General features: G+C 63.9%; 46 protein-coding genes, 3 tRNA genes and 1 other RNA gene. 33 read left to right on the forward strand and 17 right to left on the reverse strand.

Going from position 1 to position 57671, the window contains the following annotated elements:
- Nucleotides 1–4: 4 nt before the first annotated feature.
- The 11 genes from QQF40_RS15320 (at nt 5) to QQF40_RS15370 (ending at nt 8494) form a co-directional block, all read left to right on the forward strand.
- Nucleotides 5–80, forward strand: a tRNA-Glu gene (locus QQF40_RS15320).
- 35 nt (nt 81–115) lie between these two features.
- A tRNA-Gly gene (locus QQF40_RS15325) sits at nt 116–190 on the forward strand.
- 369 nt (nt 191–559) lie between these two features.
- Nucleotides 560–1528: an ABC transporter ATP-binding protein gene (locus QQF40_RS15330; protein ID WP_285461843.1), complete on the forward strand. Its 969-nt coding sequence runs from the start codon at nt 560–562 to the stop codon at nt 1526–1528.
- A complete protein-coding gene (locus tag QQF40_RS15335; protein WP_043333883.1) occupies nt 1525–2298 on the forward strand; it encodes an ABC transporter permease in 774 nt (257 codons plus the stop codon). The genes QQF40_RS15330 and QQF40_RS15335 overlap by 4 nt, the downstream gene beginning before the upstream one ends.
- Before the next feature lie 133 nt (nt 2299–2431).
- Complete coding sequence (gene queF / locus QQF40_RS15340) at nt 2432–3310, forward strand: NADPH-dependent 7-cyano-7-deazaguanine reductase QueF (protein ID WP_175088401.1); 879 nt, start codon at nt 2432–2434, stop codon at nt 3308–3310.
- A 131-nt stretch (nt 3311–3441) separates the two neighbouring features.
- Nucleotides 3442–4002: an NAD(P)H nitroreductase gene (locus QQF40_RS15345; RefSeq protein ID WP_285461844.1), complete on the forward strand. Its 561-nt coding sequence runs from the start codon at nt 3442–3444 to the stop codon at nt 4000–4002.
- A gap of 8 nt (nt 4003–4010) precedes the next feature.
- Complete coding sequence (locus QQF40_RS15350) at nt 4011–4586, forward strand: YiiD C-terminal domain-containing protein (RefSeq protein WP_175088403.1); 576 nt, start codon at nt 4011–4013, stop codon at nt 4584–4586.
- A gap of 201 nt (nt 4587–4787) precedes the next feature.
- Nucleotides 4788–4875 (forward strand) — tRNA-Ser (locus QQF40_RS15355).
- A gap of 275 nt (nt 4876–5150) precedes the next feature.
- Nucleotides 5151–5432: a peptidylprolyl isomerase gene (locus QQF40_RS15360; protein ID WP_175088404.1), complete on the forward strand. Its 282-nt coding sequence runs from the start codon at nt 5151–5153 to the stop codon at nt 5430–5432.
- 94 nt (nt 5433–5526) lie between these two features.
- Nucleotides 5527–7116, forward strand: coding sequence for an ABC-F family ATPase (locus QQF40_RS15365; RefSeq protein WP_175088405.1), 1590 nt, complete (start codon nt 5527–5529; stop codon nt 7114–7116).
- Between the two features lie 181 nt (nt 7117–7297).
- On the forward strand, nt 7298–8494 hold the full coding sequence (locus QQF40_RS15370) for a BaiN/RdsA family NAD(P)/FAD-dependent oxidoreductase (RefSeq protein ID WP_175088406.1): 1197 nt from the start codon (nt 7298–7300) through the stop codon (nt 8492–8494).
- 28 nt (nt 8495–8522) lie between these two features.
- Here the strand turns inward: QQF40_RS15370 and QQF40_RS15375 are convergent, their stop codons facing one another.
- Nucleotides 8523–9431 carry a LysR family transcriptional regulator gene (locus tag QQF40_RS15375; RefSeq protein WP_175088407.1) on the reverse strand — a complete coding sequence of 303 codons (909 nt, stop codon included), beginning with the start codon at nt 9429–9431 and terminating at the stop codon, nt 8523–8525.
- Between the two features lie 246 nt (nt 9432–9677).
- On the opposite strand from QQF40_RS15375, the gene QQF40_RS15380 reads away from it, so the two are divergent.
- Nucleotides 9678–10874, forward strand: coding sequence for an MFS transporter (locus QQF40_RS15380; protein ID WP_285461845.1), 1197 nt, complete (start codon nt 9678–9680; stop codon nt 10872–10874).
- A gap of 94 nt (nt 10875–10968) precedes the next feature.
- Here the strand turns inward: QQF40_RS15380 and QQF40_RS15385 are convergent, their stop codons facing one another.
- The 4 genes from QQF40_RS15385 to QQF40_RS15400 all read right to left on the reverse strand — a co-directional run bounded on the left by QQF40_RS15385 (nt 10969) and on the right by QQF40_RS15400 (nt 13756).
- A complete protein-coding gene (locus QQF40_RS15385) occupies nt 10969–11319 on the reverse strand; it encodes a YqjK-like family protein (protein WP_175088409.1) in 351 nt (116 codons plus the stop codon).
- Nucleotides 11320–11353: 34 nt separating this feature from the next.
- Entirely contained in the window at nt 11354–11776 is a 423-nt protein-coding gene (locus QQF40_RS15390) for a phage holin family protein (RefSeq protein WP_043333873.1), read from the reverse strand.
- Nucleotides 11776–12114 carry an ElaB/YgaM/YqjD family protein gene (locus QQF40_RS15395; protein ID WP_082388358.1) on the reverse strand — a complete coding sequence of 113 codons (339 nt, stop codon included), beginning with the start codon at nt 12112–12114 and terminating at the stop codon, nt 11776–11778. Before QQF40_RS15395 ends, QQF40_RS15390 begins: the two co-directional genes overlap by 1 nt.
- Before the next feature lie 427 nt (nt 12115–12541).
- Complete coding sequence (locus QQF40_RS15400; protein ID WP_285461846.1) at nt 12542–13756, reverse strand: phospholipase A; 1215 nt, start codon at nt 13754–13756, stop codon at nt 12542–12544.
- Nucleotides 13757–14204: 448 nt separating this feature from the next.
- On the opposite strand from QQF40_RS15400, the gene mscK reads away from it, so the two are divergent.
- Nucleotides 14205–17750 carry a mechanosensitive channel MscK gene (gene mscK, locus QQF40_RS15405; protein WP_285461847.1) on the forward strand — a complete coding sequence of 1182 codons (3546 nt, stop codon included), beginning with the start codon at nt 14205–14207 and terminating at the stop codon, nt 17748–17750.
- A 145-nt stretch (nt 17751–17895) separates the two neighbouring features.
- On the opposite strand, the gene QQF40_RS15410 is transcribed toward mscK, so the two are convergent.
- The 3 genes from QQF40_RS15410 to QQF40_RS15420 all read right to left on the reverse strand — a co-directional run bounded on the left by QQF40_RS15410 (nt 17896) and on the right by QQF40_RS15420 (nt 21727).
- Nucleotides 17896–19107, reverse strand: coding sequence for an ABC transporter substrate-binding protein (locus QQF40_RS15410; RefSeq protein ID WP_285461848.1), 1212 nt, complete (start codon nt 19105–19107; stop codon nt 17896–17898).
- Nucleotides 19108–19199: 92 nt separating this feature from the next.
- Nucleotides 19200–20897, reverse strand: coding sequence for a sensor histidine kinase (locus QQF40_RS15415; RefSeq protein ID WP_285461849.1), 1698 nt, complete (start codon nt 20895–20897; stop codon nt 19200–19202).
- On the reverse strand, nt 20894–21727 hold the full coding sequence (locus QQF40_RS15420; RefSeq protein WP_285461850.1) for a response regulator transcription factor: 834 nt from the start codon (nt 21725–21727) through the stop codon (nt 20894–20896). Before QQF40_RS15420 ends, QQF40_RS15415 begins: the two co-directional genes overlap by 4 nt.
- A 179-nt stretch (nt 21728–21906) precedes the next feature.
- Here QQF40_RS15420 and QQF40_RS15425 point away from each other — a divergent pair, with 179 nt between their 5' ends.
- From QQF40_RS15425 to QQF40_RS15485, 13 genes are all read left to right on the forward strand, one after another.
- On the forward strand, nt 21907–23085 hold the full coding sequence (locus QQF40_RS15425) for an AbrB family transcriptional regulator (RefSeq protein WP_285461851.1): 1179 nt from the start codon (nt 21907–21909) through the stop codon (nt 23083–23085).
- Nucleotides 23086–23214: 129 nt separating this feature from the next.
- Nucleotides 23215–23311, forward strand: an RNA gene (ffs, locus tag QQF40_RS15430) — signal recognition particle sRNA small type.
- Between the two features lie 416 nt (nt 23312–23727).
- Complete coding sequence (gene dnaX / locus QQF40_RS15435; RefSeq protein ID WP_285461852.1) at nt 23728–25953, forward strand: DNA polymerase III subunit gamma/tau; 2226 nt, start codon at nt 23728–23730, stop codon at nt 25951–25953.
- A gap of 163 nt (nt 25954–26116) precedes the next feature.
- Nucleotides 26117–26449: a YbaB/EbfC family nucleoid-associated protein gene (locus tag QQF40_RS15440; RefSeq protein WP_175088413.1), complete on the forward strand. Its 333-nt coding sequence runs from the start codon at nt 26117–26119 to the stop codon at nt 26447–26449.
- Nucleotides 26449–27075 carry a recombination mediator RecR gene (gene recR / locus QQF40_RS15445; protein WP_285461853.1) on the forward strand — a complete coding sequence of 209 codons (627 nt, stop codon included), beginning with the start codon at nt 26449–26451 and terminating at the stop codon, nt 27073–27075. Before QQF40_RS15440 ends, recR begins: the two co-directional genes overlap by 1 nt.
- A 219-nt stretch (nt 27076–27294) precedes the next feature.
- Nucleotides 27295–28476 carry a ribonuclease D gene (gene rnd / locus QQF40_RS15450; RefSeq protein ID WP_285461854.1) on the forward strand — a complete coding sequence of 394 codons (1182 nt, stop codon included), beginning with the start codon at nt 27295–27297 and terminating at the stop codon, nt 28474–28476.
- 115 nt (nt 28477–28591) lie between these two features.
- Nucleotides 28592–28948: a YcgL domain-containing protein gene (locus QQF40_RS15455; RefSeq protein ID WP_306424362.1), complete on the forward strand. Its 357-nt coding sequence runs from the start codon at nt 28592–28594 to the stop codon at nt 28946–28948.
- 69 nt (nt 28949–29017) lie between these two features.
- Complete coding sequence (locus QQF40_RS15460; protein ID WP_054555633.1) at nt 29018–29497, forward strand: YcgN family cysteine cluster protein; 480 nt, start codon at nt 29018–29020, stop codon at nt 29495–29497.
- Nucleotides 29498–29814: 317 nt separating this feature from the next.
- Nucleotides 29815–30441 (forward strand): TetR/AcrR family transcriptional regulator, encoded by a 627-nt coding sequence (locus QQF40_RS15465; protein ID WP_175088415.1) that lies wholly within the window; start codon nt 29815–29817, stop codon nt 30439–30441.
- An 83-nt stretch (nt 30442–30524) separates the two neighbouring features.
- A complete protein-coding gene (locus tag QQF40_RS15470; protein ID WP_285461855.1) occupies nt 30525–31793 on the forward strand; it encodes an efflux RND transporter periplasmic adaptor subunit in 1269 nt (422 codons plus the stop codon).
- A gap of 3 nt (nt 31794–31796) precedes the next feature.
- Nucleotides 31797–34880, forward strand: coding sequence for an efflux RND transporter permease subunit (locus QQF40_RS15475; RefSeq protein ID WP_285461856.1), 3084 nt, complete (start codon nt 31797–31799; stop codon nt 34878–34880).
- 242 nt (nt 34881–35122) lie between these two features.
- Nucleotides 35123–37750, forward strand: a complete 2628-nt coding sequence (locus QQF40_RS15480) for a DUF1266 domain-containing protein (protein ID WP_285461857.1) — start codon at nt 35123–35125, stop codon at nt 37748–37750.
- Between the two features lie 310 nt (nt 37751–38060).
- Nucleotides 38061–38660 (forward strand): NlpC/P60 family protein, encoded by a 600-nt coding sequence (locus QQF40_RS15485; RefSeq protein ID WP_175088418.1) that lies wholly within the window; start codon nt 38061–38063, stop codon nt 38658–38660.
- 133 nt (nt 38661–38793) lie between these two features.
- Here the strand turns inward: QQF40_RS15485 and QQF40_RS15490 are convergent, their stop codons facing one another.
- Nucleotides 38794–39759, reverse strand: a complete 966-nt coding sequence (locus QQF40_RS15490) for a LysR family transcriptional regulator (RefSeq protein ID WP_175088419.1) — start codon at nt 39757–39759, stop codon at nt 38794–38796.
- 187 nt (nt 39760–39946) lie between these two features.
- Between QQF40_RS15490 and QQF40_RS15495 the strand changes: the two genes are divergently transcribed.
- A complete protein-coding gene (locus QQF40_RS15495; protein ID WP_285461858.1) occupies nt 39947–41272 on the forward strand; it encodes an MFS transporter in 1326 nt (441 codons plus the stop codon).
- Between the two features lie 85 nt (nt 41273–41357).
- On the opposite strand, the gene msrA is transcribed toward QQF40_RS15495, so the two are convergent.
- Nucleotides 41358–42035 (reverse strand): peptide-methionine (S)-S-oxide reductase MsrA, encoded by a 678-nt coding sequence (gene msrA, locus QQF40_RS15500; protein ID WP_285461859.1) that lies wholly within the window; start codon nt 42033–42035, stop codon nt 41358–41360.
- A gap of 297 nt (nt 42036–42332) precedes the next feature.
- Between msrA and QQF40_RS15505 the strand changes: the two genes are divergently transcribed.
- The 5 genes from QQF40_RS15505 (at nt 42333) to QQF40_RS15525 (ending at nt 49132) form a co-directional block, all read left to right on the forward strand.
- A complete protein-coding gene (locus tag QQF40_RS15505; RefSeq protein WP_175088422.1) occupies nt 42333–44555 on the forward strand; it encodes a dihydrolipoyl dehydrogenase family protein in 2223 nt (740 codons plus the stop codon).
- 66 nt (nt 44556–44621) lie between these two features.
- Nucleotides 44622–45905 (forward strand): ABC transporter substrate-binding protein, encoded by a 1284-nt coding sequence (locus tag QQF40_RS15510; protein ID WP_285461860.1) that lies wholly within the window; start codon nt 44622–44624, stop codon nt 45903–45905.
- Complete coding sequence (locus tag QQF40_RS15515; protein WP_285461861.1) at nt 45881–47644, forward strand: ABC transporter permease; 1764 nt, start codon at nt 45881–45883, stop codon at nt 47642–47644. Before QQF40_RS15510 ends, QQF40_RS15515 begins: the two co-directional genes overlap by 25 nt.
- Before the next feature lie 59 nt (nt 47645–47703).
- The gene (locus tag QQF40_RS15520; RefSeq protein WP_175088425.1) at nt 47704–48351 is read left to right on the forward strand and encodes a CDP-alcohol phosphatidyltransferase family protein; all 648 of its coding nucleotides are present in this window, start codon (nt 47704–47706) and stop codon (nt 48349–48351) included.
- Nucleotides 48352–48433: 82 nt separating this feature from the next.
- Nucleotides 48434–49132 carry a DUF3047 domain-containing protein gene (locus QQF40_RS15525; RefSeq protein ID WP_285461862.1) on the forward strand — a complete coding sequence of 233 codons (699 nt, stop codon included), beginning with the start codon at nt 48434–48436 and terminating at the stop codon, nt 49130–49132.
- 202 nt (nt 49133–49334) lie between these two features.
- On the opposite strand, the gene QQF40_RS15530 is transcribed toward QQF40_RS15525, so the two are convergent.
- Nucleotides 49335–49817 (reverse strand): FKBP-type peptidyl-prolyl cis-trans isomerase, encoded by a 483-nt coding sequence (locus tag QQF40_RS15530; protein ID WP_043333860.1) that lies wholly within the window; start codon nt 49815–49817, stop codon nt 49335–49337.
- A 492-nt stretch (nt 49818–50309) separates the two neighbouring features.
- Here QQF40_RS15530 and QQF40_RS15535 point away from each other — a divergent pair, with 492 nt between their 5' ends.
- Complete coding sequence (locus QQF40_RS15535) at nt 50310–50594, forward strand: hypothetical protein (RefSeq protein WP_166018928.1); 285 nt, start codon at nt 50310–50312, stop codon at nt 50592–50594.
- A gap of 186 nt (nt 50595–50780) precedes the next feature.
- Here QQF40_RS15535 and QQF40_RS15540 read toward each other — a convergent pair whose 3' ends face one another.
- The 6 genes from QQF40_RS15540 to QQF40_RS15565 all read right to left on the reverse strand — a co-directional run bounded on the left by QQF40_RS15540 (nt 50781) and on the right by QQF40_RS15565 (nt 57530).
- Nucleotides 50781–51881 (reverse strand): lipid A deacylase LpxR family protein, encoded by a 1101-nt coding sequence (locus QQF40_RS15540; protein WP_217485784.1) that lies wholly within the window; start codon nt 51879–51881, stop codon nt 50781–50783.
- Nucleotides 51882–52234: 353 nt separating this feature from the next.
- Nucleotides 52235–52738, reverse strand: a complete 504-nt coding sequence (locus QQF40_RS15545; protein WP_175088427.1) for an outer membrane lipoprotein — start codon at nt 52736–52738, stop codon at nt 52235–52237.
- A gap of 520 nt (nt 52739–53258) precedes the next feature.
- Nucleotides 53259–54569: an isocitrate lyase gene (gene aceA, locus QQF40_RS15550; RefSeq protein ID WP_253061421.1), complete on the reverse strand. Its 1311-nt coding sequence runs from the start codon at nt 54567–54569 to the stop codon at nt 53259–53261.
- 198 nt (nt 54570–54767) lie between these two features.
- Complete coding sequence (locus QQF40_RS15555) at nt 54768–55520, reverse strand: hypothetical protein (protein ID WP_285461863.1); 753 nt, start codon at nt 55518–55520, stop codon at nt 54768–54770.
- A 337-nt stretch (nt 55521–55857) separates the two neighbouring features.
- Nucleotides 55858–56289 (reverse strand): GNAT family N-acetyltransferase, encoded by a 432-nt coding sequence (locus tag QQF40_RS15560; RefSeq protein WP_253061417.1) that lies wholly within the window; start codon nt 56287–56289, stop codon nt 55858–55860.
- Complete coding sequence (locus tag QQF40_RS15565) at nt 56286–57530, reverse strand: cupin domain-containing protein (RefSeq protein WP_285461864.1); 1245 nt, start codon at nt 57528–57530, stop codon at nt 56286–56288. The genes QQF40_RS15560 and QQF40_RS15565 overlap by 4 nt, the downstream gene beginning before the upstream one ends.
- Nucleotides 57531–57671: the final 141 nt, after the last annotated feature.

Here is a 57671-nt window from a genome sequence, read left to right on the forward strand (position 1 = left end):
GTACGTCCCATTCGTCTAGTGGTCCAGGACACCGCCCTTTCACGGCGGTAACAGGGGTTCGAACCCCCTATGGGACGCCATTCTGTTTTACGCCGCAGTTTTTGTGTTTCGACAGGCGGGAATAGCTCAGTGGTAGAGCACAACCTTGCCAAGGTTGGGGTCGCGAGTTCGAATCTCGTTTCCCGCTCCAGTCGAATGTGACGTTGCAAGCAAAAGCATGACATAGCAGTACGCCATCGCCTGACAGACACGATCATCGTGTTACGTCACTGGCGATTTTTTTGTGCCTGGAATTCCTCTCCACCCTGTTCTGCGCCGCTCGCTGGTGCTGTCCCCCGCGTGATTTTCTCTCTCTGCTTGTTTCCCGTGGCGCACTGATGCCTTTCTGCCGTGTGTCTGATGTGGCAGCGCCGAATGCGTTACCATGCGCATCCAATATCTTGCGTCTGATTTTCATGTTCGCGGACTGCGCAACAATGCCATCACTGGTGCGCAATTGTTCTCAGATGCGTCTTTTCTGCTGTGCTGACTGACAGCGTCAATCGATTACAGGTGTCCGATGTCACGACCTGCCTTGTCTATCCGTGGCCTGACCAAGGTCTACGGCAACGGTTTTGAGGCGCTCAAGGGGATTGATCTTGATGTCCCCGAGGGCGATTTCTTCGCGCTGCTGGGCCCCAATGGGGCCGGCAAGTCCACGACCCTCGGCGTGGTGAGTTCGCTGGTGCAGAAGACCGCAGGCAAGGTCGAGATCTCAGGGATCGATATCGACAAGGACTTCTCGAAGGCCAAGTATCACCTCGGTGTCGTACCGCAGGAGTTCAACTTCAATCAGTTCGAGAAAGTGCAGGACATCGTGATGACCCAGGCGGGTTATTACGGCATGCCGATGAAGGAAGCGCGCCCGCGTGCCGAGCGCCTGCTCAGGGACCTCGGGCTGTGGGACAAGCGCGACACTCCGTCACGCATGCTGTCCGGTGGCATGAAGCGCCGCCTGATGATTGCCCGTGCGCTGATCCACAAGCCGCGTCTGTTGATTCTCGATGAGCCGACGGCCGGTGTGGATATCGAATTGCGCCGCTCGATGTGGGAATTCATGCGCCGCATCAATCGTGAGGAGGGCACCACCATCATCCTCACCACGCATTACCTGGAAGAGGCCGAGAGCCTGTGCCGCAACATCGCCATCATCAACCATGGCGAGATCGTGCATAACACCAGCATGCGTGAGCTGCTCAAGGAGCTGGATGCAGAAACCTTCCTGCTCGACATCCGTGAGCCGCTGACCAAGGCACCGGTGATTGCCGGGTTCGAAGTTTCCTTGAGTGATCCTCAGCAGCTGGCGCTCGCCGTGCGCAAGGGCCAGTCGATCAATACCGCCTTCGCGGCGCTGGATCGCGCCGGTGTCACCGTGGTGTCGATGCGCAATCGTGCCAACCGTCTCGAGGAGCTGTTCGTCGACCTGGTCGAGCGTTCCAACGCCGAAAGCGGTATCGCCTCCAATGTTGCCAAGGAGATCACGCAGTGAACCCCCGTCAGCTATGGGTGGCTCTGGTCACCATCGTCGTCAAGGAAGTCCGTCGTTTCACGCGCATCTGGCCGCAGACACTGTTGCCGCCTTCCATCACCATGACGCTCTATTTCGTCATCTTCGGCAATCTCATCGGCTCGCGCATCGGCACCATGGACGGCATCAGCTACATGGATTACATCGTGCCGGGGCTGATCATGATGTCGGTGATCACCAACTCGTATTCCAACGTGGCCTCGTCATTCTTCTCCAACAAGTTCCAGCGCAGCATCGAGGAGCTGATGGTCTCGCCACTGCCATCGTGGATCATCCTGCTCGGCTACATCATCGGTGGCGCCGTGCGCGGGCTGGGGGTCGGCATCATCGTGACCGCCGTGGCCTTCCTGTTCACGGACCTCGATATCCATCATCCCTTCCTGACCATCATGGTCGTGGTGCTGACGGCGCTGCTGTTTTCCATCGGTGGCTTCATCAATGCGCTGTTCGCCCGCAAGTTCGATGACATCTCGATCATTCCGACCTTCGTGCTCACGCCGCTGACCTACCTGGGGGGCGTCTTCTATTCCATCCACATGCTGCCGGAATTCTGGCAGACGGTGTCGCTGGCCAACCCGATCCTCTACATGGTCAACACCTTCCGCTACGGCATTCTGGGCGTCTCGGATATCAGCGTCGGCCCGGCGATGGCGGCTATCGTGGCCTTCATCATCGGCCTGTTCGCCTTCGCGCTGTGGCTGCTGGAGCGTGGCAAGGGCATCCGCAGCTGAAGATGTCGCCCAGACGATGATGGTAAGATGCGCGCTATTGCGCCAGTGCATGCAACGCCGGCTTCTGCCGGCGTTCTGCTGTCTGCGCCCCTGATACCGATGCGTTATTGGCCTATTTCACTGGAGTGCTGTCATGGCTCACCCCACTGCCGTCAACGTGCCCGATGAGGCGCGCCCCGAGACCCTCAAGGATGCCCCGCTCGGGCGAGAATCCGCCTATCCCGAGCACTACGATGCCAGCCTGCTGTTCCCCATCACGCGGGCAGCCAACCGTGGCCCCATCGGCATCGATGACGCGGCGTTGCCGTTCGTCGGTGAGGATGAGTGGCACGCCTTTGAAGTCTCCTGGCTGGATGAGGCCGGCAAGCCGTGGGTGCGCGTGGCCCGTTTTCGCCTGCCGGCAGCCTCGCCGAACCTGATCGAATCGAAGTCCTGGAAGCTCTATCTCAACAGTCTCAATCAGAGTCGTTTCCCCGATCAGGCAGCGGTGCAGGCAACGCTGGAGCGTGACCTCGCCGCCGCGGCCGGTGCGCCGGTCGAGGTGCGCCTGATGGAGCTGGACGATGCCGAGCTGGACGTCGGGTGCCTGCCGGGAGAGTGCCTCGATGACTTGCCGATCAGCGTCGAGCACTACACGCCGTCGCCGGAGCTGCTCAGCGCCGATGCCGCCGACATCGTCAGCGAAGACCTGCACAGCCATCTGCTCAAGTCCAACTGCCCGGTCACTGGTCAGCCCGACTGGGGCAGCGTCTGGATTCGTTATCGCGGCCCGCGTATTGATCGCGAGCGCCTGCTGGCCTATCTGATCAGCTATCGCCAGCACCAGGATTTCCATGAGCACTGCGTAGAGCACCTGTTCGTCGACCTGATGGCGCGCGTGAAGCCCGAGTCTCTGCTGGTGATGGCGCGCTACGTGCGGCGTGGCGGCCTGGATATCAGCCCGTGGCGCGCCACGGCGGATCTCGAGGTCGAGGCCCGCGCCAGTCTGCCGCTGCGCCTCTCCCGGCAGTAGTCGTCTATGTCTCCTCGCCGGTCAGATAGCGCCTTGCCAATCAGATAGATAGCAGCGAGTGATGAGACGACGTACCGGCGACATGCTAGTCTGAGAATCATTCTTATCTTAAGTCTGTGACAGGAGAGACGATGGACGCGCTGACGTTACTGCATGAACGCAATTCCATGGGCAAGTTGATGGCGCCGGCCCCGAGCGCTGAGCAGATGGAGGCCATCTACCAGGCCGCCCTGCGCGCGCCGGACCACGCCGAGCTGACGCCCTGGCGCTTCATCGAATTCACGGGGGCCGGGCTTGAGCGTCTCGGCGAGCTGTTCGCCGAGGCGGAGCGCAACAAGTCGCCGGCCGGTGACGAGGCCGCCCAGGCCGCTGCCAGCAAGAAGCCGCTGCGTGCGCCGATGGTGATCGCGGTGATCGCCAGGGTCACGCCGGACCACCCCAAGGTGCCGCGTGTCGAGCAGGTGGTCAGTGCCGGCTGTGCCGCCCACGCCATGCTGTATGCCGCTCAGGCCCAAGGGCTCGGTGGCATGTGGCGCACCGGTGGCTACGCCTTTGACCCCATCGTGCACGCAGGGCTGGGCATGGGCGAGCAGGATGAGCTGGTCGGCTTCCTCTATCTTGGCACCCCGGGCGGACGCCTCAAGCCATTGCCGAACCGCAACAGTGCCGACTTCGTCGAACGCTGGCAGTGAGGCGCTGAATGAACGAGCCGTCGCGCTTGAGTGGTGAGGCCTGGCCACCGTTGCCTTTGCCGCGTGACGGGCAGGGGCGGTCGGGCAGTCTCGTGGCACCGGTCAGCGACGACCTGTCACGGTTTCGTGGCTGGCTGACGCAGGCGATCCCGCTGGCTGCTCATCTGGGGCTTGTCGAGATGCAGTGGTCAGAGCCCGAGCGTGCGACGGGTCAGCTGAGCTGGCATCTGCATCTGCCGCCCAATCTCAATGACAAGGGCACTGCCTTCGGCGGCGCCATGAGTCTCGAGGCGACCCTGTGTGGCTGGAGCTGGCTGACGCTCTGGCTACGTGCCCGCGGTATCCAGCGCGATATCGTGGTGTCGCAGGCCAGCCAGCAGTTTCTGGCTCCGGTCAGTGGCGACTATCACATCATCTGCGCGCCGGATGACATGGCGGCGCTGCACGAGGTAGGCGAGCGCCTGGCGGCAGGACGGCGAGCACGACTGTCGCTGACCCAGCAGCTGTGGTGTCAGCTCGAAGGGCAGTCCGCTCCGCGACTGTGTTTCGAGGCCCGTGGCGATTACGTGGTGCTGGGGCCGTGATGACGAGCACGGCCTCGGGCCAATGGATGGGTCGAGAGCACAGATTGAAAGCGCAGGGCGGAGGCAGAGCGAGTGCACTGACGCTATCTATCTGAAAGTTTTTGGAAAAAAGGCTTGCGCCACTCGAAGGTTATCGATAATATACGCCGCGTTCTCAAGGGAAACACGACGCAGTCGGGTGACCAATGAGAGCACTGATCTGGAGGGGTGTCCGAGTGGTCGAAGGAGCACGCCTGGAAAGTGTGTAAGTCGAAAGGCTTCGAGGGTTCGAATCCCTCCCCCTCCACCAGATTCAGAAAAGCCCGCATCTCACGATGCGGGCTTTTCGCGTTTCTGAGCGAGCTATCGAGCTTGCACTACAGCGTCTGTCATCCTGAGCTGTTATCATGCCCGCCTTCAGACTCACCCCATCGCCTGTCGAACCTTTCCCGAACGCCTGATCGACACTCATGACGCTGTCATGCCGTCAGTGGCGTGCTCGGGTGACGTCGGGTCCGCCTCCGGAATGCCCGGGGCACGAGATGGCGTGAGGCAAGACCGATTCCGCCTGCAAGAGGACATGAGATGGCTCGTATTGCCATGGCACGCCACATTCTGGTGAAGACCGAGGCCGAGGCGCAGCGTCTCAAGCAGTCACTGGAGCGCGGCCAGCCGTTCGAGAAACTGGCCAGGAAGCACTCCACCTGTCCCTCCGGCAAGCAGGGCGGTGACCTGGGCGAAGTGCGTCCCGGCCAGATGGTCGGCGGCATTGATCGCGCCATCTTCAAGGGGCCGCTCAATACCCTGCAGGGGCCGCTGAAGAGCAAGTTCGGCTATCACCTGCTGGAAGTCTTCTTCCGCGGCTGATATCTGCCAGGCCTTTGCGGCTCCCCGTATCTCCCGGCGCCAGCGTGACACTTCGTCACCGCCCACCTTTTTCATTTCAAACGGATATTCCCTCGTGATCTCTACCGCCAATCTCACCATGCAGTTCGGTGCCAAGCCGCTGTTTGAAGACGTCTCCGCCAAGTTCGGGCGTGGCAATCGCTACGGTCTGATCGGCGCCAACGGCTGCGGCAAGTCGACCATGATGAAGATTCTCGGTGGCGATCTGGAGCCGTCCGGTGGTCACGTCATGCTCGAGCCCAATACCCGTCTGGGCAAGCTGCGCCAGGACCAGTTCGCCTATGAGGAATACACGGTGCTCGACACCGTCATCATGGGTCACGAGCGTCTGGCCGTGGTCAAGGCCGAGCGTGACCGCATCTACTCGCTGCCGGAGATGAGCGAGGAAGACGGCATGAAGGTCGCCGACCTCGAGGTCGAATTCGCCGAGCTGGATGGCTACACCGCCGAAGCGCGTGCCGGTGAGCTGCTGATGGGCCTCGATATCCCCATCGAACAGCACCTGGGGCCGATGAGTGAAGTCGCGCCGGGCTGGAAGCTGCGCGTGCTGCTGGCGCAGGCGCTGTTCTCCGATCCTGACGTCCTGCTGCTCGATGAGCCGACCAACCACCTGGACATCAACACCATCCGCTGGCTGGAAGGCGTGCTGACCGCGCGTTCCAGCACCATGATCATCATCTCGCACGACCGTCACTTCCTGAACAGCGTCTGCACCCACATGGCGGACCTGGATTACGGAGAGTTGCGTCTGTTCCCGGGCAACTACGACGAGTACATGACCGCCGCTACCCAGGCGCGTGAACAGCTGCAGGCCGACAACGCCAAGAAGAAGGCACAGATCGCCGAGCTGCAGTCCTTCGTCAGTCGCTTCTCCGCCAATGCCTCCAAGGCCAAGCAGGCGACCTCGCGTGCCAAGCAGATCGACAAGATCCAGCTCAACGAGATCAAGCCGTCCTCACGCGTCAGCCCGTTCATCCGCTTCGAGCAGACCAGGAAGGTCCACAACAACGCGGTGATGATCGACAAGCTCTCCAAGGGCTTCGACGGCAACACCCTGTTCGAGAACTTCAGCTTCACGGTCGCCGCCGGTGAGCGTGTCGCCATCATCGGCCCGAACGGCATCGGCAAGACTACGCTGCTGCGCACCCTGGTCGGCGAGATGCACCCGGACGCCGGTGAAGTGAAGTGGACCGACGCCGCGGACGTCGGCTACTACGCGCAGGACCACGCCCATGACTTCGCCAACGACATGAGCCTCTACGACTGGATGGCGCAGTGGACCGGCGGCGGCGAGCAGGTCGTGCGTGGCACCCTGGGTCGCATGCTGTTCTCCAATGACGACATCCAGAAGTCGGTCAAGGTCATCTCCGGTGGCGAGCAGGGCCGCATGCTGTTCGGCAAGCTGATCCTCAAGCAGCCCAATGTGCTGGTGATGGATGAGCCGACCAACCACCTGGACATGGAATCCATCGAGGCACTCAACCTCGCGCTGGAAAACTACCCGGGCACCCTGATCTTCGTCAGCCACGACCGCGAATTCGTCGGTTCGCTGGCCACCCGCATCATCGAGCTGAAGGCCGATGGCGTGGTCGACTTCTCCGGCACCTACGACGACTACCTGCGCAGTCAGGGCGTCATCGTCTGAGGCGCGCCGTGACTGGCTAGTCTGTCCGGTCTGACAAGACACCCTCATCGTCTCTGACGGTGGGGGTGTCTTGTTTTCCATGTCCGGCCGCTGGCTGCGACAGGCTTCTGGTAGAATGCCGGCCCGCGTGTGTCTGCACGGCCGATTCCCTTTCCTTTCTTCGCTTCACGGAGTGTCCCGCATGGCCACATACGACGTCATCATCATCGGCGCAGGCGCGGCAGGCCTGATGTGTGCCGCCACGGCAGGCTATCAGGGCAAGCGCGTGCTGGTGCTGGACCACGCCAACAAGGCCGGCAAGAAGATCCTGATGTCCGGCGGTGGGCGCTGCAACTTCACCAATCTGGATGCCGGCCCCGCCAACTTCTTCTCGCGCAATCCGCACTTCTGCATCTCGGCGCTCAAGCGCTACACGCCGCACCATTTCCTGGAACTGGTGGAGCGTCATGGGCTGGAGCACGTCGAGAAGAAGCCGGGACAGCTGTTCTGCGCCGATTCCGCCAAGGATCTGCTGGCGATCCTGCTGACGGAGTGTGAATGGGCCGGGGCGGAGATTCGCCTGAGTACGCGCATCACCTCGCTGGAGCGCGCGGGCGAGGGCATGCGGGTCGAGACCAGCAATGGCACGCACACGGCGGGACGCGTGGTGGTGGCCACCGGCGGCATGTCGATCCCGACGCTGGGCGCGACCGGCTTCGGCTACGACATCGCGCGCCAGTTCGGGCTCGAGGTCACCGAGACCTACGCGGCGCTGGTGCCGTTCACGCTGACCTCGCAGTGGAAGGAGCGTCTGTCGCCGCTGTCAGGGCTTGCCTGTGACGTCAGTGTCACCGCCGGCAAGGGCCATTATCGCGAACCGATGCTGATCACCCATCGCGGGCTTTCCGGACCGGCGATGCTGCAGGCTTCCAGCTGGTGGACACCCGGTCAGCCGCTGGACATCGACCTGCTGCCGGGCGTGGATGCCTACGCCGAGCTGCTCGCCCTGCGTGAGCAGCATCCCAGACGCCAGATCGGCCCCTGGCTTGGCGAGCGCCTGCCCAAGCGCCTCGCCCAGTCGCTGGTCGAGTGGCAGGACGCTGATGCCGGCCGCATCAGCGAGCGCAGTCTCGCCGAGCTCTCCAACGCGCGTCTTGAACAGCTGGCCAAGGCGCTCAATCACTGGCAGCTCAAGCCGGCGGGCACCGAAGGCTGGCGCACCGCCGAGGTGACGATGGGCGGCGTGGTCACCGATGCCATCTCACAGAAGGACTTCAGCGTGCGCGATCTGCCGCAGCTGGCCTTCATCGGCGAGGTGCTGGATGTCACCGGCGAACTGGGCGGCTACAACTTCCAGTGGGCGTGGTCCTCGGCGGTGGCCTGCGGCCTGAACTGCTGACCGGCACCTTCTCGCCACTGGCTGCGCCTCACGCCATCTGCTGGCGGATGGTGGGCAGGCGCTGCTCGACCAGCGCGACGAAGGCCTCGATCACCGGACGGGCCGGTGTGGTGGGGTAGTGCAGTTCCAGCGGTACCGCGCCGAGTGCCGGGCGCAGGGGAATGAACTGGCAGCCATCACGTTGCAGGCGGCGAATGCAGCCGGGCGCGATGGCGACTCCCAGTCCCGCCGCGACCTCACTGAGCAGTGTCTGCATCAAGGCCGGTTGTCGCTGGATGCGTGGTGAGAAGCCGGCATCGCCGCAGGCACTGATGATCTGATCGAACAGCCCCGTCGCCTGCCCGCGCTGAAACAGCACGAAATCCTCCTGCGCAAGCTCGCTGAGAGCCAGTCGCTTGCGGTGCGCCAGACGATGCCCCTCGGGTACCACCGCCATCAGCCTATCCTCGTAGACTGCCACGGCGGTCAGGCTGTCACGCTGCTCGCTGGGGAGCGGGCGCGACAGCCCGATGTCGATCTCGTCACGCGCGAAGGCATCCAGCTGCTGCTGGGCACTCATCTCATGCAATGACAGGCTGACCTCGGGATGGTCGCTGACGAAGTCGCGCATCAGTCCGGGCACGAAGCTTGCGCAGGCCGAGCTCATGTAGCCGATGCGCAGTGTGCCGGTCTGGCCGCTGGCAGCCATCGCCACGCGCTTGCGTGCCTGTGCCTCAAGCGCCAGCATGCGCTGCGCTTCTTCAAGCAGGGCCTCCCCCGGTGCCGTCACCTTCACTTCCCGCGTATTGCGCCACAGCAGGCTGACGCCCAGCTCGGCTTCGAGGTCGGCGATCTGGCGGCTGATGGCGGGTTGCACGGTATGCAGCTCACGGGCGGCGGCCGAGAAACTTCTGTGCGTCGCCACCGCGACGAAGGTTTTCAGTGTGCGGAGTTCCATGCCGGCCCTCGTGGCTGATTGATGTCCAGTCAGTATAAGTCATATCAAGTATTGTCATTTCTATTATAAGCCTGCACTCGCTAGTCTGAAGGCCTGCCAAGCCTCCCTTCGTCAGTCTCTGCCGTCTCGCCTTGTCTCCTGTTTCTGGCTGATTGCCGCTGGCCTTGCCTCGCGAGCACACAAGCCAGCGAGAAGGCGGGGCGCGTAGCGGCTGTCAGGAGGGTTCTGAATTCGAGTGGAGCCAATATGACGACATCAACGAGTGGAGTGGCCGCGCAGGATACGCGCGGGCCCTCACAACCGCTTTCTGCCGGCGGCCGTTTCACGCTGCTGGCCATTGCCTGTCTGACCATCATGGTGGGCACCGTGGTCGCGCCGGGGCTTCTGAGCATCGCTTCGGCGCTTGAGGTGGAGAGCCATGCCAGCTGGCTGATCACCCTGCCGTCGCTGGGTGCCGTGCTGTTTGCCCCCATCGCGGGGCGCATGATCGATCGTATCGGTGCCTATCGCGCGCTGACAGGCGGGCTGTTTCTGTATGGTCTGCTGGGGGCAGGCGGTGCCCTGCTGGAAGGCATGGTGTCGGTATTTGCCGATCGCATCCTCTTGGGGGGCGTGACCGCGCTGGTGATGGCGGGGGGCACCACGCTGATCTCCGAGTGGTACCACGGCCATGCGCGTCTGGCGATGATCGCCCAGCAGGGCATGTCCATCGAGCTTGGCGGGGTGATCTTCCTGTTCGTCAGTGGTGTGCTGGCGGGGTTTGCCTGGCAGCTGCCTTTCCTGCTCTATCTGCTGGCGTGGCTGCTGCTGGCCATGCTGTGGATGATGGTGCCGAGGCAGTCACCTGCAGCCCCTGATGAAACGGCTGGCCAGTCGGGTCAGCAGGCGCTGTCAGCTTCGCTCACCAGTGTCTATCTGGCGGCGGCCATGGCCATGACCCTGTTCTTCACCGCCATCGTCATGCTGCCCAAGCGCCTGAGCCTGCTGGGGCTGAACGAGGCCTCCACCGGCATCTTCCTGGCGGCGATCTCGCTGGTCGCGGTGGTGGCAGCGATGCTGATGCCAAAGGTCTCACGTGCCTTGCGCGAGATGCCGACGCTGGTACTTGCCTTCCTGCTCTATGCCGGCAGCCTGTTCGTCTTCCAGCAGGCCGAGAACATGACCCTGATGAGTGTCGGGGCCGTCTTGTCCGGCATGGGCTTCGGCTTCTCGATCCCGTTGCTCAACCACATGACGGTGGAGCGCAGCCACGCCTCGGTGCGCGGTCGCAATCTCTCCTACCTGACGATGGCGATCTTCCTGGGACAGTTCCTGACGTCCTTCCTGGAATTCCTGCCCGGTGACGGTAGCAATGTCTTCGGCGCCGCCGCCGTGCTGGGGCTGATCTTCGCGGTGCTCTATCTGGGCGTGTATCTGCTCAAGCGTGACAGCCGCAGCGCCTGATCGCGGCAGGGGTCACGGAGCTGCACGTCGCAGAGACGAAAAAAGCCCCGCCACCTGAATCTCAGGTGGCGGGGCTTTCGCTGTAATGCCGTGATCATTTGTCGAACAGTACTCTCAGACGGCGAATCATCACCCAGCCCATCAACCCGCGCTTGAGCAGGCTCAGGCCCTTCTTTGGCCGGAACCCGCCCCGCGCCGCGATCAGGCCGCCCACCAGCACCAACGGACCGCGGTATTGCTGGACCTTGGCCCAGCCGCGGTCGATGGGGGCGGTGGCCTCCTTGAGTTCGCGCATCGCATGGCTGACATCGAGGCGCTGCTGACTGATGCGTGCTTCGAGTTCCGCACGCCGGGCGTCACGCGGATGTGCTGACCGGCGTCCGCTTCCCTGTACGGGGGGCAGCGCCGGCTCGCGTCGCGCGAGGGACTGTCTGGAAGAACTCATCTCGTCTCCTTGGCAGGCACTGGCAGGCGGGGCATCAAAGGTTTTCGCGTTGGCGCTGGCGTTCCAGCGCGTCGGCACGCACATCCTTGAGGCTGTCGCTGTCACGGCTCAGGTTGCTGAGCGTGGAACGCAGCAGGCTGCGCTGGGAAGCGATCACCTTGACGCGCCAGGCGATCAATCCCCCCAAGGCCAGCAGGATACCGCCGCTCAGGGCGATGGCCAGCAGGCGATGGGTATCCCAGAAGGCCACGACCACCAGCAGGATCGCCAGGCCGATGCCGAAGCAGATCAGCATCAGGGCGATACCCGACAGCAGCAGCATCACGAACAGCCGTTCGCGTTCTTCCTCGAGCTCCAGCACGGCGAGACGCAAGCGCGTCTCGCCACTCTCGACCAGGCTCGCAGTCAGACGTCGGATGGCGCCAAGTACGCGTTCAACCGGCCCTTGCTCCTGCATCAGCGACGGCCAAGCAGCATGCCGACGACGACACCGGCGGCCGCGCCGATACCGACACTGGTCCACGGATTGTCGTGCACGTAGCGGTCAGCGCAGTCAACGGATTCGCGTGCGCCGGCGGCGAGACGATCGCCCTGGGCGCTGAGGCGGGCGCGGGTGGCTTCCAGGCGAGTCTGGGCGCGGGCGCGGGCTTCCTTCATGCTCTCGCGGGAATCTTCGGCCGAGGCGTGCAGCAGTTCCTCGACGGTCTGGGACAGATGGCGCAGATCTTCCTTCAGCTGGTCGGTGTTGGCACCGGTCGCGGAAGTGGTGTGATCGCCGATCTTTTGCATAGCCATGGTGTAACTCCTTCCCGTATGTCGAATCAGATTTCGCGAATGGTGAGCGCGGTGTTGTCTGCGCTTGACTCTCGAACTCTCTCTTCCCTGGGGCGCCGCAGGCGGCAGGGCATGACCTGAATCCACTTGCACGAGACTTCCTGCAAGTATCGTCAGCACGTCGTCATGACGTGTCTTGCGTGGTCATGCACAAGTCGTGGGGGTCGAATGCGACAAACACAAGGGCAAGACACGCACAGAGCACGATATCGCCATGTCGCGTGCGGGAGGCATGATCTGGATCATGGATGTGCCACCTGGCGCTCATGGGCAGTCCACATGGGCGGTGCATACGGTGGGCAGATGGCAAGACGGGCAGCCTGGGCTGCCCGTTGCGGGAGGGGTATGCGAGTTCCTTGATCAGGTCTCCTGCATCAGAACTCTTGCATCAGGTCTCTGGCGAGCCGGCGAAGAAGGTATTGATCGAGAAGCCCAGGCCAAAGCGATTCACGCTGTGGTCGTAGTCGATCAGGCTCTCACCGTAGCCGTGGTAGTACTGCACGTAGCCACGCACCTTGCCGAACAGCGGGAAGGAGTAGTCGAGCTGGTTGCCGTAGTTGCCCTTGGAGGGGTTGCCACGCACCATCCAGGTGACTTCGTGCTGATCGGAGGTATAGCCGACCGTGATGTCGCCATAGCCGATGTAGTTGTAGAGGTCCGGATTGTCGTCCTCGCCGGACTCCTCCGGTACGCGCCAGTGCGGCGTGACCGCGATGGCCCAGTCACCGTTCTGGAACATCATGTCGGCGTAGACACGGTTCCAGCTGCGCGACAGCGGGTCGGAACGTCCGTTGGACTGATGCGCGAAACCGATGCGGTTGCGGGTATTGGTCCAGCCGAACAACTCATAACGATTGTCGAACTGCAGGAAGGCTTCCGGTTCGTAATTGGTCTCGCGGAACGGCGCCGAGGCATCGGAGTTGTAGGCCTGCCACCAGCTGCGCTGGGTATAGGCGAAGAACAGGTCGCCATTGTCACCGAAGATGTCATCCATCAGCTCGACCTTGAGGCTGAGCTGGTATTTCACCTCGGTCTTGTCCACCTCGCCTTCCCGGGTGACTTCGGCAAAGCCGTTGGCATCCGGGTTGGTGTTGTAGGCCCAGGGCAGCAGGTAGTTGCGCTTGTAGGCGGTGATGGCAAGCGGATTCTTCTCGGCATCGTCCTCGAGAACGACACGCTCCTTGGCACGCTGCTGGGCCAGGCTTTCATCGAGGGGCGCGCCAGGGCTATGGCCTTGCGCCCCCTCGGTTTCAGCCGCCTCCGCCGAGTCGCGAGCGTAGTCCGCATCCTCCCGGTTGGAGAGAAATACCTGCTCGGTACGCGGGTCACTCTTGACGTCCTCCGCCGTGCCTGGCGCAGAAGCTGCCAGTTCGCGCCAGTCAGCCTGACTCATGGCACCCGCACGGGCCTGGGCGGCAGTCATGCCCAGTGCTTCGGGAGCGAAACGCTCGCCGTTGGCCAGTACCACGCGTCCTTCGGCATCCATGGTGTAGGGCACGTCGGCCGCTGCTGGTGCGGCAGCACCCAGCAGTACTGTGGCCAGCACTCCCGAGAGGCGTGCAGGAACGGACCGGAATCCGATGGAGGCAAGGCGGAGGGGCATGGAAGTATCCTGTCGGTTACACCGCGGCGGGGGAGCAGGGCATTATGGAGCAATGCTCATGACATGTCTGCCATTCTACTGGCGGCGCAGTGTCCGGTTCCAGCACGAAGATTCCGACAGGTGCGTCGTCTCGATGCGACGATGCATGTCGCTCACGCTGGCCTGCAAGCAGTGCTTTTTCGTCCTGTTACTCTTTGCTTCATGCTTCACTTCGCTGTCTAGTTCATTCTCTCGTTCATTCTCTCGTTCATTCTCCCCCTTATCCTTTGCTGGGCGACGCCGGCGGACGTTTGCCGACAAGGATTGCGTGGGATGCAACGCCAGTCGACAATGCGGCCCTTGCCCGCGTCTGCGGCCTGACACGATGTCATTCTGCATGGCTGACGGCGGCCTGGCGGGGCAGCAGAGCCGATGAAAAAGCGCGGTGGTGATCATTGAGGAGACAGCTGTGACAGGTGACAAGCCCTTGAGACTGATGATGTTGGCAGGCGCCTTGCTGCTGATGGTGCTGCTGGCCTGGGTGCCGGCCACGGCCAGTGCGGATGCCCCGAAGCGTGCTGATGTCCAGACTCAGCTTGAAGACCTGCAGAGCGTCGAGAAACCGGATGCCGACACTCGTCAGCGTATCGCGGACCTCAAGGATACCCTGACGGTGCTTGACGACCTCGCCGAGGCCACCAGCAGCCTGAATTCCCTCAAGAGTGAGGTCAAGGAGGCGCCGGCGGAGTTGGCGAAGGCGCAGGCCGAGCTGGCGCGTCTGCCTCAGGACTACACCCCGCCCAGCATCGCGTCACTGGAAGATGAGTCGGTCGAGGCGCTGGACAAGCGCATGACCTCGATCCTCGACTCGCTGCAGAAACTGCAGGACAAGCTGGCCGATACCAACCGGCGCCTGATCAATGCCCAGAGCCTGCCGGAGCGTTCGCGCTCGACCCTGGCCGATGCGCAGCAGCAAGTGCAGCGCCTGCAGACCCAGCTGGGTGGCAACACCGATGCCGACCTGTCCGGTACCGGGCGTGACCTGATCGAGGCCCGCCTGGCATTGGCCGAGACGCGTGGCGAGCTGAGTCATTCAGAGCTCAATTCAAGCTCTCTGCTGCGTGAGCTGGCCCAGGTGCGCAAGACCCTCTACAGCCGCCAGATCGCCAATCTGGAGCAGGGCCTGGAACAGATCCAGACGCTGGTCAACGACAAGCGCCGCAACCAGTCCGAGCAGACCATCGCCGATGCCACCAGTGGCGCGAATGCCGCGCTGGCCGACAATCCCATCTTCCAGCAGGTGCTCAACCGCAATCGCGAGCTCAGCAGCCAGTTGCTGGCGATCACCGATCGCGTCAACGCCGTGATTCGCGATGGGCTGGAGGTGCGCACCCAGCTTGATCGCGTCACCCAGGTCGAGCGCACCATGAGCGAGCAGATCGAGGCCATCAAGGGCAGCGTCCTGCTGGCACGTATCCTTCGCGAGCAGCAGAGCCGCCTGCCGCAGGTCGATGTGCGCAAGGACTTGAAGGAAGAGATCGCCGACCTGCGCCTCAAGCAGTTCGAGCTCAACAAGGTGCGCGAACAGCTCGCCGATATTCCGGGCTATCTCGATTCGCACGTGCTGGGCGAGGCCGCGGCGCTGGAGCGCCCCGGCGGCAATGCCGATGTCAGTCAGGTCAGCGCCGAGCTGCGTCAGGCGTTGATCGGTCAGCTGGAGGCGCGCAAGGAGCTGGTCGACAAGCTCGACAAGGAATACGACAGCCTGCTGGCACGCGCCATTGATCTGCAGCTCAACCAGCAGCAGTTGCTCGAAGTCTCCGGACGCCTGCGCCAGACCATCGAGGAGCAGCTGTTCTGGGTCGCCAATGGCAAGCCGCTGGATCTGGAATGGCTGTCACGCACCCCGGAAATGCTTGCCGAGGAGCTCAAGCCCACCGTCTGGCGCGGCGTGGTGGCGGGGCTGTCCAAGGGCTTTCAGCTCAGTGACCTGTGGGTGGCGCTGCCGGGCTTGCTGCTGCTGATCTTCATCACCTGGAAGCGTTCACGCATCCGCGCGCGCCTGGCGGATCTGCATGCCCAGATAGGGCGTCTGAAGCAGGACACCCAGCTGCATACGCCGCGCGCCATTCTGCTCAACGTCCTGCTGGCCATTCCTGGCGCGCTGGCGCTGGCGCTGATCGGCGGTGTGCTATCGCTGGGTGAAGGTCTCATGCTGTGGGCGCTGGGGCAGGCACTGTTGAAGCTGTCGCTGGCGTGGGGCATCTTCGCCATCTTCCGCCGGTTGCTGGTCAAGGACGGCGTCGCCGAGCGTCACTTCCAGTGGCCGGCCACCTACGTGGCGGAGCTGCGTCGCCATATCTGGTGGCTGGGTTTCGCGCTGCTGCCGGTGGTGCTGACCACCAACATCATCAGCGAGGCTGACCTCAATCTGCTCGAGCGTCCGCTGGGGCTGGCCATTCTGTTCGTGGGCCTGATGGCGATGAGCTTCTGTCTCTCGCGGCTGATTCTGGCGCATGTGCCTTTCTTCGGGCTCAAGCTGTTCCGGCTGATTCTGGGCCTTGCGATGGCGCTGGTGCCGGTGGCGCTGGGCGTGCTGATCTGCCTCGGTTACGAGTACACCGCGCTGCGCCTGTGTGGCCGCTTCATCACCACCATCTTCCTGTTCGGGGCCTGGATTCTGGTGGAAGCCACCGTGGTGCGCGGTCTGGCAGTCGCCGCGCGGCGACTGGCCTATCGTCGCGCCGTGGCGCGTCGCCGCGCCCAGGTTCAGGAGGGCGCCGAAGGCGGTGTCGAGGTGGTGGAAGAGCCGCCGCTGGACATGGAGCAGGTCAACTCCCAGTCACTGCGTCTCTCGAAGCTGATCCTGGTCATCAGCTTCCTGGCGATCTTCTATGTGGTGTGGGCCGACCTGCTCAATGTGCTCAGCTATCTCGACAGCGTGGTGGTGTGGGAAATCGCCGCCTCCGTCGAGGGTGATTCGGCGACGCCCATCTCGCTGGCGGATCTGATCGCGGGCATGATCACCCTCGCCGTGGCGGTGATGATGGCGCGCAACCTGCCGGGCTTGCTGGAGGTCTCGATCCTGTCGCGGCTCGAGCTCAAGCAGGGCTCGAGCTACGCGATCACTTCGCTGCTGTCCTACGTGATCATGGCGACCGGCTTCGTGATGACATTGGGCAGCATGGGTGTCAGCTGGGACAAGCTGCAGTGGCTGGTGGCGGCATTGAGTGTCGGGCTGGGCTTCGGTCTGCAGGAGATCTTCGCCAACTTCATCTCGGGCCTGATCATCCTGTTCGAGCGCCCGGTGCGCATAGGCGACACCATCACCATCGGCAACCTGCATGGCACGGTCAATCGCATCCGGATCCGTGCCACCACGGTGACGGACTTCGATCGCAAGGAGATCATCATTCCCAACAAGGTGTTCGTCACCGATCAGCTGATCAACTGGTCGCTGTCGGACAACGTCACGCGGGTGGTGCTCAATTTCGGTGTCGCCCATGGCAGTGATCTGGATCTGGCGCATCGGCTGCTGATGCAGGCCGCCCAGGAAAACAGGCGAGTGCTCAAGGATCCGGAGCCGCTGGTATTCTGCCTGTCCTACAACCAGGACAACTTCGGCTTCGAGTTGCGCATCTATGTCAATGACCTGACCGATCGCCTCTACGCCACCGATGAGATCAACCGCTGGGTGGATGCACGCTTCCGTGAGCATGGCCTCAAGGTCGCCTTCCAGCAGATGGATGTCTGGCTGCATCGTGACGATGGCACCGAGCGTCTCGTCGAGCAGCGCAGCGCCTCGGCGGAGCCGTTGCGCCCCGCCAGCGGCTCACCGGAAAGCAGCGAGACGGAAAGCACCGAGTATCAGAGCAGCGAGCACCGGGAAGGGGGTGCACTGATCGCGCGTCGCAAGCCCACTGAGGGCCTGGCAGGCCGTGAGGATGTCGGGCTGCGCGAGGCCGCACCGGACCCCGATGGTAGTGATGGCGGCGGAGATGCCGGCGGTCGCTGACGCTGAACCTTTCCGCTTGTCTCATTGAATGCCGCATGGCATCACGCTCAAGGCGCCCCGTGGGGCGCCTTGAGCGTGATGGGCTCGGTCCTGTGTCCAGTCCGTTTACAGAACGGGAGGGGCTAGCCAGCCCTGACGACACGCATCATTGGTTCAATTCTGGCGGCGTGGCTGACGGGGGGTGTCTCTGATTCTGGCCCTTGCCCTGGCTCGCTTCACTGGCAAAGGGAGCAGGGGCCTCGAATTCCAGTACCCAGCGGCTCAGGAAACTGGCCTGCTTGAGGCGATCGAGTGTCGCCAACAGGCCCGGGCCGATCTCGATCGGGCGTAGCGCATCGCCCAGTTGCTCGCGCATATGCTGTGCGCTGCCCTCGCCACTCACCTCGGGGTGCAGTGCGCCCAGCTGGCTGTCGCTGGCCACCGCCTGCTGACCCTCCAGACTCAGCCACCAGTCGAGAAAGGCCTCACCGGCCTCGGGGTGAGGAGCCTGCTGGGGGACGAAGGCCAGCCGGCGCTGAATCAGCACGTAGTCTTCCGGCACGATCACCACCAGCTCCGGGTGGGCGCGGGCGAAGGTCACCGCATAGGGGCCGACCAGGTTGTAGGCGATGTCCACCTCGCCGCTGGCCAGTGCTTCGAGCATGGCGCCGCTGGTGCTGACCAGTCTGGCATCGGCCTGACCCATGGCGCGTACCAGCGTCCAGTAGCGCGGCGATTGACGGGCATCGGACACGGCATAGGTAAAACCGGAGCCGCTGCGGCGCGGGTCATAGCTGATGATGCGACCGCGTAGCTGCTCGCGGCGTGTCTCGAGGAGATGCCAGAAATCGCGATGGCTGCGCAGCACATCGAGGGGGTTGCGCAGGCCGTCGAGGTCCGCCAGTCGCTTGAGCGCATCACGTCGCGCCACCATCACGATCGGCTCGAAGCTCATCGCATACAGCTCATTGCGCCAGCGTGAGTTGGCCGGCCAGGCGGCCAGATTTGGTGCGTCGAGTGCCAGGGCGTGCCCCTGGTTGGCGAGTCGGTACTGCAAGCCCATCGCCGAGGAAATCATCAGGTCGGCCTGCGGCGTCAGCGGTGCCTGCAGATACTGTGCTTCAAGCCCCAGGGCGGAGCGATTGACGTAGTGCAGCACTCGCTCAGGGTGCTGGCGGCTGTAACGCAGCAGCAGCGGACGAATCTCGGGCAGATCCAGCGCGGCGTGGATCGTCAGGTCGGCCGCGAGGCTGGCGCCACTGTCAGGCGCGGGCGCCGTGAGTGGCTGGCCGCCCTGCAACCACAGCGATTGATGCTCTTCGAGCAGCGGATCGAAAGCCGCCCGGGTCGCCGCCTGACTGACGGGGCTCACAAGCATGGCCAGCGCGAGGCAGGCCGTCAGTCGTCCAGCGCGCCGTCTGCCCGAGCGGTGATTGTCAGAAAGCTGTCGTCCGGTTGGCGGTCGTCTCACTAGCATGCTGTGCCTCCTGTCCTGGCAGGCTTGCCGGCCTGTGCTGATTCATCATCCCCATCCATTCTCACCTCAGGCGCTGCACAGGGTGCCAGATGCAGACTGACGCATAGCCCGCAGGACGCGCCTGGCTCGTTTGCCTCGTTTGCCCGGGATGCAGAGTCAGCAGCCTGCGTCACGCTGCGTGCTGTCGAGTCGCTGAGCGTCAGGCGCGCATCGTGGTGTCGCGCGATGCCATCGACGATCGCCAGCCCCAGTCCGGCTCCCTCGTGATGCTTGAGCTCATCGTGCTGCTGCGCCGGCGTCTGGGCATGACTGTCGGGCTGGGTGTTGCGGTGGAAGGGGCGCAGCACCAGCAGGCGCCGTTCGGCATCGATGCCCGGGCCGTCATCCTCGACACTCAGCCGCCAGCGGCCCGCCAGTGTGGCACTGTCCGCTTGCGCTGGTAGAGCATCGCTCGGCGCCGCCATCCGGCTCAGGGTGAGTGTGACGGTGCGCGCGCCGTGCTTGCAGGCATTGTCGATCAGGTTGGCCAGTGCTTCCTCGAGCTGCCACTCGATGCCCAGCGTCCAGGCGGCGCCATCGATATCCGGGGCGATCTCGAGGCCGAGGTCCACCCCGGCGCGATCACAGCGCAGGAACAGGCGGCTGACGGTGGCGCGCGCCAGCGCTGACAGCTCCAGCGGCACGCGCGGCGGCTGCACTTCCGGGTTGTTGAGTCGTGTCAGCGACAGCAGTTGATTGGCCAGATGTGCGGTATGGCTGGCGGTGGCCTGCATCTGGCCCAGCGCGGCATGCCAGGCGCTGGGGTCCTGCTGACGCAGTGCCAGCTCGGCGTGAGCGGAGAGTCCCGCCAGAGGGGTGCGCAGCTGGTGGGAGGCATCACCGATGAAGCGCTCCTGATTGGCGCGCACGCGGCGCATGCGCGCCAGCAGGTCATTGATGGTGTGCTTGAGTTCTTCGAGCTCGCGCGGCAGGGGCAGGTTGAGCGGCGCTAGGCTGCGAGAGTCACGTTCGCGAATGGCGCGACGCAGCCGGGTCAGCGGTGATAGCGCCAGCCGTATGCCGATCAGCACCACCAGCAGCGCCAGCGTGGCCATGCCCGCCAGACGCACCAGCGAGCCACTGAACAGCTCACGCGTCAGGGTGTCTCGCCCCTCGCGGGTATGGGCGACGCGAATGCTGTAGCGCTGGCCGTGGCGTGGGTCATCGCCCCAGCCGCCCAGCCGGGTGTCGAGGCTGCCCAGCCGCAGTGCCTGCCCCTGCCAGGCGATATCGCGAAACGACAGCTCGCCGCTGCGTCCGAGCGATTCCTGTGGGGTCAGGCGACCATCGGCGGCGCGATTGGCGTCCGGCAGGTGGGTATTGCCGGTGACCTGCTCGCCATCGGCGTCCACCAGGCTGTAGAAGACGCGCTCCTGGGCGTCGGTTGCCAGCATCTCGAGGGCGGCGGGCGGCAGATCGAGCCACAGCTGGCCGTCCTGCCATTTGACCTGCTCCGCAATGGTGACCAGCGAGGCCTCCAGCAGCCGGTCATAGGCGCGGTCCGCTGCCTCGCGCGCCGACAGGAATGCCTGCACCAGCAATAGCGTGCCCAGCGCCAGCAGGGGCAGCAGCAGCCAGCTCAGCAGGCGCCGATAGAGGCTGATGCTGCGTTTTGCCGCCGTCTGCGGGCGTGGTGAGGGGGCGGAATTCAAGCGCTGCCGTCCGTGGTCTGTTCCAGTAGATAGCCAAGGCCCCGGATGGTGCGCAGATTGACGTCGCTGCCTTCCAGGCGCTTGCGCAGGCGATGCACATAGACCTCGATGGCGTTGTCGCCCACGGCTTCCTCCTCGCCGAAGGCCTCACGGGTCAGGCGCGCCTTGTCCACCGGCTCGCCGGCATGCTGGATCAGACAACCCAGCAGGCGCTGTTCACGGGGCGGCAGCGCCAGTGGGGAATCGGCGATCAGAAAGCGTGCATTGAGTGGCTCGAAGGCCAGGCTGCCGAGGGTCAGGCGTGGGGCGATGCCCGGCGAGGGCGCTGGCTGCTGACTGGCCTGCTGGCTGGCCTGAAGAGTGACATGGCGGCGCAGCAGGGCGCGCACGCGGGCTTCCAGCTCATCGAGCACGAAGGGTTTGGCAAGATAGTCATCGGCGCCCAGGTCCAGCCCGCGCACGCGATCTTCGATGGCGCCGCGCGCGGTGAGAATCAGCACCGGTGTCTGGCGGTCGTGCTGGCGCAGCGCGGCGAGAATCTCGAGCCCGGAAGCGCCGGGCAGGTTGAGGTCGAGCACGATCAGCGCGAAGCCGTGATCGCGGTGGGTCGACAGGCATGCAAGTGCCGCAGCGCCATCGGCCAGGTGGGTGACCGCAAGGCCCTCGGCGGAAAAGACGCTGCATAGCGTGTTGGACAACAAGGCCTCGTCCTCGACCAGCAGCAGGGCCGGGGGCGGTGCGGTGGCTGGGCCACGCGCTGAGGCGTCAGCCGCTGAATCGTCAGCCGTTGAGCCGTCAGCCGCTGAGGGGAGTGAGTCGGGAGAAGTCATCCGGGCTCCGCAAATGCGCGTGAGGTACGCGACAAGAGTGATGAGAGTCAGGCTCAGGACCGGTCTGCGACCTGCAGTGGCCGCTTGAAGGCGTAATAATGCCTCAAACAGGCAGCCAATGGCGCTTGCGCCAGCGTATCATTGGTGGCCTGTTTCGTGTCGCTGACAAGGAAGCCAGCATGCCATTCATTCCGCTGCAGCGCCTCAAGGTGCGCGCCTCTCGTCTCTCGCCAGCCCATTGGCTCACGGCTGTCATGTCGCTCAGGGCTGCTATCTCGCTCACGGCTGTCACGTCGCTCAGGGCTGCCGTCTCGCTCAAGGCTGACGCGCCGCTCAGGCCGCTGCTGACCTCACTGTCGCTGGGCGTGGTGGGTGGTTGGCTGTTCCAGCTCACCGGCATGCCGCTGGCGTGGATGCTGGGGCCGCTGGTCGCCAACCTGCTGGGCGCGATGGCCGGGTTGAGGCTCGGTGTGCCGGACCGCCTGCGCAACCTGTTTCTGGGCGTACTGGGTCTGACGCTGGGCGCGCGCGTCTCACCGGAGCTGGTCTCGCACCTCTCCAGCTGGTGGTTGTCGGCGTTGCTGCTGCTGGTGGGGGTATGGGCCTCGACGCTGGCCTGCGCCGCCTGGTATCGCCGCTGTGGTTTTGACGCCACCAGCGCGTGGTTCTCCTCGGTGCCCGGTGCGCTGACGGCGATGGTGGTGATCGGCGAGCGCATCGGTGGCGACCCGCAGCGCATCGCGGTGGCGCAATCCTTGCGAGTGCTGCTGGTGATCATGATTCTGCCGCCGCTCTATTGGGTGCTGGAAGGTGCGTCGGGCACGCCCGGCATCGGCAGCGATGTGGCGGTAAGCGGCCTGTGGTTGATCGCGGTGCTGCCGATTCTGCTACCCCTGGCCAGGCGACTGCGCATACCGAATGCCTCGCTGTTGGCGCCGCTGTTGTTGGCGCTGGTGCTGTCGCTTGGCGACGTGGTGCGTTTCTCGCCACCGGTGTGGGGCACCGATGTCATGCAGCTGGTACTGGGCTGCGCCATCGGGGCGCGCTTCAAGGGTCTTGCGCCGCGGGTGCTGGTCGGGGTGATGGGCCAGTCGGGCGTGGCGACCCTGATTTCGCTGTCGGTGCTGGGCTGCTTTGCCGAATTGATCCATCAGCTGATGGGGGTGCCACGTGACGTGGCCTTCCTCGCCCTGGCCCCTGGCGGTATCGGCGAGATGGCGCTATTGGCGGTGGCGCTCGATCTCGACCCGATATTCGTCGCCTTCCATCACCTTCTGCGCCTGATCGTCCTGATGCTGTTGCTACCCGTGATGGCGCGTCATTTCCGTCACCGCCATGCGCGTGAGGCAACGCTATAGCCCGCGGCGCGATCTCCCCTTGTGAGGGCGGCGATGCGCTGTTATAGTGTGCGCCTTGATCACGCCAAGTGCTTGAAGTTCAAGCGATTGGCTCGGTAGTTTGCCGAATGATCATGTTTGTGGTGGCCCTGTCGGTCCTCCCGCAATGCTAGGCTGCAAACCCCGCCAGGCCCGGAAGGGAGCAACGGTAGTGGCTGACGCGTGTGCCGGGATGTGGCTGATGGGGCCGCCTCCATTTCAGGGCCCTGAAAGTGGCTGCTCATGAAATGTCCGCATCATCCCGCCTGCTGTGCAACGCTCCATCGCAACCCCTTGCAAGACCTTCGCTTCACGCTGCCTGAAGCCTTTCGCCACACCCTCGCTGTCTGAACCTGTCATCTCCTGCCTGACCCGAGCCCCGCTTGGCGTTTCGTCGTACCCGTAATTCGGGGGCGCACCACGCCTGTCATCCGGCGTCGTGCCCTCAATCCTGATGCGCAAGTGGCATCGCGCTTTGAAGCCACACGGCAAGTCGCTAGAATGAGCGCATTCTCAGCGAGGCCACGTCATCGGTCTCCGTCTGTCGATCGTCGGGGGTAACGCCCAGCCGGGTCGTGCAGATTTCAGCTCATGTTTCAGATCGCCCAAGGAATGCCCCGCTCAATGAGCTATCAGGTATTGGCGCGCAAGTGGCGCCCGCGCAATTTTCACGAACTGATCGGTCAGGAGCATGTCAGCCGTGCGCTGGTCAATGCCCTCGATCAGGGGCGCCTGCACCATGCCTATCTGTTCACCGGGACCCGCGGTGTCGGCAAGACGACGCTGGCACGCATTCTGGCCAAGTGCCTGAACTGCGAAGAGGGCGTCAGCTCCAGGCCGTGTGGCGTGTGTGGCACCTGTCGCGAGATCGATGATGGCCGCTTCGTCGACCTGATCGAAGTCGACGCCGCCTCGCGGACCAAGGTCGAGGACACGCGTGAGCTTCTGGACAATGTCCAGTACGCGCCGACCCAGGGCCGCTACAAGGTGTATCTCATCGATGAGGTGCACATGCTGTCGACCCACAGTTTCAATGCGCTGCTCAAGACGCTGGAAGAGCCGCCGCCCCATGTGAAGTTCCTGCTCGCGACCACGGATCCGCAGAAATTGCCGGTCACCATCCTGTCGCGCTGCCTGCAGTTCACGCTCAAGAACATGCCGCCGGTGCGCGTGGTCGAGCACCTGTCCGACATTCTCGCCCGCGAGGAAGTCAGCTTCGAGGAAGACGCACTTTGGCTGCTCGGCAAGGCCGCCGATGGCTCGATGCGTGACGCCATGAGTCTGACCGATCAGGCGATCGCCTTCGGTCATGGTCAGGTACGGCGCGAAGATGTCGCCGCCATGCTCGGCACGCTGGATCACCGCCATGTGCTGGCGCTGCTGGAGTGTCTGGCCTCGCTGGACGCCGCGAGTCTGCTGGCGGAGGTCGCGACACTGGCCGAGCAGGGGCCGGACTACGGCGGGGTGCTGGACGACATGGCCTCTGTCTTCCATCGCCTGGCGATCGCCCAGATGGTGCCGAGCGCCCTGGACAACGGGCATGGCGACCGTGATGCGCTGCTGGCGCTGGCCAGCCGTTTCACCGGTGAAGACGTGCAGCTCTATTACCAGATCGCCCTGCAGGGGCGTGGCGACATGGCCAACGCCCCGGATGCGCGCACCGCGCTGGAAATGACGCTGCTGCGCATGCTGGCCTTCCGCCCGCAGGGCGTGCCGCGCCCGGCGCAGACGCCGCTGCCGATGACCGGCCAGGCGGAGGGGGCGAACGCGCCTGGCGCTCAAGCCCCGGCGCCTGTTCAACAGGCTCCTGTTCAAGAAGCCCCGGTTCAGCAGGCTCCTGTTCAAGAAGCCCCGGTTCAGCAGGCTCCTGTTCAAGAAGCCCCGGCTCAGCCTCAGCAAGCGCCGGCGGCCCCGGTGGCGCCCGCGCCCCAGCCTGCTGCTCCAGTGGCCGCGCCAGCGACCGACGCACAGCCGCCGATGGCCGACGAGCCGCCCCCGTGGGCGACGACGGAGGACGTTCCGCAGGACGCCCGGGATGCCGGCTTTCGCGACGTAGCGCAAGACGCGCCTCAGCCAGCGGCCGCGCCGGTGTCGGCGCCAGCGCCAGAACAGACGGCAGCTCCCGCACAGGCGCCCGCTGCGCCCAGTTCGGCGATGTCACGCCTGAGTGCCGCCTTCGGTTCCGCGCCAGCACAGCCAGAAGCTGCTGAGTCATCGGCTCCGCAGCCCGCTGAAGCCGTACCAGCAGCACTAGAGCCCGCTGAACCTGTACCAGCAGCGCTAGAGCCCGCTGAGTACTCAGCGCCAGCACAACCCGAGCCCGCTGCATCGCCGGCGCCTGAGCCGGTCGCAAACGAGCCAGCCGTGGCAGAGCAACCGATGCCGGAGCCGGCACCCGCACCTGTGGCTGCGCCCACGTCAGCCCCGAGCGCCCCTAGTGCCGATGGTCGCTTGAATCACGCCGCATGGCTGGAGCTGTTCCCCTCGCTGGGGCTGGGCGGCATCACGCGCAATATCGGCGCTCATTGCCTGGTCGAGCACGACGACGGCACCCACCTCAAGTTGAGGCTGGACCCCGCCCAGTCGGCGATGATGGCCGAAGTCCACCAGGAGCGCATTCGCAAGGCGCTGGCGGGCCAGGGTGTGGAGCGTGCGCTGGAGATCAGCGTCGCGCCGCTGCCGGAGGGTCTGGAAACGCCGCACAGTCGTCGCATTCGTCTGCTGGGCGAACGTCACGCGCGCGCGGTTGAAGCCTTGCGTGCTGACCCGCATATCCAGTCCATGGAGCAACAGCTGGGTGCTCGTCTGATCGAGGAAAGCGTCAACTCCTTCGAGCCGGACAACTTCTGATCGAGCGTCGGCGGTGCCGGGCATCGCTGACGCTTCCCCGATTTCGCGGTGCGTGTGCCGGCAAGGCACGCATACCATAGGCCGGAGGTGCCACGACATGGCACGTCGGGCAGACGGCATTTATCGTTAGGTCATGTTCAACACGTTATTGATGAGGTGAGCCATGTTCGGTGGAAAAGGCGGTATGGGTAACATCATGAAGCAGGCGCAGGAAATGCAGGAGCGCATGCAGAAGGTCCAGGAAGAAGCCGCCAAGGCGGAAGTCCAGGGCGAATCCGGCGCGGGCATGGTCAAGGTCACCATGAACGGTCGTCATGACGTCGCGCGCGTCGAGATCGATCCGAGCCTGATGGAAGAAGACAAGGAACTGCTGGAAGATCTGCTGGCGGCCGCCGTCAATGACGCGGTGCGCAAGGTCGAAGTCAATTCCAAGAAGCAGATGGAAGAGGCGACTGCTGGCTTGAACCTTCCGGCCGGCTTCAAGATGCCGTTCTGATGGGGTTTTCGCCGCTGGTAGATCAGTTGCTGGATGCCTTGCGCGTGCTGCCGGGCGTTGGCCCGCGAACGGCACAGCGCATGGCGCTGCATCTGCTGGAGCGTGATCGCATGGGCGCCGATCGTCTGGTCGGCGTGCTGGGCGAGGCGCTGGAGCGCGTCGGCTATTGCGCGCGCTGCCGCACGCTGACAGAGGAAGAGATCTGTCAGCTGTGCCTGAGTCCGCGGCGTGATGAGCGCGTGCTGTGCGTGGTGGAATCGCCCGCCGACCAGCTCGCCATCGAGGGTGCGGGAGGCTATGTGGGGCGTTACTTCGTGCTGCACGGTCATCTGTCGCCGCTGGATGGCATCGGGCCCGAGGATATCGGGCTGGTTGCGCTGGAGACCCGCGTCCGCGAAAGCCAGATCGAGGAGCTGGTGCTGGCCACCAACCCGACGGTCGAGGGCGAGGCCACCGCACACTACATCGCCGAGCAGCTTCGCGATGTGCAACACGGTGGGCAGCCGCTCAAGCTGACGCGTCTGGCCTATGGCGTGCCGATGGGCGGGGAGCTTGAATACGTCGATGGCGGCACGCTCAGTCGTGCCTTCAGCGGCCGTCTGCCGTTCACCCTCGGCGAGATCTGATGCGATGCCGGTGCCGATGCTCGGCACCGGCATCGATGTCGAGGCAGCTTCTGCAAAAGGCAGCTTCGGTATCAAAGCAACTACAGCAGCACGTCTGCGGGCGTGGTGGTCAGGAACCACCACGCCCGCGGTCGTTTACCGCCCGGTGTCTGGCGAGTGCCCGTCACCTTCAATTCCCGCTTGCCCGGGCAAGCCTGTCACCACGAGATTTCCTTGCTGATGAGTGATCAATCCGCCACCGCACTGCTGTCAGAACTCGATTTCGAGGCCGTCTGGATCGAGACCCCCGAGGCGCTGGCTGCTGCCTGTGCAGAACTGGAAGGCGCCGATTGGCTGGCGTTGGACACCGAATTCATCCGCGAGTCGACCTTCTTCCCGATTCCGGCACTGGTGCAGTTGATGGCCGCCCGTGACGGCGAGCTGCCCGGTGCGGACGGCAAGACGCCGCGCATCTTCCTGATCGACCCCACCGTGGTGCCGGCCAGCGAGGCGCTCAAGCGTCTGCTGGGGGCAGAGGGTCCGCTCAAGCTGCTGCACGCCTGTGGCGAGGACATGGAAGTCTTCCTGCGCTGGGCGGGCGTGGCGCCGACGCCGCTGATCGATACCCAGATCGCCGAAGGCCTGACCGGCGGCGAAGCCTCGATGGGCTATCAGCGTCTGGTCGAGCGTGTGGTGGGCGTCACCGTGCCCAAGGAAGAGACGCGTTCCAACTGGCTCAAGCGCCCCTTGAGTCAGGCGCAGTGCGACTACGCCGCGCTGGACGTGCTGTTCCTGCCGCAGGTGTGGTCCGAGCAGCGCGATGCGTTGCTCGAGCTGGGCCGCATGGCCTGGCTTGAAGAGGACTGCCGGGACCCGGGCAGCAGCGGCGGTGCCACACCGGACCCGGAGTACTGGAAGCGTCATCGCAGCCTGTGGAAGCTCTCGCCGCGTGGCCTGGCCGCCTGGCAGGTGCTGTGCGACTGGCGCGAGGAGCAGATTCGTCTGCGCGACGTGCCGCGTTCGCGCCTGCTGGCCGATGCGCAGTTGTTCGGTATCTGTGAGCGACTGCCGACCAATCGCTTCGAACTGGCCAAGGTCGATGGCATGCATCCGCCGCAGATCAAGCGCCACGGGGACACCGTGCTGACGCTGCTCAAGGACGTGGCGATGATCGATGACAGTCAGCTGCCGCGCGTGCCGCCGTCGCCGTTGGCGCCGGAGTGGAAGAACTGCATGAAACGCCTCAAGCGGGAGGTCAATGCGGTGGCCGAGGCACAGCAGCTCAAGCCGGAGATTCTCGGCAAGCGCCGTGACATGGAAGCGCTGGTGATTGCCGATCACGAGGGCGAGCCGCTGCCCTTGCCGCAGGGCTGGCGCGGTGAGCTGCTGGCCGCGCGCCTGGCCAAGGCGCTCGAGAGCTGACGTACGCCGATTCCGTGGGCCAGACTGCAAGGGGCATGCGCGAGGCTCGCGCAGCCTGGCTTGCCAGCAACACAGGTCATGAACAGGCCAGAAACCGATAGTGAGCTCTCGGGTCATGCCCGTGACGCCAGAGCTCGCTGATGCGCGCAAGCGCTGCAAGATGATGGGTAGCCCGATGACAGACGACAAGATGATCTGCGAGATCTACAAGAGCGCCAAGAAGGACGAGATGTACCTCTACGTCGAGAAGGCGCGCGGACTCGAGGATGTGCCGGAATCCCTGCTGGGCATCTTCGGCACGCCGACCCCTTTGATGACACTGCTGATTCGTGCCGACAAGCCGCTGGCGCGCGTTGCCAGCACCACGGTGCTCGAGAAGATTCGCGAGCAGGGCTTCTATCTGCAGATGCCGCCGGCCAAGGAAAACCTCCTCAAGGAGATTGGCGTGACGCCGCCGGAAACGCATTACTGACGCCCTGTCCGGCAGACAAGACCGTACTGATGAAACGACCCTGCTGCCCGGCAGGGCGAGGAGAGCAAGATGAGCGATGTTCCGCAGCCTGACGGCGGAAAGCGTGAGCGTTTCTGGGAGCGCCACGCACTCTCGGAGCTGAATACCGCCGAGTGGGAGGCGCTGTGCGACGGTTGTGGCCAATGCTGCCTGCTCAAGTTCGAGGATGAAGACAGTGGCGATATCGCGGTACTCGATGTCGCCTGTCGTCTGCTGGATGTGCGCAAGGTCAGTTGCCGCGATTATCCCAATCGCGCTACGCGCGTGCCGGGCTGCATTCCGCTGGATGTCGAGACGGTGGGCAAGCTGCGCTGGCTGCCGGAAACCTGCGGCTATCGCCGCCTGAATGAAGGCCGTGAGCTGCCCGAATGGCACCCGCTGTTGACCGGCGATGCCAAGAGCGTCAAGCGTGCCGGGGTCTCGGTGTCACGTTTTGCCGTCTCCGAGGTGTCTGTGCGCCAGCAGGACCTGGAAGACCACATCATCGCGATCATCGACCCCGAGAGCTGAAGCGCGCCGCGGGCGCGTGTCAGATTTCAGGTGGATGCCTTCAGAAAGCGCAGCTCGATGAGCTGCGCTTTTTCGTATCTGGCAATTCGTATCTGGCATTTCGAGTCAGGCATTCACTGGCCTTGTATTTGACGCCTCTGACCCTCAGTCACGGCTTGATCTTCCACATGAGATAATTTGCATGAGTTGATTTGCACGACCCAAGGCGCGGGCGTGCACTCAGGTACACAATGTCTGGTTGAAAATAAATGAACGTTCATTTATTTTGTGGGGATTCGCTCAAGACCAGAACAGATCAGACCAGAGGCAGACGGGCCATGCGCCATCGTGATGAACACAAGCAGCAGGCGTTGCTGGAAGCCACGCTGCATGAGGTGGCCGAGCATGGTTTTGCCGTGACCTCCGTGGCGCGCATCGCGCGTGCCGCCGGCATGTCGCCCGGCACGCTCTATCTCTACTACCGTGACAAGGATGACCTGCTGGAGGCGACCTTTCGTGAGGTCAGCCGTCGGATCATCGCGGTCGCCATCGAGGCCTTCGAGGCCGAGCCTGTAGAGGCGCTCGAGGACGAGCCGTCAACGCTGCCGCCGGCCGCCCAGCAGCTGAAATCGGCACTGTGTCGGGTATGGAATGCCCTGGTGGCATTGGGGCGCCATCAGCCCGCATTGTTCCGCTTTCACGATCAGTTTCTGCACTCTTCCCATATGCAGGATGCCCTGAAGGTGGCCAATCAGGAGCGCGCCGCGCCCTTGCTGGACGCCTTCGCGCTGGGCCAGCAGACCGGCATTCTCAAGCAGATCGATCTCGCCCTCATCGAGGTGTTCATGTTTCGGTCGATCTACAGCCTGCTGCAGGGCTCCGGTTGCCAGGTGCCAGCCATCAGTGATGACAGCTTCGACCAGGCCTTCGAGATGGCCTGGGACGCGATCGCGCTTCGCCAGTGAGGGCAGCCAACCCCGCAGCGCACGCCGGACAGATGACAGATTTCGCTTGTGCCATTCCATTCCAACGATTCAAGGGCCCGCTGATGAAACTTCGACCTGGTGCCAAGCCACACCTGCGTACTCCTTTCGCCTGGCGGGGAGGCCGCGTCCTTCAGCTGTTCGCCGGACTCCTGCTGACCCTCGGGCTTGCGGCCTGCAGCGAGGCCGAGGCGCCGCTGGAGAAGCAGAAGGTGCATCCGGTCAAGTTGCTGTCGTTGTCGGATGAAGGCGGCGGGGTCATCCAGCGCTATCCCGGTGTGGTCGAGGCCTCGGAGCGCTCCAACCTGTCGTTTCGCATCGGCGGTGAGCTGCGCGAACTCAAGGTCCAGGCCGGACAGGAGGTCGAGAAGGGCGAGTTGATCGCCCGTCTGGATGATCGCGATGCCAGAAGCGAGCTCAACAATGCCCGTTCCAGCTTCAATCTGGCGCAGGCGACCTACAAGCGCATGAAGTATTCGGTGGAGAAGGGCGCCATCAGTCGGGCACGCTTCGATGAGGCGCAGGCCGAATTCCAGTCTGCGCAGGCCCAGTATTCCCAGGCGCAGGACCAGCTCAGCTACACCTATCTCAAGGCGCCCTATGACGGGGTGATCGCGCGCGTGCCGGTGGACAACTATCAGGTGGTCGCCGCCCAGGAAACCATCGCCGTGCTGCAGCAGCCGGGGCAGATCGATGTGATCTTCAACATGCCGGAGCGCCAGGTGCGCGCCATCGATCGTGAGCGTGCCGCGGCCGGGCGCCTTGAGGATGCCGCCCTGGCCTGGGTGCGCTTCGGCAGTGGTGAGACGCGCTACCCGGCCCGTTACAAGGAGCACGACACCAGTGCCAGCGAGGGCTCGCTTAGCTATGAAGTCACCCTGACGCTGCCGGAGCCGCAGGACATCACCGTGCTGTCAGGCATGAGCGCCACCGTGGAGCTGGACATGCAGCAGCTGACGGCGGCGACCCAGGGCCAGTGGCGCGTGCCGATCGAGGCGGTGGTCGCTCAGGAGGAAAGCCCGGACCAGCCCGTGGTGTGGCGCTACGTGCCCAAGGGCGGTGACGCCCAGGCGAGCGCATCCATCAACAAGGACGCCACCACGGACACCGGCTCAGACGACGGCAGGAATGAGGGCAAGAGCGAGGGCAAGCAGCAGGAAGTCAGCGCCCAGGGCACCGTCGAGGCCGTGCCGGTCACGGTACTGCAGGCCACCGGCGAAGGACTGGTGATCACGGGAGAACTGAGTGCCGGTGACCGACTGGTCACGGCGGGCGCCAGTCGCATGGAAGCCGGGGAGCCTGTGCGTCCCTGGGTCAAGGAAGCGGGGCTCTGATCCATGGTCGATTACTTCCTGAGACACAAGGTCATCAGCTGGATGGTCGTGCTGCTGCTGTCGGTGGGTGGCGTGACCTCCTTCTTCGGCCTCGGCCAGCTGGAATTTCCCGAGTTCACCATCCGCAACGCGGTGGTGATTACCCAGTATCCGGGTGCGACGCCCAAGCAGGTGGAAGAGGAAGTCACGCTGCCGCTGGAGAAGGCGATCCAACAGATTCCCAATCTCAAGCGCGTCAGCTCGGTCAACAGCTCCGGTCTTTCCCAGATCACGCTGGAGCTCGAGAGCAGCGTGCGCGAAGGCGAGATGCAGCAGTACTGGGATCTGCTGCGCCGCAAGGTCAATGACGCCCAGTCGAGCCTGCCGCCCGGCAGTGGCTCCTCGATCGTCAATGACGACTTCGGCGATGTGTTCGGCCTGCTCTACAACCTGAGCGGCGAGGGCTATTCGGCGCATGACCTCGAGGACCAGGCCGACTTCCTGCAGCGCGAGCTGACGCTGGTGGAGGGGGTCAAGAAGGTCTCCATCGTCGGCGCGCGCAGCGAGCAGGTCATCGTCGCGCTGGATCGTGATCGCATGCAGGCGCTGAACATCTCGCCGGATCAGCTCGCCAACCTGCTCAATGCCCAGAACGTGGTCGGCGACGCCGGGCGTATCCGTCAGAACGGCCTGTCGCTGGAACTGCAGCCGAGTGGTGAGTTCCAGAGCGTGCAGGACCTGGAACGTCTGGTGGTCGGGCGTCCCGGCAATGGTGGCCTGATTCGTCTCGGCGATATCGCCTCGGTCAGTCGCGAATACACCGAAGCGCCGTCGCGGATCTATCACACCGATGGTGAAACGGCGCTGTCGCTGGGTATCTCGTTCGCCTCTGGCGTCAACGTGGTCGAGGTCGGCGCGCTGGTCGACAAGCGACTGGGGGAGCTTGAGTCACGCATGCCGCTGGGCATGGAGCTGACGACGGTCTATCACCAGCCGCAGGTGGTGGATGAGGCAGTGTCCGGCTTCCTGATCAACCTGGCCGAGGCCGTCGGCATCGTGATTCTGGTGCTGCTGGTGTTCATGGGCGTCAAGAGTGGCGTGCTGATGGGGCTGGTGCTGTTGATCACCATTCTCGGCACCTTCGTCATGATGTCGATCCATGGCATCGAGCTGCAGAAGATCTCGCTGGGGGCCTTGATCATCGCGCTGGGCATGCTGGTGGATAACGCCATCGTGGTCACCGAGGGCATGTTGATCGGCCTCAAGCGTGGCAAGACCAAGCGTCAGGCCGCCTTCGAGGTCGTCAACCAGAACCGCATGCCGCTGCTGGGGGCCACGGTGATCGCGATCACCGCCTTCGCGCCCATCGGTCTGTCGCCGGATGCCACCGGCGAGTTCGTCGGGTCATTGTTCTGGGTGCTGTGCTACTCGTTGCTGTTGAGCTGGATCACCGCCCTGACGCTGACACCGTTCTTCTTCGACATGTTCTTTCGCGAAGCGCGGGAGACGGCGGGCAGTGGCACGGACGAGAATCAGGAGGAAGACCCCTATCGTGGCGTCATCTTCCGTGGCTTCCGCAGCTTGCTGAGCTGGGCGATCCGCCTGCGCTGGCTGACCCTGGGGGGCGCGGTGGCGTTGCTGGTGGCGGCCGTGATGAGCTTCGGGCAGGTCAAGAATGCCTTCTTCCCGGATGCCTCGACCCCGCTGTTCTTCGTCGATGTCTGGATGCCGGAGGGCACCGACGTGTTGGCGACGGAAGCGCGCATCGCGGACCTTGAGCAGCAGGTGCTCAAGATGGACAAGGTCAAGCATGTCACCAGCGTCACCGGTGGGGGCGCCCAGCGCTTCACGCTGACCTACTCGCCGGAAGACAGCTATGCCAGCTTCGGGCAGCTGATCGTCGAAACCCGAGACCGGGCCAGCCGCGAAGCGCGCATGGAGGAGGTGATACGCCTGGTGCGCGCCGAGTACCCTGAAGTGGAATACAAGGTGCAGGCGTTGCAGGTCGGGCCATCGGCCAAGGCGAGTCTCGAGGCGCGCCTGTACGGCGAAGACCCCGCAGTGCTGCGTCAGCTGGCGGGCAAGGTACGTCGCGTCTTCGAGGAGGAGCCGCTGGCCGACAGCATTCGTCTGTCATGGCGCAATCGCGTCAATCGAATCGAGCCCGAATTCCTGGATGATCAGGCGCGGCGTGTCGGCGTGACACGTGACTCGCTGCATCAGGCGCTGCTGATCAACAGCGACGGCGAGAGCGTCGGTGTCTATCGCGAAGGCTCCGAGCTGATCCCCATTCTGCTGCGCGGTGAGGAGCGTCAGCGCTTCGATCTCGACACCCTGGCGAGTCTCAACGTCTGGAGCGATGAGCAGGAGACCTACGTGCCGGCGGGCTCGGTGATGGGGCCGCTCAAGACAGAGCTGCGTGACCCTTTGATCAAGCGTCGTGATCGTCAGCGCATGCTGGCGGTCTACGCCGAGCCAATGCCGCTGTCCGGGGAAACGGCCGCCAGCGTGCTGGGGCGTATCCGTCCCAAGATCGAGGCCATCGAGCTGCCCGAGGGCTACCACCTGGAGTGGGGCGGCGAGTATGAAACCTCATCCGAAGCTCAGCAGGCGTTGTTCTCCTCGCTGCCGATGGGGCTGCTGGGCATGTTCGTGATCACGGTGCTGCTGTTCTCCAACCTGCGTCAGGCGCTGGCCATCTGGTCCATCGTGCCGCTGACGCTGATCGGTATCGTCAGTGGTCTGATCGTGTTCGGTGCGCCGTTCACCTTCATGGCGCTGCTCGGCACCTTGAGCCTGATCGGCATGGTGCTCAAGAACGCCATCGTGCTGGTGGAGGAGATCAACGTGCAGCTCGATGAGCAGGAGGATCGCTTCCAGGCGGTGGTGCAGGCGGCCGTCAGCCGTGTGCGGCCGGTGTCGATGGCGGCCATCACCACCATGCTGGGCATGATTCCGCTGTTCCCGGATGCCTTCTTCTCGAGCATGGCGGTGGTGATCGTGTTCGGGTTGGGCGTGGCGACCCTGCTGACGCTGGTGGTGCTGCCGGTGGCGTACTGCGCCTTCTTCCGTATCCCGACCAGCAACAAGTTTATGAAGACATCCTGATGTGATGATTCTGATGTGATGAGAATGCGGTAATCTTGGTCTTCGCTGTCTGCGGCCACCCACACCATGACGCCCGATGACAGTGCCTTTGTCATCGGGCGTCATGGTGTGGTTCGTGCTCGCTATCCTGCGTGAGGGGCATCGCCGCAAGCCCCTTTCCGTTACACTATGCGCCGCCGGTTGCGAGTTGCCCGGTCGCAAGTGTTGCGTCAGTCGAATCCTATCGAGTCGTGAGGTGTGCCTTGGTCGAACCCCTGAGTGCCTGGTGGGGGCAACAGCTGGTGTTGTGCGGTTGGGGTTTCAGTGCCGCGCCGGAAATGGTGTGGACACCGGCCCAGGCGTGCGCGCGTCTGAAGGCCCAGGAAGTCCCGGATGCGGGGGAGCTGGGATGGCGTCTGCTGGAGGCCTTCCCCCATGACACCCCGGACCCGCTGCACCAGCTGGAGGCGTTGGAATTGCTGGCGCTGGCACGTACCGCCGGTTGGCTGTCAGAGGCGCGCACGCGTGCCTGGCTGATACGTCTGCTCACGGCGATCGGCGGGCGCTTCACCTCGCTGGATGACTGGCTCAAGGCCCTGGCCCATTCGCGCAGCGATGCGGGCTGGACGCGAGGCGATGATGGCTTCTTCGAGGCCAGTCTCGCGCTGTCCCAGTTGGAGCACGAAGACGCCGGCGTCACCTGGCCGCGTCTGCTGGAGGCGCTGGAGTCACAGCCTCCGGTGGCGGTTACTGAGCTCTGGCCTCAGGGTGAGCGCGACCGGGTCTGGATGGCGCGCGCCATCTTCTCGCCGTGGCTCGGCGGCCAGACATTGACCACCGATGACAGCGGCCCGCACGAAGACGGTGCCAGCGGTTTTGACGCCGCGGCGCACTGGCCGGACGTCACGCGCTGGCTGGCCGAGACCTGGGCGATCACCGGGCGTGATGAGCTGATTCGACTGTTGCTGTGGCTGGCCTCACAGGGGCATCGCTATGGCTGGGACATCGACAGCGCACGCCTGATGACGGCCAGCGACAGCGAGCGTGCCAAGTGGCTGGATGAGCTGGAAGCGGACGCGGCTCAGGAAGAGGCCGAACGCAAGTCGGAAGGGCGCAAGGGCGTCCCCGCGCATGCCTCCTCCAGCATCGACGTCGCCGATGGCGGGCTGGAAAAGCCCCCGTCACCCGCGGCCTATGGCGAGCTGTTGCTGCAGTATCTCGATCGTGGTGAGCCGCTGGAATTCGCCGCCTGGGACTGGCTGCGTCTGGTCGATCTCGCCTTCGCCGGGCTATGTGCCGGCTGGCTGAGTCGTGAGGAGGGCGAGGACTTCGCCGCCCACGGCATCGACCTGCTGGCGCGCCGCTATGCCGATTGGCAGGGCGTGGCTCGCGCCTATCAGCGCGGTCGCAGCCTGTTCGAGGGTGTCGATCTGACCCGCGACACCGAGAGTGACTGGCGTCCGCTGATGGCGTCGCCGCTGACGCCGCTGCGTTGCGAGCTGCATGCGCTGCTGCCTGCCTCCCAGCGTGAGCGCTGCCGAGCGGCGATTCGTGCGTGGCGCAATGACAGTCGCCACTGGGTGCTGGCCATCGCCAGTATCCGCGAGCCGGACCTGCTCTATCGTCAGGGTCTTGTCGCCGAGGTCGATACGGCGCGCCGCGAAGAGGCACGTCAATATCTCAACGAGACGCTGGCGCTGGACACCCGCGATGGTGTGCAGGGCATGGCGCGCTTCTGGCTGCCGGCGCAGGCGCATCATCTCAATCAGTTGGCCGCCGATGCCGCGCGTGGTGCCTTGCCCGATGCCCAGACGCCCTTCGGACGTGCCGATGCCGTCGAGCTGGAACGCCGTCAGCGGCTGGCCGTCTGTCATCGCTATCCTGCCAGTGTGGTGATGGCCGAGAAGTACGCCTTCTATCTGCTGATGGTGCAGGACAGCGGTGATTTCCCCGCCGATGAGCTGGCCCAGTGTGCCGAGCGTCTGCGCAGTGCCCTGTGCCGCTATTATCCGGACGCCACGCGCCTGCTGGAAGCCTGGGCGGTATGGGAATCCGCGGTGCCGGAACTCGAGGACCATCCGCTGGTCAACGAGATCCGCTGGCATCTCGATGACCCCGGCAGCCTGTTTCATTGGCTCGACTGGCGCGCCAGCGACTGGCAGGAGCCGGGGCTGCGCCCGAGTCTGGATCGCTTCACGGCGCTGGCGCTGAGCGGCCCGCTCAATACGCCGTGCTGGGGCGAGCCGATGGTGGAGTACGGGCGGGGCGTCGAGGAACTCAGCGGCTGGCTCGAAGGTCATTACGGCCTCGCCAACGCCGAGGCGCTCAAGGGCTTCCTCGACTTCCTGCGCGATGCCGGTGATCGGGACGAATACCAGATCAATTACGGCCCCTACACCCTCAATCGCGCTCGTCTCGATAATGAGATCGACGTGCTGGAAAGCGCCGAGCGCGGCGATGATGAGCAGGTGCATCTGGACCGTCTGCGACGCGTCAGGGACAACGAGGCGCGCTGCAACGAGCTGGATATGGCGGCGTGGGACATCGCCCAGATGGTGGACCTCGCGATTGCCGGGCGACAGCTGGGCTGGCTGGACGATGCGACCTTCACTGCCTATCTGGACAGCGCCTATGCGATGGCGCGTGACCACTACGGCAGCTGGAAGGAATATGCCCGTGGGCTGTTCGCCGGCTATGCCTTCTTCATGGGCAATACCGACCAGCGTGACAACTTCCTGCGCGGCTTCCGCGATGCGCTCATCCAGTGGTTGACGGCGGCGCCACCTCTGGCCGGTGCCTGGTCGAGTCTCGATTTCCCGGGCGCGCGCCCGGGGCATTGGCCGGCGTTGCATCTGGATGTGCTGAGCGGAGACGCTCGCACGTTGCACTGAGCGGGATTCAACCCAGGTCGGGTGAGCGGCAGGGGCACCTTCTCTGATGCTTTGGTCTAAAATCTGCGGTAATGGCATACGGTTTGCGGAGACATGAACTACTATCCTGCGAACGACTTGGGTTTGTCATCTGACTGTCGTCATCGTGTTGCAAGGTGTGCTGCTGCCTGATCCGGCCCACCTTGTCAGATGGTCACCGTGTTATCTCTGATCGATCAACGATCATCGTCATGCATCAATGGTTATCGCCGTCCGCAAGCGCTGCTCACCTTCACCCTTCCAGCGCCGGGCCCACGACGAGGAATGCTGGATGCGCCACGCGTTATTATGCTGTTTTCTGATCCTGCCACTGGGTGTGGCGGGCTGTGCCAGTCACTCAACACCGTCCAATGAAGTGGCCTACTACGATGTGGACCTGCCGGAACTGCCGAAGCTCAAGCGCTATCGCCAGTCCGCGCCCCAGCCGGTCGCCGAGTCGCAGGACTATGCCATGACTGGGCCGAGCATCCGCGATGTCCTGCTGGAAGAGCATGATCGCTGGGCCGGGACGCCCTACCGTCTGGGGGGAACCAACTCCCGCGGCATCGATTGCTCCGCCCTGATGCAGCATGTCTTCAGTGATGGCTTCGGCATTGATCTGCCGCGTACCACCAACGACCAGGTGAAGCGTGGCAAGCGTATCGACAAGTCGCAGCTCAAGCCGGGCGATCTGGTCTTCTTTCGTCCCTCTCGTCGTTACAACCATGTGGGGGTCTATGTCGGCAATGGCTACTTCCTGCATGCCTCCACCTCGCGTGGCGTGAAGCTGTCGCGGCTGGACAACGTCTACTGGTCCAGGCACTACTGGCAGTCGCGTCGCCCGATGCCCTACGAGGCCATGCAGATGAAGCTGGCCATGCGCAGCCAGTGAGCCGATCATGCCTGGCACTGAAAAAACCAGCGCTGAAACAGACAAGCCCTTGAAGAGACAAGCACCTCTTCGACATCACCCGGCCCTGGCCGGGTGATGTCGTTTCTGAGCCCTGGAACTTGTCAGCCACTGTTCAGGAAGGAGAGTCCAGCGCAGCGCTGTCAGCCTGACCATCAGCGTTCAGGGCGGGCCTCCCGGCCGCCGAGTGCTCAATGACGAAATCGACCAGCGCCTGCTCGGCACGCGACAGGCCGCGCTCGCGACGCCAGGCGAGTGACAGCTCAAGCCAGGCGGGCTCATCGAAGGAGACAGCGGTCAGGTTGTTCTCTTCACGGTCATCCTCGACCACACGCTTGAGGAAGGTGGTGATCCCGAAGCCACGCGCGACGATCGCCTTGTTGAGGGCGATCAGGTTCGATTCGAAGGCGATGCTCGGCGCGAGTCCATGCTGACTGGCCAGGCGCTCGATGAAGTCGCGATGGAAGTAGCCGCGCTTGAAGACCACCAGCTCCTCGGCGAAGAACTCCTCGACGCTGATCTGCGTGCGTGCGGCCAGCGGATGATCATTCGCCAGACAGACCACCATTTCCTCACTCAGGAAGTGGCGCCGGATCAGGCCATGGGTATCGGTGCCGAGTTGATCTTCGACGATGACGCCCAGATCCAGCTCGGCATTGTCGATCATCCGACGCAGGCTCAGGGTACCGCCCTCGATCACGCTGAGCTTGATGTCGGGGTAGCGTGCCTTGAACGCCATCAACAGGGGCGGGAAGTAGTAGGAGCCGAGCATCGAGGAGACGCCGATGCGCACCTCGCCCTTGACCAGCCCCTCGAGCTCGGCCATCGCCAGTGCCGCGCGCTGTGCCTGTTGCAGCAAGGGGCGGGCATGCTCGAGCAGCGTGTCGCCGGCCGGTGTCAGGCGCAGACCGCGTGAGCCTCTGACCAGCAGCTGCGTGCCCAGTCGGCTTTCGAGTCCGGCGATCGACTGGCTGACCGCTGACTGGGCCAGGCTGAGTGCCTGAGCGGCAGTGGTGAAGCTCTGGTGCTCGACGACACTGACGAAAATCTCGAGTGCACGCAGATCGAAGGGCAGTTTCATCACGGGGTCCTTTTGATCGCGAAGTTCCTTTCATTGCGGCTCCCTTCTCGGCGCAGTTTGCGTCATCCCAGTGCCGCCATTGCCATCAGCTTTGCTGATGGGCAGCATCATGTCGAGATATTTTACTGATGCGGGCGCGCGGCGCAGACTGGCGCCATCCCCATGCTTGATTGAGTGCAGGTACCTGATGGCTTCATCGCTTTCCGCGTCTTCTTCCCCCGATTCCGCCTCCTCGTTCTCCGCCGCACAGGCAGAGCTGCCCGAACCGCTCAAGGCGCGCGGGCGTGACTGGCGGCGCATGACCCAGGCGCTGTGTCTGGGTTCCTTCGTGGTCTTCATCAACCTCTATCTGGTGCAACCGCTGCTGCCGCTGCTGGCGACGGATCTGGGCCTGAGCTCGCTGCAGGCGAGTCTGTCCCTGTCGGTAAGCACCCTGACGCTGGCTCTCGCATTGCTGGTGTTCGGTCCGCTGTCCGATGCGCTGGGACGGCGGCGTATCCTGCTGTGGACCCTGGCCGGCGGGGTGGCCTGTTCAGGACTGGCCCTGTTCGCCGAGGGCTTCTGGTCGCTGCTGGCGGTGCGCGCGCTGCAGGGCTTTCTGCTCGGCGGCCTGCCGGCGGTGGCAGTGGCGTACATGAGTGACGAGATGGAGCAACCCGCCTTGATGGTGGCGGTGGGGCTCTATATCAGCGCCAATTCACTGGGCGGCATCTCCGGGCGGGTCGCGGGGGGCGTGATTGCGGAGCATTGGGGCTGGCAGGTCAGCTTTGCCGCTATCGGCGGTGTCAGCCTGCTGGTGCTGGGGGTGTTATGGCAGCTGCTGCCGCGCCAGAGACGCTTCGTCGCCCAGCCGCTCAAGCTGAGCAGCATGCTGGCAGGTCTGGGGCGTCATCTTCGCAACCCCCGTCTGTGGCCGGTGTTTTTGCTCGGCGGGCTGAATTTCTTCATCTTCGTCAATCTCTACAGCTACATGACATTCCGACTGAGTGAGGCGCCCTGGTCGCTCAGCAGTCAATGGCTGGGGCTGTTGTTCCTGACCTATCTGGCAGGCACCTTCGGCGCCTCCCAGTCTGGCCGGCTGGCACGGCGGCTGGTGTCGGGGGGCGCGCCTGAGGACGGCGAGGCCGCGCTGGCGATCGCTCAGCGACGCGGTCAGGCACTGACCATGATGCTGGGCACCGGCATCGTGGTGCTCGGCACGCTGCTGACGCTGAGTCATTCGCTGATCGGCATGCTGATCGGCCTGAGCCTGAATGCCTTCGGCTTCTTCCTCGCGCATGCCACCGCTTCGGCCTGGGTCGGACGCAATGCCGAAGGCGCGCGGGCCAGTGCCAGTGCGCTGTATCTGACTGCCTACTATCTGGGCGCGAGTCTCGGTGGCTTCTGGCTGGAGCCCTTCTGGCAGGCTGCCGGATGGCCCGGGGTGGTGGCCGCCAGCGTACTGGTGCTGGCGGTGACCTTCTCGCTGGCGACCCTGTGCTGGCGCCGGGCCGCCACGCAGTATCGAGACTGAGATCAGCCCAGACAGCAGAGCACGCAAACGACAACGGCTCGCCATCTGGCGAGCCGTTGTCGTTCAGAGGGCTTGGAGGGCGAGATCAGTGCGCGGGCGCGTCGTCGCCCCAGATCTCCTCCAGACGATCATCGCGGCCACAGCCGGCGCGGTAGAAGCGATAGCGCACCGGGTTCTTCTTGTAGAAGTCCTGATGGTAGTCCTCGGCCGCATACCAGGGGCCTGCTGCCTCGATCTCGGTGGCGATGCCTTCGGGGAATCTGTCCTTCAGCGCCTCGCGACTGGCTTCTGCGGCGTCACGCTGGGCCTCATCGAGGGGGTAGATGCCGCTGCGGTACTGGGTGCCGGCATCACAGAACTGGCGGTCTACCGCGACCGGGTCGATGTTGTGCCAGAAGACATCCAGCAGGGTGTCGTAGCTGACCTTTTCCGGCTCGTAGACCACCTTGACCGCTTCGGTGTGCCCGGTGCGCCCCGAGGAGACCTGCTTGTAGGTCGGGTTGTCCTGTTCGCCGGCGGTATAGCCGGAGGTGGTCGAGATCACGCCATCAAGCTTGTCGAAGGGGCCCTCCATGCACCAGAAGCAGCCACCGGCGAAGATGGCGACTTCCTGGCCTTGAGCGACACCCTCGGCGACGCCCTTGGGCGCCGTTTCCGGGTCGAAGGCATTGGCGTGGCCGACAATCAGCAGACCGCCGAGCAGGCTTGCCAGTGGCGTGAGGCGTTTGAGCGCAGAGGAAGGGATTCGCGTGTATCGGGTCATGATGTCTCCGGGAAAGGCGTCGTTCCTTCGAAGTGAGAACATGGAAATCTCCATGTCCCGGTGGGCCGCGAGGTGGCTGGCCTTGCCATTCACTCACTGCCTGTATCAGGGTTCTACGCGAATCAACGTGGGATGGATGCGAACATGCAGAATGAAACGTTACCGTTGTCGTGATCAAGTCACTGCCATTCACTCCGCTACGCGAATCAGTGCATCCAGTCAGCGACATGCCTCGTAAGGACACGGTACCTCCCAATGACATGCCCATGACGGCAGGAATCGAAAAGGAAATCGCCAGTGAATAAACGCAAGTTACTGCTTCTAGGCGCCATCGTCGCTGCCATCGTGGTGTTCTTTGCCAGCGGGGCACAGGACTACTTCACCCTGCAGAGCCTCAAGGCCAGCCAGGCGGAATTCCAGGCGTTGTTCGCGGAATCGCCGTACAAGGTCGCGGGCACCTTCTTCGTCGTCTACGTGGCGATGGCCGCACTCTCGCTGCCCGGTGCAGCACTGCTGACGCTGCTGGGTGGCGCGCTGTTCGGCTTCGGCTGGGGGCTGTTGCTGATCTCCTTCGCCAGCACCATCGGTGCGACGCTTGCCTTCCTGATTTCCCGCACTCTGCTGCGCGAGAGCATCGAGAAGCGCTTCCGCCGTCAGCTCGAGTCACTCAACCGGGGGGTCGAGCGTGAGGGCGGCTTCTACCTGTTCACCCTGCGCCTGGTGCCGGTCTTCCCGTTCTTCATCGTCAACCTGGTGATGGGCCTGACGCGCATGCGCGTGGTCACCTTCTACGTGGCAAGCCAGCTGGGCATGCTGGCGGGCACCGCCATCTACGTAAATGCCGGGCGTGAGCTGGGCCAGCTGGAGTCGCTGTCCGGTATCCTCTCGCCGGGGCTGATCGTCTCCTTCATCGCACTGGGCGTCTTCCCGCTGATCGCCAAGAAGATCGTCGGTGTGCTGCGCAAGCGCAAGCAGCAGGCGGCCTTCGACAAGCCGAAGACCTTCGACTACGACATGGTCGTGATCGGTGCCGGTTCGGCGGGTCTGGTGACCAGCTATATCGCCTCCGCCGTCAATGCGCGTGTCGCGCTGATCGAGCGTCACAAGATGGGCGGTGACTGCCTCAATACCGGCTGTGTGCCCTCCAAGGCGCTGATTCGTGCCGGGCGTGCGGCTCATGAGATTCGTCAGTCCCAGCGCTTCGGGATCACCGCCAATGAGCCGGAGATCGACTTCGCCAAGGTGATGGGCCATGTGCAGGACGTGGTCGAGAGTGTCGAACCGCATGACAGCATCGAGCGCTACGAGAGCCTGGGCGTGGAAGTCCATACCGGCAATGCCAGACTCAAGACGCCCTGGGAAGTGGAAGTCGATGGGCGTGTGCTGACCACCCGCAATGTGGTGATCGCCACCGGTGCTCGTCCGCGTGTGCCTGCGATCCCCGGGATCGAGCTGATCACGCCGCTGACCTCTGACAACCTTTGGGATCTCAGGGTGCAGCCCAAGCGCCTGGTCGTGCTGGGTTCCGGTCCGATTGGCATGGAGCTGGGTCAGAGCTTCGCGCGCCTGGGCAGTCACGTCACCATCATCGAGGGTGCGCCACGCGTGATGCCGCGTGAAGATGAGGAAGTCAGTACGCTGATGCACGAGCAGCTGGCTGGTGAGGGCGTCGATCTGCGCATCAATTCCACCGCCACGCGCATCGAGGTGCTCAAGGACAAGGACAGTCAGCCAATGCGCCATCTGGTCGTGAGCTCTCCCGACGGCGAGGAGAGCTGGATCGAGTTCGACGAGCTGCTGGTGGCCATCGGGCGCGAAGCCAACGTCGAAGGCTTCGGTCTGGAAGAGCTGGGCATCGCGGTTTCCGAGCGCGGTACCATCGATGTCTCCGAGTCGCTGCAGACTCTGCAGCCGAACATCTGGGCATGCGGCGATGTGGCCGGCCCCTACCAGTTCACCCATGCGGCGGGTCATCAGGCGTGGCACGCGGCAGTCAACGCCTTGTTCGGTGGTCTGAAGACCTTCAAGGTCGACTACCGTATCATGCCGATGGTCACCTACACGGAGCCGGAAGTGGCACGTGTCGGCCTCAATGAGACCGAAGCCAAGGCCCAGGGCTATGAGTACGAGGTCACCCATTACGAGATGGGCGAGAGCGATCGTGCGCTGGCCGAGCGGGCCACCGAAGGCTTCGTCAAGGTGCTCACCGAGAAGGGGCGTGATCGCATCCTGGGTGTGACGCTGGTCGGTGCCTATGCAGGGGAGTGGTTGGCAGAATTCACCATGGCCATGAAACATGGCATCGGTCTCAACAAGATACTCTCCACCATCCATCCGTACCCGACACTGTCGGAAGCCAACAAGGCCGCGGCGGGCATGTGGAAGAATGCCCACAAGCCGGAAGGCGTGCTCAAGGTGCTCGATCGTTACTTCACCTGGCGCCGCAACGGCCGCTTCGAACCGACCAAGACGCTCAAGGCGACGGACACCGCGAGTGCTCCGGCTGCTGAAAAACACTAATCGATGACTGATGCCGCGCACCCGCATGTCCGGGACGCGGCATTTTTCCATCAGGAGAAGCCCTTCATGAAGACGAATCATCTGGCGGGTCGCCGTCGTGCCCTGGCGCTGATGGGCGGTTCGCTGGTCTTGCTGGCCGGCGCCATTGCCAGCCCCTGGGCCGCTTCTCTGGCGTATGCCGCAGATGCGCAGGCCGGGCGCCCGATCCCTGAGCTCGCTTCGCTCGAGTGGCAGGTGATCGCCGAACGCGCACGCGGTCAACGTATCGACTTTCATGCCTGGGGAGGTAGTGAGGCGACCAACGCCTATCTGCGTGCCCAGGCCGAAACGGCAGCAGCGCGGCATGGTATCGAGGTGCGCCACGTCAAGATCGCCGATACCGCCGAGAGCGTCTCGACCCTGCTGGCCGAGAAGGCGGCCGGGCGCCGTGATGGCAGCATCGATGTGATCTGGATCAACGGCGAGAACTTCCGTGCGCTCAAGCAGGCCGAGCTGGTGTGGGGGCCTTTCGTGGAGCGCCTGCCCAACAGCGACTATCTGCTCGAGGAGATCGGCGCGCGCGATTTCGGACTCGCCACTGACGGTCTGGAGGCGCCCTGGGGGCGTGCGCAGCTGATCTTCATGTACGACACCGCGCTGCTGGAGTCGCCGCCGCGCTCGATGCGGGCCCTGTTGGATCTGGCCAGAAAGCATCCCGGACGCGTGACCTATCCGCAGCCGCCCAGCTTCCACGGCACCACCTTCCTCAAGCAGGCGTTGCTGGAACTGATGCCCGCCGAGCAGCGCGAGGAGCTGGCCGCTGCCATGGTCGATGAGGCCCAGTTCGCGCGGCTGACCGCACCGCTGTGGGACTACCTCGATGCGCTGCATCCGCTGATGTGGGCGCAGGGCGAGCGTCAGCCGGCCGGTGCCGAAGAGCAGATGAAACTGCTCGCTCAGCGCAGCGTGTGGATAGCGCTGACCTTCGTGCCTCAGGAAGTGGCCAATGCCCGTCAGGAAGGGCGGTTGCCACCGACCATCGAGCCGTATATCCATGACGGTGGCACCCTCGGCAATGTGCACTATCTAGCGATTCCGGCCAGTGCACCGCACAAGGCCGCTGCTCTGGTGTGGATCAATCAGTTGATGTCCGCCGAGGCCCAGGCCGCCAAGGCCGACCCCTCGCGCTGGGGCGATGACACGGTGCTGAATGTCGCCCGCCTGCCGCCACAAGAACGCGCCGCCTTCGAGGCCTTGCCGAGCCTGCCGGGCAGCATGTCGCCCGAGGCGTTGGGCACACCGCTCAGCGAGCCACATCCGAGCTGGACCGATGCGCTGGAGGCCGAGTGGGCGCGACGCTATCGCAACTGACGCAATGGGTCGCTGATCGCTGGCGTGTCGCGCCCGCCACTGGTCATGCGCCGCTGACGCCCGCCCGCGTGCTGCGCTGGGGCGTCCTGCTGTTGCTGCTCGGCCCGACGGCGCTGGGGCTGGCCGGACTGGTCGCGCCGGCCTTCGGGCTGTGGCCGACACTGGGCTTCGAGGAGGTCTCGGCGGTCGCCTGGCAACGCTGGTGGGCCTTGCCCGGACTGACGGAGGGCTTTCGTCTGACGCTGGTCAGTGGCCTCGGCGGTACGCTGCTGGCGGTGCTTTTGACCATGGGGTGGGTCTCGGCCGCCGCCGGGACTCGCTTCGGTGAGCGCATGGAGCGTCTGCTGGCCCCGATACTGGCGATGCCGCATCTGGCGCTGGCACTGGGGCTGCTGTGGCTGGCGGCGCCCAGCGGCGTGCTGATGCGCCTGCTGCTGGCACCTTTCGAGGTACTGGTACCGCCGCAGTATCCGCTGCCGGATGCCCATGGCTTCTCGCTGGCGATCGGGCTGGCGCTCAAGGAGGCGCCATTTCTGATGCTGATGGCGCAGACGGCGCTGTCACGCCTGCCGGTCACGGCGCAACTGCAGGCAGGCCAGGCGCTCGGCTACAGCATCCCTCAGCTGCGCTGGCGCATTCTGATGCCCCAGGTGATGCGCGCGATCGCCTTGCCCATCGGTGCGGTACTGGCCTACTCGCTGGCGGTGGTGGATGTGGCACAGGTGTTGGGGCCGACGCGCACGCCGACGCTGGCGGTGCGCCTGGTCGAACTGTGGCGTGACAGTGACCCGACGGCGCGCCTGCCGGCGAGTGTCGGCGCCCTGATGCTGGCCCTGCTGGTGATCGGGATGATGGCGCTGGGCGCGGCGCTGGGACGCGCTCTGCTCACCTGGCACCGCGACTGGGTAATGAGCCATCACCCGGCGCGCGCAAGCCGCCTGGCGTTGGCGAGTGAAGTCATGTTCGGGCGTGTCGCGTGCGGAGTGCTGGGCGGGGTCACGCTGATCTCACTGCTCGCCTTCGTGGTGATCGGCGTGCAATCGGTGGCCAGGAGCTGGTTCTTCCCTGCGCTGTTGCCGTCTCGTTGGGGCTGGGAGAGCTGGCACCAGGCCCTCGCAGGCCTGGGTGATGCCTTCAGCAACAGCCTGTGGCTGGCGCTGCTGGTGGCGACGCTGGCCGTCATCCTCAGCGTGGCGGTGTTCGAGCGTGAGCGGGAAAGTGGCCGCCTGCGCGGCTTCGTGGTCTGCCTCTATCTGCCATTGCTGCTGCCGCAGGCCAGCTTCCTGTTCGGCTTTCAGGTCGGCTGGTTGAGCCTGGGGGCCAGCCCCGGTTGGACGGGAGTGGTCATCGGCCATCTGCTGTTCGCCTTGCCTTATGCCTGGCTGACGCTGGCCGGCCCCTGGGCACGCTTCGATACCCGACTCGAGCAAGCGGCACGTCTGCTGGGGCGTTCACGGCTCGAGGTGCTGATCGGTATCCGCCTGCGCCTGATGCTCAGGCCGCTGGCCATCAGCTGGGCAGTGGCCTTCGCGGTCAGCATCGCGCAATACGTGCCGACGGTGGTGCTGGGCGGCGGGCGTGTCCCGACCCTGACCACCGAAACCCTGGCGCTGGCGACGGGGGCCGACCCACGTCTGACCGCGGTGGCCGCCTGCCTGCAGGCTTGTCTGCCGCTGGTGGTCTACTTGCTGGCGCGTGCGGTACCTGCCGGGCGCTCGGTCTCGCCGACGCGCGGCTGAGCACCTGTCGGGCGCTGGAATGACGATGACCTCAACGATCTCATGGGAGTAGATGCAACATGCTGGACAAGTGGACCTCACGCTGGGTACAGCCGCCTCTGAAACGTCTTGCGAAAAGTGCGGCGGCGCGCGGTCTGCATCCGGATCAGCTGACCCTCGCGGGCTTCGTCATCGGCATGTTGGCGTTGCCGTTGCTGGCTTGTGGGCACTTCGGGCTCGCGCTGGCCGCGATCCTGATCAATCGGGTGGTGGACGGGCTGGATGGCGCGCTGGCGCGGCACGCCGGCCTGAGCTCCGATGCCGGTGGCTTTCTGGATATCTGTCTCGATTTCCTGTTCTATGCCGCTGTGGTGGTGGGGTTCGCACTCTCGGACCCTGCCGCCAATGCGATGGCGGCGGTGGCATTGCTGTTCGCCTTCGTCGGCACGGGCTCGAGCTTTCTGGCCTTCGCCATCATGGCGGCCAAGCATCAGCTGGAGCGACCCAATTTCACGCGCAAGGCCTTCTATTATCTGGATGGCCTGACCGAAGGCACCGAGACCATTGCCTTCTTCGTGTTGGCTTGCCTGATGCCACAGCATTTCGCATGGTTGGCGTGGATCTTCGCCGCGGCATGCATCCTGACCACGCTGACGCGCGTATGGGGAGGGTATGTCACCTTGCGAGCGCAGGACCAGAACGAGCATCACGGCATCGTCCCAGATTGATGCGTTGCGAACCTGGCCGTTCCGGTGACATGGCTTTTCACCTTCCTCACTTGCCTTGCTCAGGCACATCGGAGTTCTGCCAATGAAGATTGCTTTCCGTCAGTTGCCGTCATTCCTGCCCTTGTTCGCGGCAGTCGCCTCCAGCGGCCTGCTGACGGCGCTACTGCCCTCCGTGGCCCACGCGGCTGACAGGAGTTTCTCGCCTGCGCAGATTCTTGCCTGGGGTGAGAAGACCTTCGAAGGCCAGACGGCCTATCGCGTGGTGGAGCGCGACGGCAGCCCTGCGCTCGAGGCGCGCGCCCAGGGTCAGGCGTCCGCACGCTATCTGGAGCAGGATATCTCGCTTGAAGAGACGCCCTACCTGAAATGGTGCTGGCAGGTGGATGGCATCTATCCGGGCCTGAACGAGAAGACCAAGGGCGGCGATGACTATCCGGCACGCCTCTATGTGGTCAACAAGACCGGCATCCTGCCGTGGCAGGTGGAAGCCATCAATTACGTCTGGTCCAGCAACGAAGCGCAAGGCAGTCACTGGGACAATGCCTTCACGGATCGTGCCGTGCTGCTGGCGGTCGAATCCGGCGACGAGAAGGTGGGGCAGTGGGTGGCGGTGGTGCGCGACCTGCGTGCTGATTACGCGTCACTGTTTGACAGCAAGCCGAGCGAGATTGCCGGTCTTGCGCTGATGGCTGACGGCGACAATGCCGGCGGTGATGCCACGGCGCTGTTTCGTGGCCTGAGCCTTTCCAGCGATGCCACGCCGCCCGACTGCGGCGCTTGATCCGGGGGCATGAGTGATCAGGCCTGTGGAGAGAGGGCTGAGCCAGTCTGACCAGCGCGCCAAGCCAGCCGGGCCTACACGAAGGCAGTCACGAAAAAGCCCCGCGACTGATGACTCAGTCGCGGGGCTTTCGGTTCCGACCTCCCACAGTATGGGAGGTGCTCATCCGGGGCGAGGCCTCAGATGAGGGAAGAGGCGGAGCTTAGTGCTCCACGCCGCCTTCGCCGTGAACGTGGCCGTGTTCCAGCTCTTCGGCAGAAGCTTCACGCACGTTGGTGATCTGCACGTCGAAGTTCAGGGTTTCGCCGGCCAGCGGGTGGTTGCCATCGACAGTGACAGTGTCACCTTCGACCTTGGTGACGGTGACCATCAGCGGGCCGCCCTGGGTCTGCGCCTGGAACTGCATGCCAGCTTCGATGTCTTCGACACCCTGGAAGGCTTCACGCGGTACTTCCTGGACCAGGGCTTCCTGGACTTCGCCGTAACCTTCTTCCGGAGAGACGGCAACTTTCAGCTCGTCGCCGGAAGTCTTGCCGTCGAGTTCCTTCTCGAGGCCCGGGACGATGTTGCCAGCGCCGTGGATGTAGGCCAGCGGCTCGCGACCTTCGGAGCTATCCAGCACTTCCCCTTCGTTGTTGGTCAGGGTGTAGTGGAAGGATACGACGGCATTCTGGGCGATTTGCATGATGAGAGCCTTTCGATAGGTATATGAACGTCAATGGTAACGTGCCCCTGAGGTGACTGTCAGGGGGGGAACTGGAAAAAAGCCGCGTATCACGTGGCTCCTGGCCCGCTGATGACATTGCCGGAGAGGCAATCCAGCGCACGTTGCCTTGTCTTGAAAGTATAGGTGACGCTCGCAGGCGTGCATTTCAACCCCGAGGCAGGGTTTTTTCTCACCCCGAAGTCATTGGTGAAGAAAGGCGCAAAACTGTCGGATCATCAGGTGTCTGGCGGAGTTGCCCTGTCAGCGTATAGTGGCCTTCCTGCTGGCGGCCATGCAAGGTTGGGGCGATGGCTTGCGAGGGCCACGGGGTCTGGTTACTCTGCCTACTCGGATATTGCGGATTCTGACGCGCGGCCCGAGGTGGCCTCGCTCTGCACACTCTGTCCCGTCGCCTGACGGGAAATGACAACTCAGGCGCCATGCGACCCTATTTTTCAGGAGAGAATTTCGATGACCGTGACATTGATCTGGCTGGTGAGCTTCGCTGCGATCTTCATGCTGTGCTTGAACCGCTGGGAAGGCTCGCTGGGTGCCACCGTCAAGCGTGTCCTGCCGGAGGCTCTGAGCATCGATAGCGGTGACCGCTACGTCTGGGGCGTGGCCCTGGGTATCCTGGGGGCGACCTTCATCGTCAATCCCATCTCCATGCTGATGGCATTGATCGTGCTGGCGCTGATCGTTCTGATCGGCGGCAAGCTGATCTGCTGGGGCATGAGCAAGGTCAAGATGCACTGATCTCACCAGCAGCAACCTTCCGGGAAGCCTGACGTTTCCCGCAGACAGAAAGGCCGGGCTATCTGCCCGGCCTTTCTGTTTCTGCTCATCTGTTTCTGCTCATCTGTTTCTGCCCATCAGGCTCTTCTCATCGGACTCTGCTCAGCCATCGCTGCCTGTCAGTGCCGCTTGCAGCTCAGCGCTGACTCACAGCCAGGTCGAGAGCGTCAGCGAGCCGAATTGATCGCTCTCCTGCTGCGTCTCGAATTCGTGAGTGCGCCACACGTTGACGAACGCCAGCTGCCAGCGTTGCCAGCTGAGCGCGAAGCCCAGCTGCAGGTCGCCGACCAGTGGGCGACGGTCCACCGAGGCGCTGTCCTCGAAGCCATTGCCATCCAGCAGCATGTTGTAGGCCATCGCGCGGCCTTCGATATTGGCGAACAGGTACCAGGCGAAGTCGCCGTCGGAATGGAAGTACTGACGGCCGCCCTGGGCTGGCGCGACTGTCGGTATCCCGTAGCTGCGGGTCAGCCCCTGGCCGATGCGCACTCCGCCTCCGACGCCCGCATAGGTGTAGAGATTGCCCAGCGCCACGGAAGCCGATGGCCCGTACTCCACCTCAAGCCCCGCGGCCCTGGCGGGCAGCCATAGCTGCGTCTGCCAGCCGGTATTGATCACCGGCTCGTTGTGCAGCTGGTGATCCCAGCCTTCCGGCTCATCGCTGCTGGTCAGCTTGTGTACCGCCTTCTGGGCATCCTTGGCGCCCGAGGCCGGGCCGACGATGCCGAGATCCAGATTGAAGGTATCCACCCGTCGCCAGTCATCTCCTTCTTCACCGGCGAACAGCGAGACGCCACCGAACAGGTAGCCTGCGTAGGGGCGGTCATCCTGATCAGGTTGATCTCGCGTGATGTCATTGGGGGTATAGATCTGCTGTCCGAAGCGGTAGGCCGTGGCGTCCAGTCGCGCAGCGCTGAAGCCGGGCACCCAGTCCGCGAATGAGCGTGACCAGTGCTGCTGTGGTGTCTCGAAGGTGTAGCTCAACGCAAAGCCGTTGGTGTAATGGCCATCATCGCCGGAGGTGAGAATGTCGTTCTCGACCTTCAATGACAGCACGCCACCCTCGTCCTCGGCTGCCTCCACCATGGGGGCCAATGCCACCGCACCCAGCATGATCAATGCCATGCCCAGGCGCCGGGTCGAGAAGGCCGGTGCCATCTGCGGGGCATGGCTGAGGGCGGCGGTACCGCCGGGACTGTCAGTGACTGCGCTGGGACAAGCGCGGGGGGAGCTTCTTGAAGATGACATGCCACAAGACAGCTTGCGGGTGCCTGGGCGAGAACCTGCTGGACGGGCAGTGACGGGACGCATCGCAACTCCTGGGACGGAAAGTTGTACACAGAGTCAATTTTGGCTGCAGATGTATAACTTTGCACAAAAAATCCCGATTTCATAGCTTGTTAACCAATAGGCAATCTGCAGACCACCCATTGAGGCGAACCATGGCTGTGTGAGTTGGAAGGAGGGGGGACGAAGCGAAGGGGGGAGGCAGGAGAAAGCGAGGCGACGCTTCCTGGGCGGGGCCTGCGACAGGCACCGCAGAAGGGCACAGAAACCAAGCGGTCGGCGCCCCCTGCAAGGGAGCGCCAACCATCGAGAACTCAGTAAGGCGCGACGCTCAGGTTGGCGCCGTAGCCGACCAGGCGGACACGTTGGCCAACCGAGAAGGCGGTATCGGCTTTCTGGACGACGATGAGGCTGTCGCCGGCATCGCGGCGGACTTCAATCTCGTAGGCGTCGATCTGGTCGACCTTGTCAGCGATCGACTTGCCAGCCACGCTGCCGCCGATGGCGCCCGCGGCGGTGGCAATCGCACGACCGGAGCCGCCGCCGATCTGACTGCCGAGCAGGCCGCCGACAACCGCGCCACCCAGGCCACCGAGCACGCCACTACCTTCATCCTGTGCCTGGATCTGCACCGGGCGCAGTGAGGTGATGGTGCCGTAGCTGACGGACTGTGCGCGCTTGGCCTGATCGCCGGTGTAGACGTTGCCGGAGTAGATGTCGCTGTTCGCGCAGCCGCCAAGTGTCAGCACGCCGAGTGCGATCACGGGCAGCCAGCGGCGTGCGCCAGTCGATCGTTTGTGAGTCAGTGAGAGTGTCATGGTGTATCTCCTCGCATGATGCGGTGCAGCTTGAGGTTGTGATGGAGAATGCTGAGTGCTGAGAGAGCAAGGCTCAGGTAGGCGATCACTTCCTTGGGCCGCCAGCAGGTTCCTGTCACGACGGGCGTGCGAGAACACTGTTTCTTAACATTATAGACCACGTCGGCCTTGACGGGTTCCCGACCTGAAACGCTGAGGTGACGCAACTTCTGCACTTCCCGGTCGCGTGAGTGCTACCACGTGGGTACCGACCACGTGGGTACCGACCACGTGAGTACCGACCACGTGAGTACCGACGTATGAGTGCTGCCACGTAAGGACTTCCGTGTGAGCACTTCTGCATGAGCCATGCCGCATGAATGTCAGCGCAGGGATATCCGTCGACGTTGGTTGGCATCCACGGCGGGCATTCAAGGCGCCAAGGCACGAAAAAGCCCGCGTGAGCGGGCTTCGGTCAGTCTGCGGGTGGCACCTCGCGCAATCCTGTCATTGCGAGGTGCCATACCGCGATGTCAGCGGCCTAGAACTGGTCTTCTTCCGTGGAGCCCGTCAGCGCTGTGACGGAGGAGTTGCCGCCTTGAATGACGTTGGTCATGTCATCGAAGTAACCGGTGCCGACTTCCTGCTGGTGCGCCACGAAGGTGTAGCCCTTCTCGGCTGCGGCGAATTCGGCTTCCTGCACCTTCTCGACATAGTGCTTCATGCCTTCGCCCTGCGCATAGTCGTAGGCAAGATCGAACATGTTGAACCACATGTTGTGGATACCGGCCAGGGTGATGAACTGGTACTTGTAGCCCATGTCCGACAGTTCCTGCTGGAACTTGGCGATGGTGGCGTCGTCGAGGTTCTTCTTCCAGTTGAAGGAAGGCGAGCAGTTGTAGGCCAGCAGCTGGTCCGGGTATTCCTTCTTGATCGCTTCGGCGAAGCGGCGCGCCTCCTCGAGGTCCGGCTTGGCGGTTTCGCACCAGATCAGGTCGGAGTAGGGCGCGTAGGCCAGACCACGGGCAATGGCTTGATCCAGACCTGCCTTGACGCGATAGAAGCCTTCGTCGGAGCGCTCACCGGTCAGGAACGGCTTGTCGTAGTCGTCGACATCCGAGGTGATCAGGTCGGCGGCATTGGCATCGGTACGCGCGATGACCAGGGTCGGGACACCCGCCACGTCAGCGGCCAGGCGAGCAGCCACCAGCTTCTGCACCGCTTCCTGGGTCGGCACCAGTACCTTGCCACCCATGTGACCACACTTCTTGACAGAGGCCAGCTGATCCTCGAAGTGCACGCCGGAGGCGCCCGCACGGATCATGGCAGTCATCAGCTCGTAGCCGTTGAGCACGCCACCGAAACCGGCCTCGGCATCCGCCACGATAGGCGCGAAGTAATCGACGAAGCCGGCATCGCCGGGGTTGGCCCCTTTCTGCCACTGAATCTGGTCGGCGCGGCGGAAGGTGTTGTTGATGCGCTTGACCACGGTCGGCACGGAATCCACCGGATAGAGCGACTGATCCGGGTACATGGCCTCACTGGTGTTGTTGTCGGCGGCGACCTGCCAGCCGGACAGGTAGATGGCCTCGATGCCGGCCTTCACCTGTTGCATGGCCTGGCCACCGGTCAGGGCGCCCAGACAGTTGACGTAGCCCTTCTTGGCATCACCATTGACCAGTTTCCAGAGCTTCTCGGCACCGCGGGTCGCCAAGGTGTTGGCTTCCTGGACGGAACCGCGCAGGCGCACCACATCCTCGGCGGAATAGGGGCGAGTGATCCCTTTCCAGCGCGGATTCTCGGCCCAGTCCTTCTCGAGCGCGGCAATCTGATCGGCACGTGTGTGACTCATGGTGGCATCTCCTGATGGCTTCGTCGTCGGGGCTCAGCCCCTGGCGTATTGTCTGTGTCTTGTAACTGTTCGCTTGTCTATCGTCTGACGGTCGACGCGAGAGCGACGCGTGAAATGGGAGTGGCGGTGCTCTGCGTCTTGAGGTTGCTGCATGACAGTTTGTTGTTGTTATTGATCTTTCAGGCATCACCAGAGGAGTCACGCCGTGCGACAGAAGACGTCGTCGGTGGCGTTGTCGAGCTCCGCTGGCTCAGCAAGTCTGAAGCGAGCCTTGATCACGCCAAGGCAGGCTGTTTCCAGGCCGGGTGCCGCTGTCAGCGTGATGCCGTCCAACCAGGGCATCAGGAAGTACAGGCTGGCTTCCAGCGTGGGTAGCGTGCAGTGGCTGAGGGTGAGGACGATGCGCGGCGGCCTGCCGTTTGGCGCGCGCAGTCGTGAGACCAATTCTCCCCAGCACAGCGCCTCGCGCACGCTGCTGATCTGGGCAATGGCCAGCACCGAATGACGTTCGCCGCGATGCCGCGCGGCGGCCAGTGTCCAGAGGGCCCGGGGAAGCGGGCGGGTGCCCAGCTGCATTCCCGTCACGTCATCGGTGAGTCCGGCGAGTGACAGCTGGTCAGGCGCCTCCTGCGTCTCGCCAGCGGTTGCCGGCTGCCCGTTGCGCTCAAGCTGCCAGCCACTGCCCTGTGAGCGCAGTTGCCATTGCTCGCCGGGAAGCTGCCAGCGCTGGTCGCGACTCAGATGGCAGATCGTCTGCGCCTGTGCCGCCACCGACTCCGCTGTCTGCGGTGGCAGCAGGTCCTTGAGGGGACGCGCCAGCTTGAGAATCCGTGTGCGGATCTCGGCGTTGTGCCATTGCTCGGCCAGAGCGGCATCATCAGGTTCCCCGAGTACCTGGTCACCCCTACCGCCTATCAAGGCGACCTGCGTTCGTGAGTCTGAGGTGAACATGGGCGAATCTCCTGAAGGCGGTGCCGAGTCGGGCAGTGCGACATGTTGCAGTGCAGCGTAAATGGCTTGATCTCTAGCATCGCTCCGAAATTGAGTGCTGTCTTTCATTCCTTGGTCGTATTAAAACGATCGTTTTACAGCAGTTTCAACGTTGCGTAATTCCTGCTGACAAACAGTCGTTTTAATACTTCTCAATGACGTCATGATGTCAGTATCCATGCGGTTTGGGGAATTATGACTTGGTCAAGGAGCGGGTTGTAGCCAGACTACAAGAAACTTCAGGGTACAAAAAAACCGGCCCTGGATAGGGCCGGTTTTTTAAGGATTAAGCTAAAATTCAGTTCAGAATCAAGCGCATGCTGCGATGCGGTATGCCGGCATCGAGAAACTCGTCGCCGTAAGCCGTGAAGCCGAGACGTTGATAGAATTCCAGCGCATGGGTCTGAGCATCCAGTAGCACTTCAGCGTGGCCAGCCTGACGCGCAGCATGGATGACCGCTTCCATCAGGCGTTGGCCAAGCCCCAGCCCGCGTGCTTCGGAGAGAATGGCGACACGGCCGACATGGCCGTCCGGCAATAGACGGGCCGTGCCGACGGTGCGGCCATCCAGATGCACGAGGAAGTGTTCGCAGGCGTCGTCGCGCCCGTCCCACTCCTCCTCCCGCGGTACCTGCTGTTCCTCGATGAACACGACGCGGCGGATCTCGCTGGCCTCGTTGCCCAACGTCTGCCAGTCGCCCCGTTCCAGGCTGATCATGGCGTCACTCATTCTTCATCGTCCTCTTCGTCCTGAAGGTCACATTCCAGTATCAGGCTGCCGCGGTTGATCAGCGCCGTCAGCAGGCTGGCCACGGCACTGCGATCAAGGTCTGCCGTGGTGTAGTCAAGCAACACCGCGGTAAGGCGCTGATCGGAGGCCAACGCTTCCGCCAGCGGCTGGGGGGCCAGGATGCCATCGCCATCGACGAACAGCGTGCTGTTGCCATCTTCGCCGTGACGGAAGGCGAAGCGTGATCCAAGAGAGCGCACCAGTACGCCTTCATCTTCCAGATACTCGACCAGCTCATGCGTCTTGAGGGCCGGTTCGCGAGCGGCGAGCTGCTCCAGGTACTTGGGCTGGGTCATGTAGCGGCCGAACCACTGCGCCAGCTGGGTCGGGTTATCCAGCGTACTGAGCAGCAATTCGCGCACACGCTCGAGCGAGGCGTCGTCCAGCTCGCCGGCATTGGCGACCGGTGCCATGCCCTGGTCACGGTAGCGCAGCGATTCCGGCAGGCTGGCACCCAGATAGTCGGCGTAGGAGGTGACGACTTCATCGGCGGAAGGCGCGCGGAAGCCGACGGAGATGGTCATGCAGTCATCGGACTGGCTGACACCGTGGTGCGCCAGGCGCGGCGGCACGTAGAGCATGTCGCCGGGTTCCAGCACCCAGTCCTCGCCCGGCGTGACCTCGAAGTGCTTGAGGATGCGCAGGTCGATGCCATCGATGATCTCGGCGTCGTCTGTGTGCATGCCGCCCAGCTGCCAATGGCGCTGGCCCTGGGCCTGCAGCAGGAAGACATCGTAATTGTCCAGGTGCGGGCCGACGCTGCCGCCGGTCGGCGCGTAGCTGATCATGATGTCATCGAGGCGCCAGCGCGGCAGGAAGGTGAAGGGCTCGAACAGCGCGGCGACGTCGGGGACGTAGTGATCCACCGCCTGCACCAGCAGGCTCCACTGGCTGTCGTCCTTGGCGTCGAGACGCGCGAAGGTCGCCTCATCGAAGGGGCCGTGGCTGACCTGCCAGGCCTTGTCCGGGCCGTTTTCCTCGACCAGACGCGCTTCGATGCCATCCTCACAGGCCAGACCGGCCAGTTCATCGGCTTCCAGCGGGGTCTCGAAGTCTGCGAAGGCCCCGCGGATCAGCAGCGGCTTCTGCTGCCAGTAATCGCGCAGGAATTCGCGGATGCTCAGGCCGCCCAACAGCGCCAGAGGCGTGTCGGTGTCGCGGGGGGCGGGGGATGTGCTCATGCAGAACCTCTCGAACGCGAACGGCAGCCTGTCAGGGGGCGGCGGTCTCGCGATGACGTCGTTGAAGCCGTTTTGCCGGATGGCAGAAGGCGATGCGTTCCATGCCGAGCCTTGAGAGCGTGGCATGTCGTGCCCACTGAC

The sequence above is a fragment of the Cobetia sp. LC6 genome, assembly GCF_030264805.1.
In the GTDB taxonomy this organism is placed as follows: domain Bacteria; phylum Pseudomonadota; class Gammaproteobacteria; order Pseudomonadales; family Halomonadaceae; genus Cobetia.

What these genes read in the sequence shown, in the direction of transcription:
- QQF40_RS15400 (WP_285461846.1), bottom strand. Translation starts at nt 13,756, where the DNA reads ATGCCCCTCCGCCTTGCCTCCATCGGATTCCGGTCCGTTCCTGCACGC.
- QQF40_RS15520 (WP_175088425.1), top strand. Translation starts at nt 47,704, where the DNA reads ATGCTGGACAAGTGGACCTCACGCTGGGTACAGCCGCCTCTGAAACGT.
- QQF40_RS15535 (WP_166018928.1), top strand. Translation starts at nt 50,310, where the DNA reads ATGACCGTGACATTGATCTGGCTGGTGAGCTTCGCTGCGATCTTCATG.
- QQF40_RS15485 (WP_175088418.1), top strand. Translation starts at nt 38,061, where the DNA reads ATGCGCCACGCGTTATTATGCTGTTTTCTGATCCTGCCACTGGGTGTG.
- QQF40_RS15530 (WP_043333860.1), bottom strand. Translation starts at nt 49,817, where the DNA reads ATGCAAATCGCCCAGAATGCCGTCGTATCCTTCCACTACACCCTGACC.
- QQF40_RS15360 (WP_175088404.1), top strand. Translation starts at nt 5,151, where the DNA reads ATGGCTCGTATTGCCATGGCACGCCACATTCTGGTGAAGACCGAGGCC.
- QQF40_RS15420 (WP_285461850.1), bottom strand. Translation starts at nt 21,727, where the DNA reads ATGACTTCTCCCGACTCACTCCCCTCAGCGGCTGACGGCTCAACGGCT.
- rnd (WP_285461854.1), top strand. Translation starts at nt 27,295, where the DNA reads ATGAGTGATCAATCCGCCACCGCACTGCTGTCAGAACTCGATTTCGAG.
- QQF40_RS15455 (WP_306424362.1), top strand. Translation starts at nt 28,592, where the DNA reads ATGCCCGTGACGCCAGAGCTCGCTGATGCGCGCAAGCGCTGCAAGATG.
- QQF40_RS15345 (WP_285461844.1), top strand. Translation starts at nt 3,442, where the DNA reads ATGGACGCGCTGACGTTACTGCATGAACGCAATTCCATGGGCAAGTTG.
- QQF40_RS15510 (WP_285461860.1), top strand. Translation starts at nt 44,622, where the DNA reads ATGAAGACGAATCATCTGGCGGGTCGCCGTCGTGCCCTGGCGCTGATG.
- msrA (WP_285461859.1), bottom strand. Translation starts at nt 42,035, where the DNA reads ATGACCCGATACACGCGAATCCCTTCCTCTGCGCTCAAACGCCTCACG.
- QQF40_RS15490 (WP_175088419.1), bottom strand. Translation starts at nt 39,759, where the DNA reads ATGAAACTGCCCTTCGATCTGCGTGCACTCGAGATTTTCGTCAGTGTC.
- dnaX (WP_285461852.1), top strand. Translation starts at nt 23,728, where the DNA reads ATGAGCTATCAGGTATTGGCGCGCAAGTGGCGCCCGCGCAATTTTCAC.
- QQF40_RS15525 (WP_285461862.1), top strand. Translation starts at nt 48,434, where the DNA reads ATGAAGATTGCTTTCCGTCAGTTGCCGTCATTCCTGCCCTTGTTCGCG.
- QQF40_RS15395 (WP_082388358.1), bottom strand. Translation starts at nt 12,114, where the DNA reads ATGGCTATGCAAAAGATCGGCGATCACACCACTTCCGCGACCGGTGCC.
- QQF40_RS15370 (WP_175088406.1), top strand. Translation starts at nt 7,298, where the DNA reads ATGGCCACATACGACGTCATCATCATCGGCGCAGGCGCGGCAGGCCTG.
- QQF40_RS15555 (WP_285461863.1), bottom strand. Translation starts at nt 55,520, where the DNA reads ATGTTCACCTCAGACTCACGAACGCAGGTCGCCTTGATAGGCGGTAGG.
- QQF40_RS15545 (WP_175088427.1), bottom strand. Translation starts at nt 52,738, where the DNA reads ATGACACTCTCACTGACTCACAAACGATCGACTGGCGCACGCCGCTGG.
- QQF40_RS15440 (WP_175088413.1), top strand. Translation starts at nt 26,117, where the DNA reads ATGTTCGGTGGAAAAGGCGGTATGGGTAACATCATGAAGCAGGCGCAG.
- QQF40_RS15560 (WP_253061417.1), bottom strand. Translation starts at nt 56,289, where the DNA reads ATGAGTGACGCCATGATCAGCCTGGAACGGGGCGACTGGCAGACGTTG.
- aceA (WP_253061421.1), bottom strand. Translation starts at nt 54,569, where the DNA reads ATGAGTCACACACGTGCCGATCAGATTGCCGCGCTCGAGAAGGACTGG.
- QQF40_RS15425 (WP_285461851.1), top strand. Translation starts at nt 21,907, where the DNA reads ATGCCATTCATTCCGCTGCAGCGCCTCAAGGTGCGCGCCTCTCGTCTC.
- QQF40_RS15410 (WP_285461848.1), bottom strand. Translation starts at nt 19,107, where the DNA reads ATGCTTGTGAGCCCCGTCAGTCAGGCGGCGACCCGGGCGGCTTTCGAT.
- queF (WP_175088401.1), top strand. Translation starts at nt 2,432, where the DNA reads ATGGCTCACCCCACTGCCGTCAACGTGCCCGATGAGGCGCGCCCCGAG.
- QQF40_RS15495 (WP_285461858.1), top strand. Translation starts at nt 39,947, where the DNA reads ATGGCTTCATCGCTTTCCGCGTCTTCTTCCCCCGATTCCGCCTCCTCG.
- QQF40_RS15330 (WP_285461843.1), top strand. Translation starts at nt 560, where the DNA reads ATGTCACGACCTGCCTTGTCTATCCGTGGCCTGACCAAGGTCTACGGC.
- QQF40_RS15350 (WP_175088403.1), top strand. Translation starts at nt 4,011, where the DNA reads ATGAACGAGCCGTCGCGCTTGAGTGGTGAGGCCTGGCCACCGTTGCCT.
- QQF40_RS15470 (WP_285461855.1), top strand. Translation starts at nt 30,525, where the DNA reads ATGAAACTTCGACCTGGTGCCAAGCCACACCTGCGTACTCCTTTCGCC.
- QQF40_RS15465 (WP_175088415.1), top strand. Translation starts at nt 29,815, where the DNA reads ATGCGCCATCGTGATGAACACAAGCAGCAGGCGTTGCTGGAAGCCACG.
- QQF40_RS15375 (WP_175088407.1), bottom strand. Translation starts at nt 9,431, where the DNA reads ATGGAACTCCGCACACTGAAAACCTTCGTCGCGGTGGCGACGCACAGA.
- recR (WP_285461853.1), top strand. Translation starts at nt 26,449, where the DNA reads ATGGGGTTTTCGCCGCTGGTAGATCAGTTGCTGGATGCCTTGCGCGTG.
- QQF40_RS15390 (WP_043333873.1), bottom strand. Translation starts at nt 11,776, where the DNA reads ATGCAGGAGCAAGGGCCGGTTGAACGCGTACTTGGCGCCATCCGACGT.
- QQF40_RS15460 (WP_054555633.1), top strand. Translation starts at nt 29,018, where the DNA reads ATGAGCGATGTTCCGCAGCCTGACGGCGGAAAGCGTGAGCGTTTCTGG.
- QQF40_RS15380 (WP_285461845.1), top strand. Translation starts at nt 9,678, where the DNA reads ATGACGACATCAACGAGTGGAGTGGCCGCGCAGGATACGCGCGGGCCC.
- QQF40_RS15385 (WP_175088409.1), bottom strand. Translation starts at nt 11,319, where the DNA reads ATGAGTTCTTCCAGACAGTCCCTCGCGCGACGCGAGCCGGCGCTGCCC.
- QQF40_RS15565 (WP_285461864.1), bottom strand. Translation starts at nt 57,530, where the DNA reads ATGAGCACATCCCCCGCCCCCCGCGACACCGACACGCCTCTGGCGCTG.
- QQF40_RS15540 (WP_217485784.1), bottom strand. Translation starts at nt 51,881, where the DNA reads ATGTCATCTTCAAGAAGCTCCCCCCGCGCTTGTCCCAGCGCAGTCACT.
- QQF40_RS15475 (WP_285461856.1), top strand. Translation starts at nt 31,797, where the DNA reads ATGGTCGATTACTTCCTGAGACACAAGGTCATCAGCTGGATGGTCGTG.